The sequence below is a fragment of the Streptomyces sp. JJ38 genome, assembly GCF_019303475.1.
Classification (GTDB): Bacteria; Actinomycetota; Actinomycetes; order Streptomycetales; family Streptomycetaceae; genus Streptomyces.
Map to the genome: position 1 here is coordinate 1 of NZ_JABLSI010000010.1, position 57671 is coordinate 57671.

A 57671-nucleotide genomic window follows, 5' to 3' on the forward strand; every position below is an offset into this window, starting at 1 on the left:
GATGGCCGGGTGCGGTTGTGGGATGCCGGTTCGGGTGCTGAGGTGCGGTCCTGGAAGGCACACGAGGGCGGCGTGCACGCGGTGGCCTTCGCCCCTGACGGCTCCGGCCTGGCCACGGCGGGCGCCGACGCGGAGGTGCGACTCTGGCGCGCCGGGCGCGACGATGACGCCACTCCGGTAAGACGTTTCGTCACGGCCGGTCCCGCGGCCCATGCCGTCGCCTTCAGCGATGACGGGGTCTGGCTGACGGCCGGCGACCCCGTCGGCGTCCGGGTGTGGGCCACGGCGACGGGGCGCCTGCTCTCCGTCGACTACACCGGCCCGGTCAGCGGCATCGCCTTCGCCCCCGACGAGCGGGCCGCCGTGACCACCGGCCCGCACCGTCAGGTGGTGGCGTTCGCACAACGGGACGGGGCGCCCGCCGCCACCGTGGTCGTGCGCGGGGAGACGTCGGCCACCGCGCAGGCGATCTCGCCCGACGGCGGCACGACAGCGGTGATCGGCACGGAGGAGATCGTGACCGAGCCCGATGCCCCGGCCCCGAAGCCGCCGCAGGACGACGAGTCCGAGGACCCGCCGCCGGACGGGGAGTTCTCCCGCGCGGTACTCCAACTCGCGGGACTGTCGGACGGCCGTGTGCGGCACACCGTGGTGCTCGATGTCGAGAAGCCGTCCGCGACCCGGTTCCTGGTGCGCTTCACCCCCGACGGGAACCGGGTACGGATCGTCACCTCGGGGGGCCGCGTGTTCACCTACGACACCGTCACCGGGGCGCCCGTCGGTCGCGCCGTGACGTTGTACACGCCCGGTTCCGACGAGTCCGCCCCGGCTTTCACGCTGGCCGCCGACCCTCGGGGCCGGTACGCCGTGGCCTACGGTCCGGTCACCGTGTTCGTCGACCTGGCCACCGGCCGGGCCGAAACGTTGTCGCTGGAGGCGGCCTCCTCCGTCGAGTCCCTCGAGTCCGTCGAGTCGGTCGCGGTCGGTCCGGACGGCGCCACGCTCGCGCTGGGGACGCGGGAGGGGATGGTGCTGCGGTTCGATCGTGCCACCGGGGCCGCGCGCACCCCGCTTCGGCTGACCAGCGGCGGCTCGATCGAGGCGCTGGCCTTCCATCCCGAGCAGGACGTGCTGGCGGTCGCCTCCTCGGGCCGGACGGTGCTGTGGTCCCTGGGCGAGGAGCCGCGGCCGTCCGTCACCCTGCGGGGTGCCGCCGGACAGGACGTCGCCGCCCTGCGCTTCAACCACTCGGGCGACACGCTGGCGGTCGCGTCGAGGAACGCGGTCACGCTCCACCGGGCGACGACGGGTTCCAAGATCACCGAACTCCACGCCTGGGGGGACGGCGTCCGAACCGTGGAGTTCTCTCCGGGGGGCGGCGCACTCCACGCCGTCGTCGAGGGCGAGCTACCGCCCCTGCGCTGGGACGTCCTGCCGTCGGACCAGCCCGTGAAGCGCCTGTGCGAGCGCGCCGGCCGGCCGCTGTCACGTGTCGAGTGGGACGAGACGCCGGTCGGTGAGGATGTGGAGTACCGCCCTGTGTGCACGGCGTCGTAGAGCGGCCGTGGGGACCGGCGGGCAAGCGCGAGGCACGGGAAACCCGGGAGGAGTACGGCGCCGGGCCGCGCCAGCCGCGTGGCGGACGCTCACGCCCACAGCGCGTACAACGTCCCCGATCGTCCGCCCGCGTAGAGGGTCCGCCCGTCGGTGCTCGGCGCCGTCAGCCAGTCGTCGGGCCGGAACGCCCAGCGCTCCTGCCCCGAGCCGGTGTCCAGGGCCCGGATACCGCCGTGCCAGTCGCCGGCGTACAGGGTGTCGCCGAGGACCAGTGGAGCGACGCCCTCTGCCGCGTTGACGGACGCGGACCACAGTTCGGAACCGTCCGCGGCCCGCAGCGCGTGCAGGGTCCCCCCGGCGCCACCGGCGAACACGCTCTCCTCGGTCGCGGCCGGGGCGCTGCCCGCCCCCCGCGTCGTGGGCACGGACCAGCGCGTGCTTCCCGTCTCCCGGTCCAGGGCGTACAGCGTCCCGTCGTCCACGGTGACGTACACCGCGTGGTCGGTGAGCGTCGGAGGAGAGGCCGCTGCGGTGTGTGCCGTGAACCGCCACAGCTCCGCTCCGGTGTCCGAGTCCAGCGCCAGCACGACGCCGTCGGCCGCCACGGAGTACACCGAGCCCCCGGCCACGACCGGCTCGACCGGCGGAATCCCGCTGATCAGGGGCATCCGGCCCGGGGCTGTCCAACGGGTGTGCCCTGTGGCGAGTTCCACCGCGTGCAGTGCACCGTCCTCGCTGTGCGCGAAGGCGAGCTCGCGTCCGGCGGCGGCCGGCGAGATGTCGTGCAGATCCAGCTCGCGCGACCGCGTGCGACTCCCGTCCCTGCCGTCCAGGATGTGGAGCTGGCCCTGGCTGGTGGTGACCACCCACCGCTTCGCGGCCAGGGCCGGGGCACTCGGGCCGGAAATGGCCTTCGAGGCCCACTGTTCGGCCCCGTTCCCGGCGGCGTGAGCATGCAGGTGCCCGTCCTGGCAGGCCGAGACGACCAGGCCGCCGCCCGATGCCGGGCGGGTGGACAGCGCGTGCCCGGGGCGCGCCCGCCAACGGACGTCCCCCGATGCGCCCCGCGGGCCCCCCACCGCCCTGAAGACGGCCCACCCGGCCGCCAGCGTCCCGGTGGCGACCGCTCCGCCCAGCAAAAGGCGACGGCTCGGCCGCCCCGTCCCGGCAGGCCCGGCCGTCCGCCTCCGCTCCGGCTCCGTTTCGGGCTCCGTTTCGGGTTGCGGTTCGGGTTGCGGCTCCGGTTCGGGTCCCGGTTCGAGGTCCGGTCCGGGCTGCGGCTCCGGTTCTGGCTCGGCGGGGCGGCCCCCGGCCTGAACGGCGCGGGCGATCGGACCCGGGAGCCAGCCGGTGCCCGCGACCTCAGCGGCGAGGGGCGAGGCGGCGAGGGCGTCGGTCAGCGGGGCGATTCCGGGCCGGTGACCGGGCTCGGCCGAGAGCATCGCCCTCAGCGGATGGAGCTGCGCGGGCAGCCGGACGGTATCCGGTGGGAGCAGCCGGGCGCGATACTCCACCGCCTGGGCCGGTCCCGAGCCGAACGGCCCCTCGCCGGTCGCCGCGTACCGCAGCACCGCCCCGAGGGAGAAGACGTCGGCCTTCGGGTCGCGGGCGTCGGGTGCCCGGAGCCGCTCGGGAGCCGAGAAACCGGGCCACGCCCGCTCAGGCCGCCGCCGGGGGCCGGACCAGTAGCCGCGCAGCAGTGGCCCGTCACGGGTGAGCACCACGTCGGCGGGCGTCAATGCGCCGAGGAGCAGCCCCGCTGCGTGGACGGCGGACAGCGCCCGGGCGAGCGCGTATCCCAGCGCGAGGACGGAGAGCGAGGGCAGGGGCCCGTAGCGCTTCACCACCGTTCCGAGCGACAGGGCGGGAACGTCGGCGGTCGCCACCCAGCCGGGTGACTCACCGGGGGCGGAGGAGTTGACGACGACATCGACGAACGGGCCGGTGACCGACGACGCGTCAGGTGACGCCGCCGTCTCCCACACCACCACGGAGGCGCCGTCTGCGGCCACGGCGCGCCAGGCGTGCTCCGTAGCGGCGTCGGGCAGCGGCTCGAGGACACGGTAGGGGCCGAACTGCCGTGGTGTCACCTCGCCCACCGCCTCCCGCGCATGGCCGGCGGACGTCCACCGTGTGCAGCGGTACCCCCGCTCTCTCACGGCACTGTAACCGAGCCGGGACCGCTCCGGCAGGACCGCGAGAAAACGCCGGACGGCTGCGCGGGCACCCCGGGCTTCGATAGCATGGCAGCTGCCCTGCCAGCCCAACGACGGTTCGGATGAGGGGTGTTGATGAAGAGTCGACGGCGCGAGGTCTCGCTGGCCGTCATGGCCGCTCTGATCCTGTCCGGCTCCGCGGCCTGCTCGGACGCCGCAGGGGAACCTGGCGGGAAGGCAGCTGCCTCGCCGGAGGCATCCGCACCGACCGGGAAGGAGAGCCAGCAGGCCGTCACCGGCGGCTACGGCGGCCCGGAGGAGGAGACGCCCGAGCCCGTGGTCGTCACGCGCGACGACCTCGTCGGCTACTGGGTCATCTCGGACATCTTCTCCCCGGACGACAGCGCCCTGGAGTTGAGTGAGTCCGGGGCCGCCGAGTTGACCTCCAAGCACCTGGACCGCACGTGTGAGGGAACCTTCGAAGGCGATACCGCGGCCGATTTCAGCCCCGGCACCCTCGAACTGACCTGTACCGCCCACGACGGCAGCGGTGAGAGTGAGCCTCTCACTCTCACCTACCGCCTGGTGGGGTCCACGCTGCTCGTCTACTGGGAGGAACTCGGGGAGCAGAGCTACCTGCCCTTTGACGTCGCGTTCGAGCGGTTCTCGTAGCCCACGGCCCTGCCCGTCCGCGTGCCCGGCACCCGGACGGGTGCGCGGTCCGCCGGGCCGGGACGCGTAAACGGACCGGCCTGGACGCGGACATCCCAGGCCCACGTCCACGCCGCGCGTCACACCTTCCGGGGCCGACGCCGGGAGGAGCGGAAGCGTCGTCCGCCGCTCGCCGCCCCTCCCGGCCGCCTGGCCCGCCGTCCTGTCGGTCCGCGCGGACGGCACAAGGACCGGACGCCACCCGGAACCTCGCAGGGCTCGCTCCCCGGGCCGGGTGCGGTGGTCTCCCCGCCCCCGGCGGGCCGGGTCAGTAGGAGGAGCCGGAGGCGCCGAGGGAGCCGGTGGGGTGCCAGACGGTCTTGGTCTCCAGGAAGGCCAGCAGCCGCTCGGTGCCGGGGTCGGCGGACCAGCGCTCGGCGCGCGGGCGCAGGACGCGCTTGAGGTTGTCGGCCGCCGCGATCTCCAGCTCCTTGGCCAGCACCTCGTCGGCCCCGGCCAGGTCGATCGCGTTGACGTCCTGGTGGGCCGCCAGCGGGGCGCCCAGCTCGGCGGTGCGGCCGGACAGGACGTTGACGACGCCGCCGGGCACGTCGGAGGTGGCCAGCACCTCGGCGAGGGACAGGGCGGGCAGCGGCGCCCGCTCGGCCGCGACGACGACCACCGCGTTACCGGTGACGATCGCCGGGGCGACCACCGACACCAGGCCGAGGAAGGTGCTGTCCTGCGGGGCCAGGACGGCCACCACGCCGGTCGGCTCCGGGGTGGAGAGGTTGAAGAACGGACCCGCCACCGGGTTCGCTCCGCCCGCCACCTGGGCGATCTTGTCGGACCAGCCCGCGTACCAGACCCAGCGGTCGATGGCCGCGTCCACCTCGGCCGCGGCCTTCGCCCTGGACTGGCCGGAGCCCGCGGCCACCTCGGCGGTGAACTGCTCGCGGCGGCCCTCCAGCATCTCGGCCACCCGGTACAGCACCTGGCCGCGGTTGTAGGCCGTGGCGCCGGACCAGCCGCCGAACGCCTTGCGGGCGGCGACGACCGCGTCCCGGGCGTCCTTGCGGGAGGCCAGGGGGGCGTTGGCCAGCCAGCGGTCCTTGGAGTCGGTCACCTCGTACACCCGTCCGCTCTCGGAGCGGGGGAACTTGCCCCCGACGAAGAGCTTGTACGTCTTGAGGACAGTGAGCCGCTCAGGTCGCTCAGACATCGAGGTACGCCTCCAGACCGTGACGGCCGCCCTCGCGACCGAAGCCCGACTCCTGGTATCCGCCGAACGGAGAGGTCGGATCGAACTTGTTGAACGTGTTGGCCCACACCACACCGGCCCGCAGCTTCGCGGTCATGGCGAGGATGCGCGACCCCTTCTCCGTCCACACGCCGGCGGACAGTCCGTACGGCGTGTTGTTGGCCTTCGCGACGGCCTCGTCCGGCGTCCGGAAGGTGAGGACGGACAGCACCGGGCCGAAGATCTCGTCCCGGGCGACGGTGTGCGCCTGGGATACGCCGGTGAACAGGGTCGGCGCGAACCAGTATCCGGACGAGGGCAGCTCGCAGGCGGGGGACCAGCGCTCGGCACCCTCGGCCTCACCCGTCTCGGCGAGCGCCGTGATCCGGGCGAGCTGCTCGGCCGAGTTGATCGCGCCGATGTCGGTGTTCTTGTCCAGCGGGTCGCCGAGGCGGAGTGTGCTCAGGCGCCGCTTCAGCGACGCGAGCAGTTCCTCCTGCACCGACTCCTGCACCAGCAGGCGGGAGCCCGCGCAGCACACCTGGCCCTGGTTGAAGAAGATGCCGTTCACGATGCCCTCGACGGCCTGGTCGATCGGGGCGTCGTCGAAGACGATGTTGGCGCCCTTGCCGCCCAGCTCCAGGGTCAGTTTCTTCCTCGTCCCCGCCACCGTGCGGGCGATCTCCTTGCCCACGGCCGTGGAACCGGTGAAGGCGACCTTGTTCACGTCGGGGTGGGCGACGAGCGCGGCGCCGGTGCGGCCGTCACCCGTCACGATGTTGACGACGCCCTTGGGCAGCCCGGCCTGGCGGCAGACGTCGGCGAAGAACAGGGCCGACAGCGGCGTCGTCTCCGCGGGCTTCAGCACCACGGTGTTGCCGGTGGCCAGCGCCGGGGCGATCTTCCAGGCCAGCATGAGCAGCGGGAAGTTCCACGGGATGACCTGCCCGGCCACGCCCAGCGGCTTCGGGTCGGGCCCGAACCCGGCGTGGGCGAGCTTGTCCGCCCAGCCCGCGTAGTAGAAGAAGTGGGCGGCCACCAGCGGGAGGTCGGCGTCGCGGGTCTCCCGGATCGGCTTGCCGTTGTCCAGCGTCTCCAGCACGGCCAGTTCGCGGGAGCGCTCCTGGAGGATGCGCGCGATGCGGAACAGGTACTTGCCGCGCTCGGCGCCCGGCAGGGCGGACCAGGAGGCGAAGGCCCGGCGGGCCGCGGCCACCGCCGCGTCCACGTCCTCCTCCTCGGCCTGCGCGACCTCCGAGAGCACTTCCTCGCTCGACGGCGAGATCGTCTTGAAGACCTTCCCGCCCGCGGCCTCGCGGAACTCGCCGTCGACGAACAGGCCGTAGGACGGGGCGATGTCGACGATCGCCCGCGACTCCGGCGCGGGTGCGTAGTCAAAACCCATGATCAGTCCACCGTTACGTAGTCGGGGCCGGAGTAACGCCCGGTGCGCAGCTTCTGCCGCTGCATCAGCAGGTCGTTGAGGAGGCTGGAGGCGCCGAAACGGAACCAGTGGTTCGACAGCCAGTCGTCGCCGAGCGTCTCGTTGACCATGACCAGGTACTTGATGGCGTCCTTGGTCGTGCGGATGCCGCCGGCGGGCTTGACGCCGACCTGCACGCCCGTCGTCGCGCGGAAGTCGCGCACGGCCTCCATGAGCAGCAGCGTGTTCGCCGGGGTGGCGTTCACGGCCACCTTGCCCGTCGACGTCTTGACGAAGTCCGCGCCCGCCAGCATCGCCAGCCAGGACACCCGCCGGATGTTGTCGTACGTGGACAGCTCACCGGTCTCGAAGATGACCTTCAGCCGTGCCGCGCCGCAGGCCTCCTTCACCGCCCGGATCTCCTCGAGGACCTGAAGGTACCGGCCGGAGAGGAAGGCGCCGCGGTCGATCACCATGTCGATCTCGTCGGCCCCGGCGGCGACGGCGTCCCGGGTGTCGGCGAGCTTCACCGGCAGGGCGGCCCGCCCGGCCGGGAAGGCGGTGGCGACGGACGCCACCTTGACGCCCGAACCCTCCAGGGCCGCCTTGGCGACGCCCGCCATGTCGGGATAGACGCAGATCGCGGCGACCCGCGGGGTCTCACGGTCCGTCGGGTCGGGCGCTCTGCCCTTCGCCGACAGCGACCGGACCTTGCCCGGAGTGTCGGCGCCCTCCAGCGTCGTGAGGTCGATCATCGAGATGGCCAGGTCGATCGCGTACGCCTTGGCCGTCGTCTTGATGGAACGGGTGCCGAGGGCGGCGGCACGGGCTTCCAGGCCGACTCCGTCCACGCCGGGCAGGCCGTGCAGGAAGCGGCGCAGCGCGGCGTCGGACGCGGTGACATCGGCCAGTGCGTTCTGGGGTGGGCTCAGCGGCATGGTCACCAGAGCAGCATATCTACGCGCGTTGCGTCCTTCCAGTGCCCGGTCGGATCGGGAGGCCCCCAGTCCTTCCCGCCGATGCCGCGAAGGCCCGGTTTCCCGGGCGACGCCGAGCCCGCGCGGCGCCTCGCCGGGGTCTCCGCCGGGCTCTCGGTCAGGCTCTCGGCCGGGCGTCCGAGCAGGCGCGGCGCGGGGTCGGTCCGGCTCACCGGCCCCGGGCCTCCGGTCGGTGCCGGTGGGGCGGGCGTGGCGGAGGAGACGGAAGCGCGGAAAGATGCCGGACCGAGACGTCCGCCATGCGGACAGTCGGGCACAATCGGTCCCATGACCAGCGAGCAGCAGCCCTATGCCGACCGCAGCTACCGATCGCCCGCCGCACTCGTGGGCGGGACGCTGCTCCTCGGCGTCGTCCTGTGGGTCGGTGGCGACGCGATGCTGCGCGGTGAGGGCCGCGCGCCGCTCACCGCCGCGGCCTTCCTGCTCTTCCTGGTCCCGCTCGTCGTCGCGTTCACCCTGCGCCCGGCGGTCTTCGCCGGGGCGGACGCGGTACGCATCCGCAACCCGTTCCGCACGATCACCGTGCCCTGGGGTGCCGTCGTCTCGATCCGCTCCGTGTTCTCCAACGAGCTCGTGGTCGAGGACAGCCGCAAGTTCCAGCTCTGGGCGATCCCCGTCTCGCTGCGCGCCCGCCGCGTCGCCCAGCGCCGCAACGAGCGCCGGGCGGCGGGGAAGTCCGGGCGCGGCTACGTCGCCGGTGGCCTGTTCGGCCTGGGCGGCGGCACCGTGAGCGACGACGACAGCAGCCCCAGCAAGGCCACCGGCGACGAGGCGGTGGCCACGCTCCGGGAGCTGGCCGAGCTCAACGAGGGCAAGAAGGGCGAGCCGACCGTCCGCTGGGCCTACGAGATCCTCGTCCCCGCGGTGGTGGGTGCGCTCGCCGCGGCCGTCCTCGTCGTCACCGGCTGACGGCGGCCCCCGGCCGCTGCGGACGAGCCCCGGCCGGGCCGGGGCTCACGCGGTCGGCGCGGCCGGCTGGAACGTGCAGACCTGTACGCCGTTGGGGCTGACGGCCTGGGACACCAGCTTCAGGGGGCGCTTCCCGCCGTCCTCCGGGAAGACCGACTTCCCACCGCCGAGGAGTACCGGCATGATCATGAGCCGCAGCTCGTCGGCCAGGCCCTCGCTCAGCAGGGTGCGGGCGAGCGCGGAGCTCCCCATCACCACGAGGTCGCCGTCCTCCTTCTCGCGCAGCGCCCGCACGCGCTCCAGGGCCTCGTCGCCCGGCAGGAGTGTGGTGTTCTCCCAGGCCAGGTCCGACTCGCCCAGGGTCCGCGACACGACGTACTTGGTGATGGAGTTCATCCGGTCGGCGAAGGGGTCCCCGGCCCGGCCGGGCCAGGCGGCGGCCATCGTCTGCCAGGTGCGGCGCCCGAACAGCAGCGCGTCGGCCTTGCTCAGCGCCTCGTCGAAGGTGCCGCCCACGACCTCCGGGTCGAAGTAGGCTCCGGTCCACCCGCCGTGGGCGAAACCGCCGTCCGTGTCCTCCTCCGGGCCGCCGGGCGCCTGCACGACGCCGTCCAGGCTGATGAACTCCACGATCACGATGCGCACGGTCGCTCCTCTGTTCGTTTCCCCGGCCGTTTCGGGTTCTCGCCGGTACTGACGCCCGGGCGGTCGGGAAGTCATCGCGTCACCCGGACGTGTTTCACGTCACCCGGGCGTCGCCTGTTCCCCCGCCCCTCTACCCCGGCCACGGATGCGACGAACGGCGGCCCGGACGGATTGTGGGATCACCCGGACTCGACTGGGGCGTCTACGCGCGTAGCCGGAAACCGGCTACCCTCGTCGCGTGAACGTTTCTGAGACCCCCGCCGACCCCCACCTCGCCGCCGGTGCCGCCGCGGCCCGGCTGCGGGAACTGACCGGCGCCGAGAGCCACGACGTCGCCCTGGTCATGGGCTCCGGCTGGGTCCCGGCCGCCGAAGCGCTGGGCACGCCGCAGTCCGAGTTCCCCGTCACCGACCTGCCCGGATTCCCGCCTCCCGCCGTCGAGGGGCACGCGGGCACGGTCCGCTCGTACGCCCTGGGCGACAAGCGCGCCCTCGTCTTCCTCGGGCGTACGCACTACTACGAGGGCAAGGGTGTGGCCGCCGTCGCACACGGTGTGCGCACGGCCGTGGCCGCCGGCTGCAAGACCGTCGTCCTCACCAACGGCTGCGGCGGTCTGCGTCCCGGCATGCGTCCCGGCCAGCCCGTCCTGATCAGCGACCACATCAACATGACGGCCGCCTCGCCCATCGTCGGCGCCAACTTCGTCGACCTCACCGATCTGTACTCCCCGCGGCTGCGGGCGCTGTGCAAGGAGGTGGACCCGTCGCTGGAGGAGGGTGTCTACGTGCAGCTCCCCGGCCCGCACTACGAGACGCCGGCCGAGATCGGCATGGTCCGCACGATCGGCGGGGACCTTGTGGGCATGTCCACCACGCTGGAGGCCATCGCCGCCCGGGAGGCCGGCGCGGAGGTCCTCGGCATCTCGCTGGTGACCAACCTCGCCGCCGGGATGACGGGCGAGCCCCTCAACCACGAGGAGGTCCTCCAGGCGGGCCGCGACTCGGCCACCCGGATGGGCGCCCTCCTGGCCCAGGTGCTCGGCCGCATCTGAGGCAGGATCCGAGGCAGCAGCCCGAGTTCGCAGCCCGAGGCCGCGGCGCAGCGGACCCGGCCCCGACCCGAGACGTAGAGGACCCCGTGACCGCATCGCACGAGCTGATCGCAGAGGCCCGCACCTGGCTGGCCGAGGACCCGGACCCGGACACCCGCGCCGAGCTGGCCGCCCTCCTGGAGACCGGTGACGAGGCCGAGCTGGCCGCGCGGTTCGCCGGCACCCTGCAGTTCGGCACGGCCGGCCTGCGGGGTCCGCTGGGCGCGGGCCCGACGCGGATGAACCGGGCCGTGGTGATCCGGGCCGCGGCCGGGCTGGCCGCCTACCTCAAGAAGCAGGGCCAGGGCGAGGGGCTCGTCGTCGTCGGGTACGACGCCCGGCACAAGAGCGAGGCGTTCGCCCGCGACACCGCCGCCGTCATGGTCGGTGCCGGGCTGCGGGCCGCGCTGCTGCCCCGGCCGCTGCCCACCCCCGTCCTGGCCTTCGCCATCCGCCACCTCGGCGCCGTCGCCGGGGTCACGGTGACGGCGAGCCACAACCCGCCGCAGGACAACGGCTACAAGGTCTACCTCGGCGACGGCTCCCAGATCGTGCCGCCGGCCGACAGCGGGATCGCGGCGGAGATCGCGGCCGTCGGCGCTCTCGCCGACGTCCCGCGCGCCGAGAGCGGCTGGGAGGTACTGGGCGAGGAGATCGTCGACGCCTACCTGGACCGGGCGCTGACCGTCCTGGACCCGCACGGCGCCCGGGACGTGCGGATCGTGCACACGGCCCTGCACGGCGTCGGCGGCGAGACGGTGGCCGCCGCGTTCGAGCGCGCCGGGTTCCCGGCCCTCGTGCCCGTCGTGGAACAGGCCGACCCGGACCCCGAGTTCCCCACCGTCGCCTTCCCCAACCCGGAGGAACCCGGCGCGATGGACCTGGCCTTCGCCACGGCCCGCCGCGCCGCGCCCGACCTGGTCGTCGCCAACGACCCGGACGCCGACCGGTGTGCCGTCGCCGTGCCCGACGCCTCGGTTGAGGCGGGCTGGCGCATGCTGCACGGCGACGAGGTCGGGGCGCTGCTCGCCGTCCACCTGGTCCGCAGGGGCGTCACCGGGACGCTGGCGGAGTCGATCGTCTCCTCCACCCTGCTGGGGCGGATCGCGGAGGCGGCCGGCCTGCCGCACGCCGAGACGCTCACCGGCTTCAAGTGGATCGCCCGCGTGCCCGATCTCGCCTACGGGTACGAGGAGGCCCTCGGTTACTGCGTGGACCCGGCCGGGGTGCGGGACAAGGACGGCGTCACGGCCGCCCTCGCCGTCGCCGAACTGGCCGCCGGGCTGCGCGCCGAGGGCCGCACGCTGTCGGACCTCCTGGACGAACTGGCCGTCACCCACGGGCTGCACGCCACCGGGCAGCTCTCGGTGCGGGTCAAGGACGTGTCCCTCATCGCCGACGCCATGGCCCGGCTGCGCGCCGAGCCCCCGACGGAGCTGGCCGGGATGACGGTGACGAGCGCGGAGGACCTGTCCGCCGGGGCTGCCGGGCTGCCGCCCACGGACGGCCTGCGTTACCACCTGTCGGGCGCCGCGCGGGCCCGCGTCATCGTGCGTCCCAGCGGCACCGAGCCGAAGATCAAGTGCTACCTGGAGGTCATCGTGCCGGTCGCGGACGCGGCGGCGCTCCCGGCCGCCCGTGCCGAGGCCGACGCCCTGCTCGGCGCCCTGCGCACGGACGTCGCCCGCGCCGCCGGTCTCTGACCGCCGCCCGTACGTCCGCGCCGGGATCCCCGTCCGCGCCGGGAGTCCCGTCCGCGCCGGGAGTCCCGGACTCCCGGCGGCCCGGGCGGGAATCGGCCTGCCCCCACGCCTGTGACTCGTGAGATGATCACTTCGCAACGCAGCAGCCCGGCCATGACGCTGGAGGGGGCCATGTACGCGACTTCCCTGGGGGACGACGGAGCGGAGCTCCGCCCGATCGAGCCGTGGCAGGCGGAGGAGTTCTTCGCCCACATCGAACGGGGCCGCGAGTTCATCGGGCAGTACGTCGGCATGGCGGACGTCGTCTCCGACCTGGAGAAGACCCGCGCGTTCCTCCAGAGGTACGCCGAGCGGGTGGCCGCCGACACCGCGCGCATCTGCGGCATCCACGTGGACGGCCAACTCGTCGGCGGCGTCATGTTCCTGTCGATGGACCACAAGCAGGGGGTCGCGGAGGCCGGCTGCTGGCTGGAGCCGTCCGTCGCGGGGCGGGGCCTGGTGACCCGGGCCTGCCGGGTGCTCTTCGACTGGGGCTTCGAGCGGCGCGGGCTGCACCGCGTGGAATGGCATGCCTCGACCGCCAACGCGCCCAGCATCGCGGTGGCCCGGCGGCTCGGCATGACGCGGGACGGCGTCCTGCGGGAGAGCTACCTCTACCGGGGCAGGCGGCACGACATGGAGGTGTGGTCGGTGCTCGCCGACGAGTGGCGTGCCGCCCGCGAGCGGCGCTGACGGACCCCGGCGGGCACCCCGCCGGGGTGCCGAGCGGTCACGCGTCGGCCAGTCGCCGGGCGTAGGCGTGGATCAGCGGGTGCATCCGGTACCGGCCGGGCGTGGTCTGGAACAGCACGTGCTCGTCGAGCAGTGACTCCAGCAGTTCCTCGGCCGTCTCCGTGGGCAGCCCGGACGCCGCGGCGGCAGCGGCGGCCGTCGCGTCGGCGCCGGACTGGGTGCCCAACACCTGGAACATCCGCTGCTGCTCGACGCTGAGCGCCTGGTAGGACAGCCGGATGACGGCGCGCACGGAGCGCGTGCCGGCGGCCAGCTCGTCCAGCGTCCGGGACGGGTGCCGCAGCCGGTGCAGCAGATCCGTGATCCGCCAGGCGGGACGGGCACGGATGCGGTGTGCGGCCAGCGCGACGGCGATCGGCAGCCCGCCGCAGATCCGCAGCAGCTCCCGGGCGCCCTCCGGTTCGGCCGCCGCCCGCTCCCGCCCGATGTTCGCGGCGAGGAACTCCAGCGCGTCCGCCTCGGTGAACACGTCGACCGGCAGCGAGACGGCGCCCTCCAGGGAGAGGTTGCGGCGGCTGGTGACCAGCACCGTGCAGCCGGGCCCGGACGGCAGCAGCGGCAGCAGCTGGTCCTCGCTCGCCGCGTTGTCCAGGACGAGCAGCGCCCGCTGCCCCGCGAGCCGGTCGCGGAACAGCGCGGAACGAGCCGGCAGGGAGAGGGGAATCCGCTCCTCGGGAATGCCCATCTGGTGCAGGAACCACTCCAGCACCTCGGCCGGCGTGGCGGGGGGCTGATGCGCGTTCACGCCCCGCAGATCGGCGTAGAGCTGGCCGTCGGCGTAGTGCCCGCAGCGCACGCGGCGGTGTGCGGCGTGGATGGCCAGCCGCGTCTTGCCGACGCCGCCCATGCCGTGCAGCACGCACACCACGGGCGCGTGCTCCGAGGGCTGCTTCAGGATCTGGTGAAGCCGCTCCAGTTCGTCCTGGCGCCCGGTGAAGTCGTAGATGTCCGGCGGCAGTTGACGGCGGGCGCCGACGGGCTCGGGGTCCTCGGGCCGTCCGATGGCATAGGTGGACGACCCCGCCCCGGCGGGCGCCCCCGCGGCACGGGAGGCGACCTGGTCCGCGGCGAAGGCCGCCGGCCCGGGGACGGAGGGGACCTCGGCGGCGGTGGCGGTGGCGGTGGCGGTCGAGACGGACGGTGCCACCGCGACCGGGGCCGCCGGGGCCTGGGGCTCGGCCGTCGCGGCCAGCACCTCGCGGTACAGCCTCTGGAGTTCGGCGTCGGGCTCCACCCCGAGCTCGTCGACGAGCCGCCGCCGGGTGGCCCGGAACACCTCCAGGGCGTCGCTGCGCCGTCCACACCGGTAGAGCGCGCGCATCAGCAGTACCACCACGTCCTCGCGCAGCGGATGCTCCAGGGCCAGCGCCCGCAGCTCCGGGAGGACCTCGGCATGCCGCCCCTGCTCCAGGCGGCAGCGCAGCCAGCGCTGGTGCGCCCGGTCCCGCTGCTCGACCAGCTGGGCGATCTCGGCCTCCAGCGCGACGGTCGGGGCGACGCCGTCCAGCGGGTCACCCCGCCACAGGCGCAGCGCGGTGCTCAGGTGCCCGCAGGCCGTCGCCGGGTCGGTGGCGGCCGAACCCTGGGTGAGCTGCTCCACGAAGTCGGCGAGGTCCAGCTCGCCCGGCCCGACCCGCAGCGCGTAACCGTGTTCGGTCGTCAGCAGTCGGGGTTCGGCCTCGCCGGGAACCTGGAGGATCTGACGCAGCCGGGCGAGGTAGGTGCGCAGATTGGCCTGGGCCGACTTGGGCGGATCGCTCCAGCAGAGCTCCAGCAGCCGGGCCACGGGAACCGCCTGACCGGCGTTGAGCAGCAGAGCGGCGAGGACGGTGCGCTGGCGGGGGCCGCCGAGCGGTATGCCCCGTCCGTCGATGCGGACCTGCACGGGACCCAGGAGCCGGAACCGGATGTCCACCGCCTCGAGCCCCTCCCCTCCATGGCGTGCCGGGCAGCATATCAGCCGTATGCCACCTCTGTACGGGCGCGAGTGCGCTGCGTATGCACCCGCCCTGCCACTATGGAACCGCGAGCGGCCCTGCGGGGGAGAGGCGTTCGCGTCGGGGGCGGCGGCGTCGGGGGAGCCGCCGAGGTCGCGACGCCACTCCGCAGGCCCCCGCACGGCACGCGCCCGGTTCATCGGGCAGGGCGCGGCCCCGCGGGTCGCCGGCGGGGAGGTCGGCGACCGCGACTGCCGGGCGGTGCCCCTTCGGGGGTGCCGCCCGGTTCGCCGGAAGTCCGTGCCCGGGCGCGGTTCGGCTACGCGGGGCTCCTCGCCGTGACGCGGCGTGGCGTCCCCGGCGTGGCGTCCCCGGTGTGGCGTCCCCGGTGTGGAGGGCGGTCCGCCGTCCCCGGCGCGGGAACGTCTCAGCAGGGGCGCTTGCGCAGGGCCGTCACGTAGTCGTGCGGAGCCCCGGCGGACTCGGCGGCGTCGGCGATCTCGCCGAGGTAGCGCGGCGAGGGCAGGCCGCCCTCGAAGCCGTTGAGCACGTACGTCCACGCCGCCTCGTCGCCGTCCAGCGTGTGCACCCGCACCCGCATGCGCCGGTAGATGTCGAGGCCGACGCCCTCCCAGCGGTCCATCGCGTCCTCGTCCATCGGAGCGATGTCGTACAGCGCGACGAAGACCTCCGAGCGGGGCGCCTCCACCAGCGTGGCCAGGGCCCCCTCCCAGCCCATGTGCTCGCCGCCGAAGGTCAGCCGCCAGCCCGTGATCCAGCCGGTGCCGCGCAGCGGTGAGTGCGGCGCGCGGCGGGACATCAGCCGGGCGTCGAGGTTTCCGGCGTACGCGGCGTAGAGCGACATGGGTACGAGGGTACGGGAGCGGCGTCCGGCGGATCGGGTGTCGCGTGGGCGAGGGGGCCGGGCGGTGTGCGCGGGCCCGGTGCGAGACACTGGAGCACGTGACTCGGATCGTGATTATCGGTGGCGGACCCGGCGGATACGAGGCGGGGCTGGTGGCCGCGCAGTTCGGAGCGGAGGTGACCGTCGTCGACTGCGACGGCCTGGGCGGGGCGTCGGTGCTGACCGACTGCGTCCCGTCCAAGACGCTGATCGCCACCGCGGAGGTCAAGACCAATTTCGACGCCTCCTACCAGGAGCTGGGCATCACGCTCGGCGGGCACGCGGCGGAGAACGGCATCGGCGTGGACCTGGGCAAGGTCAACCGCAGGGTGAAGCGGCTCGCGCTGGCCCAGTCGCACGACATCACCGCCTCGGTCACCCGAGCGGGCGCGCGGGTCATGCGCGGGCGCGGACGGCTGGAGCCCCACCAGGCGCCCGACGGGTCCCGGCAGGTCGTCGTCCAGGCGGCGGACGGCAGCGAGGAGACGCTGACGGCGGACGCCGTGCTGATCTCCACCGGCGGTCACCCCCGGGAGATCCCCGACGCGCAGCCGGACGGCGAGCGCATCCTGAACTGGACCCAGGTCTACGACCTCGAGGAGCTGCCGGAGGAGCTGATCGTGGTCGGCTCCGGCGTCACGGGCGCCGAGTTCGCCGGCGCCTACCAGGCGCTGGGCTCGCGGGTCACCCTCGTCTCCTCCCGGGACCGGGTGCTGCCGGGCGAGGACCCGGACGCGGCGGCCGTCCTGGAGGACGTGTTCCGGCGCCGCGGCATGAACGTGATGAGCCGCTCGCGCGCGGCCTCCGCCAAGCGGGTGGGTGACCGGGTGGAGGTGACGCTGTCCGACGGACGGGTGATCTCCGGCACGCACTGCCTCATGGCCGTCGGCGCCATCCCCAACACCTCCGGCATCGGTCTGGAGGAGGCCGGGGTGCGGCTGAAGGACTCCGGTCACATCTGGACGGACAAGGTCTCGCGGACGTCGGCTCCCGGTGTCTACGCGGCCGGCGACTGCACGGGCGTGTTCGCCCTGGCCTCCGTCGCGGCGATGCAGGGCCGGATCGCGATGTACCACTTCCTGGGCGAGACGGTGACGCCGCTGGACCTCAAGACGGTCTCGGCCAACATCTTCACCGACCCGGAGATCGCCACCGTCGGCTACTCGCAGGCCGACATCGACGAGGGCCGGATCGACGCCTGGGCGGTCAAGCTGCCGCTGCTGCGCAACCCGCGCGCGAAGATGCAGGGCGTGCGGGACGGTTTCGTGAAGCTGTTCTGCCGTCCGGGTACCGGGATCGTCGTCGGCGGCGTCGTCGTGTCGCCGCGGGCGAGCGAGCTGATCCACCCGATCTCGCTGGCGGTGGACAACAACCTGACCGTGGAGCAGATCGCGAACACCTTCACCGTGTACCCGTCCCTGTCGGGCTCGATCGCCGAGGTCGCGCGCCAGCTGCACACGCGCAAGGCCTCCCAGGACTGACGTCGTACGCCTCCTGCCGGGGCGCGCACCGCGTGCGGGGCGCGCACCGCGTGCGGGGCGCACGCCCGGGGCGCGTCTATACCAGAACGGGGCGTGCGACATGACCAACTTCGGTTGATTGCGGCATATAGCTGAAAGTTGGCGGTCGTTCACGTTACTGTCAGTTCCGTGTTCGCTGCAGAACGTCGACAACTGATCCTCGAAATGGTACGAGCCAACGGAGCGGTATCGCTGCGAGAGTTGGCCCGCGTCGTCCAGACCTCCGAAGTCACCGTGCGGCGCGACGTGCGTGCCCTGGAGTCCGAGGGGCTGCTGGACCGCCGCCACGGCGGCGCGGTGCTGCCCGGCGGGTACACCCGGGAGTCCGGGTTCCCGCACAAGTCCCATCTGGCGACGGCGGAGAAGACGGCCATCGCCGACGTCGCCGCCTCCCTCGTGCAGGAGGGCGAGGCCATCGTCGTCGGCGCCGGCACCACGACCCAGGAGCTGGCCCGCCGGCTCGCCCGGGTGCCGGGGCTGACCGTCGTCACCAACTCCCTGCTGGTCGCCCAGGCGTTGGCGCACGCCAACCGCGTCGAGGTGGTGATGACGGGCGGCACACTGCGCGGCTCCAACTACGCGCTCGTGGGCAGCGGGGCCGAGCAGTCGCTCCAGGGCCTGCGGGTCTCCCGTGCCTTCCTCTCCGGGAGCGGCCTGACGGCCGAGCGCGGCCTGTCCACGTCCAACATGCTGTCCTCCAGCATCGACCAGGCGCTGGTGCAGGCCGCCGCCGAGGTCGTCGTCGTCGCCGACCACACCAAGCTCGGCACGGACACCATGTTCCAGACGGTGCCGACGGACCTCATCACCCACCTCGTGACGGACGAGCCCCCGCCCACCGAGGAGCGGGCCGCGGGCGAGTTGCAGGCCCTGGCCGACCAGGGCGTGCAGATCGCGGTCGCCCGGCCCGGCCCGGTGGCGGAACAGCCGGAAGCGCCGAAGCCCGCGCGGCACGACGTCCCGCTACCCGGTCAGCGGCGCAACCACCCGACGGCCCCCGCGCTGCGGCCCGCCCCGGGCCCCGGCCCCGGCCCCGTCGCCGACCTCGCCCCCCGCCGCCGCGGCTAGCCTCCCCCGTCGTCGGCTTTCCGTCGTCGGGGCCGTGCCGCCGCCCGGCGTGCGAGACCCCGCACCGGCCTGCGCGCTGCGGTGCGGGGTCCCGTGGGCCGTCCGGGATGCGCTCGGGGGTATCGCCTCCCGGTGTTCGGCGCCCGGTGGGGCCTTCGTTACGGCTTCGGGGTGGCGTGCGGGGCGCAGGTCACGTCCCGCGAGCCGACCTCACCCGTGAGGAGGTAGGCGTCCACCCGGTCGTTGACGCACGGGTTCGTCAGGTCGACAACACCGTGGGAGCCCGCGTCCCGCTCGGTGATGAGCCGCGAGCCCTTCAGCCGCTTGTGGAGCTCCAGCGCGCCGGCGTACGGCGTGGCGGCGTCGCGCTCGGCCTGGACGATCAGCGTCGGCGGCAGCTGCCTGCCCGGCCGGACGTCGACCGGACGGCGCTGCTCCAGCGGCCAGGTCGCACAGGGCAGGTTCATCCAGGCGTTGGACCAGGTGAGGAACGGGTGGTCCACGTTGAGCCGGGTGTGGTCCCGGTCCCAGCGCTTCCAGCTGCGCGGCCAGCGCGCGTCGTTGCACTCGACGGCGGTGTACACGGCGTTGCCGTTCTCCGCCCGCCGGTTGCCCTCGACATCGGACGGGTCCGGGGCCGCCGCGTCGATCAGCGGCTGCGGGTCGCCGTTCTCGTAGGCGGACCAGGCCTTCGCCACCGGGGCCCACAGGAAGTCGGCGTAGGCCGTGCCGATGAAGTGGTCCAGCAGCTCGGCCGGGCCGACGACACCGCCCAGCGGCTCGGCCTTCGCGGTCGCCCGCAGCTCCTCCCAACGCGCCTGCACCTGCCCGGGCGTGGCGCCCAGGCCGTAGGTGGCGTCGTGCTCGGCCACCCATGCCTTCCAGTCGTCCCACCGCGTCTCGAACGCGACGTTCTGGTCGAGGTTGGCGCGGTACCAGATCTTCTTGCGGGACGGGTTGACGACGCTGTCGAACACCATGCGCCGCACGTGCGTCGGGAACAGCTCGGCGTAGACGGCGCCGAGATACGTGCCGTAGGAGATGCCGAAGTAGTTCAGCTTCTCCTCGCCCAGCGCGGCGCGGATGACGTCCAGATCGCGGGCGGTGTTGGGCGTGGTGAGGTGGGGGAGGAGATCGCCGCCGTTCTCCGCGCAGCTCTCTGCGTACTCCCGGGCGAGCTTGCGGTGGGCGCGCTTGTCGGCCTCGTCGTCCGGCACCGGGTCGGGCTTGGGAGCCTTGACGAACTCCTGCGGGTCCACGCAGGAGACGGGCGCGGAGCGGCCGACGCCGCGCGGGTCGAACCCCACGAAGTCGTACGCCTTCGCCACCTCGGCCCACACCGGCCGCTCGCCGGTCAGCCGCAGCGGAAAGCGCAGCCCGGAGCCGCCGGGCCCGCCGGGGTTGTAGAGCAGCGCGCCCTGGTGCTCCTCCTCGTCACCCGTCGCGGTGGCGCGGGAGACGGCGAGCTCGATCGTCTTGCCGTTCGGCGCCGCGTAGTCGATGGGCACGGTGACCCAGCCGCACTGCACGGGCTTGGCCAGGCCCCAGTCCCCGGGGCAGTCCTTCCAGTCGACGCCCTGTTCGGCGGCGCGCTCGGCGGCGATCCGCACGCCACGTGCCTCCGCCCGCTCCCGGTGAGGCCGGTTGTCGCGCTGGGCGGCGGCCGTGGACGTGCCGGTGGCCGAGGTCCCGTCCTCCGTGGCCGTGGGGGAGGCCACGGCGGACGGGACGGCTATGACGCCCGCGATCAACGCGGACGAGGCGAGGGCGCCCGCTGTCGCGAGCGCGATGGTGCGCTGGGTCACGTTGGTGATCCCCCGGGTTCGTTCGGCCGGCCGCGCTTCGCGGCCGGACGTGCACAGGTGGTCAGGGGGATACTTCAACGCCGGGAAGCCGCCGCAACACCTCCCGGCGCGCTTCTTTACCCGTGCATGACCAATTTCAGCCACCCGTGTGTCCCGCCCGGCCGACCGGCCACCAGGTCCGGCCGAACGGCGGGATCACACGCGGCCACCCCGCCCCCCATCATGGCCACCACCCACCCCACGGGCCTGGCCGGATGTCCGGCAACCGCAGTGGAACAAGGGACACTTGGGACATGCAGCGAACCGTGCTCTCCGCCGACCCCCGGGCCCTGACCGCCGACCCCCACCGCGCCTACGCCGAACTGCGCGCCGCCGGGCCCGTACACCGCGTCACCGGGACGGACGGCAAACCGGCCTGGCTCGTCACCCGGTACGAGGACGTGCGCCGCGCCCTGGCCGACCCCCGGCTCGCCCTCGACCGGCGCCACGCCCTCCCCGGCAACTACGCCGGCTTCAACCTCCCGCCCGCGCTCGACGCCAACCTCCTCAACATGGACCCGCCCGACCACACGCGGGTCCGGCGCCTCGTGGCCAAGGCGTTCACCCCGGCCCGGGTCGAGAAGCTCCGCGAACCCGTGCGCGAACTCGCGCACACCCTCCTGGACGCCGTCGAGCCGGACGGCCGCGCCGAGCTCATCGCCGCCTACGCCGGGCCCCTGCCCATCACCGTCATCTGCGACCTCCTCGGCGTCCCCCAGGAGTCCCGCCCCGACTTCCGGTCCTGGACCGACACCCTCATCACCCCCGACCCGGAGCGCCCCGAGGCGGCCAGGCAGGCCGTCGGCGCCATGCTCCGCTTCTACACCGGCCTCATCGCCGCCAAGCGCGACACCCCCGGCGACGACCTCCTGTCCGACCTGATCACCGTCCGCGACGACGACGGCGACCGGCTCACCGAGGACGAACTGACCTCCCTCGCCTTCCTCATCCTCTTCGCCGGCTACGAGAACACCGTCCACCTCATCGGCAACTCCGTCCTCGCCCTCCTCGACCACCCCGAGGTCATGCGCTCCCTGCGCGGCCGCCCCGCCACCGAGCTGGCCGACGCCGTCGACGAGCTGGCCCGCTTCGACGGCCCCGCCCCGCTGGCCATCCGGCGCTTTCCCGTCGAGGACCTCGACATCGGCGGCGTCACCCTCCCGGCCGGCGAGACGGTCCTGCTCTCCCTCGCCTCCGCCAACCGCGACCCCGAGCGCTTCCCCGAACCCGACACCCTGCAACCCGCCTCCGGCGGCGCCGGACACCTCGCCCTCGGCCACGGCATCCACTACTGCCTCGGCGCCGCCCTGGCCCGCATGGAGACCGGGGTCGCCCTCTCCGTCCTCCTCGACCGCCTCCCCGGGCTGCGCCTCGCCGTCCCCCGGCACGCACTGCGTCACCGCCCCACCTTCCGCGCCCGCGGCCTCCTCACCCTCCCGGTGACGTGGTGACCGCGATCGACGCGTCCGAGCGCCGCGTCCGGAACGGCGAGGCCCGGCCGTACGCCCCCGGCTTCGCCGGGCTGTGCGCCCGCACGGTGCGGTCACCGGGTCCACAGCACCCTTGACCGGGGTCGGGGAACCCCGGCCAGATCAGGCGTGCGGCACGCTCAGGGCCGGTAGAGCGACTCCACCCGGACGACCTGCCCGGTTCCGTCGAAGGTCAGGTCGAACCCGACACTGGCGCGTTCTGCGGCCGACAGAGCCATCACCCGGCCGACGAACTCCGTCGGGGAGAGCCCCTCGGCCGGTCCGCGCTCGTCGGCGATCGGCACGTAGGCCAGCACGTTCGCGTCAATGGCCAGGGGCACCGTCGTGAAGGGACCCGTGCCCGGGGTGATCACCCACGACTCGAACCGGGGGTGCGGCTCCTTCTGGGCGAGCCGGACCGACAGCTGGGGCCGGTCGGCGTTGGTCCAGGCCCTCTCGATCTGGACGAACTGCTCGGTTCCGGCCCAACGTGCGGTCTCGTCCGAGGCCCTGTCGTTCTCGTCCTGCTCGGCGGTGGCTGCGGTCGTGTCGGCCGACGCCGGGCGCGCCACCGTGGACGGCTCGACGGCCCCCTTCCCGTCGTCCGCCGCCGCCGCCTCCTCCTGCGCGGCGGGCGGGGCGGTCGTGTCGGCCGACGCCGAGGGCTCGACGGCCGACGGCTTGACGGCCGCCTTGCCCTCGCCTTCCACGGCGCACCCGGTCAGGGCCAGCGCGCCGATGGCGAGCGCGGCGAGGCAGCGTGCGGCGGCCGGGCGGCGTGCGATGTACGTGTTCATGGGTCCCCCAATGGCTCAGATGCGCTTCGTGATTCATGGCCTCTACGCACGAGCCCACCCACCGGGTTGCACACGGGTCCCAGGTTTTTCCGCGGCGCCGGAACTCCCCCGACCGAGCGGCCCGGTTCCGTGCCGCTGGCGAAGGCGACCCCGGTCCTCACCCGGCGTCACGTCACCGCCCGCGGCCGCGAGTACGCGGCGGCCGGACGGGGCGCTCGCCCTACCCCACGCCGCCCTCCCGGCCCCGGGCCGCGTCCGACGGCCCGGCCTGCCCGGCCTGTCCGGACGGCGAATCGGCCGGGCCGCAGTGGTGCAGCAGGGCGGCCCGCAGCCCCGCCGGGTCGGGCCCGGACGTCGTCCAGGCGAGGTGGGCGTCCGGCCGGACGAGGAGCACGGCGACGCCTGGCAGCCCGGGCAGCGGGCCACCGGCGCGCACCGCGCACACGCGGTCGCCCCACGGCTCCGCCAGCTCGGCCCCGGCCCCGTCGGCGGAGGCGTCGAGCAGCAGGAACCGGCCGTCGCGCATCAACTCGCCCGCCGGAACCCGGGGTCGGCCCGGCAGCGGCACCGTGACGTGCGGGAGCCGCCCGCCCGGGTGCGGGGCCTTGCCGCGCACCCCGGAGCCGTAGTCGGTATCCAGCCCCGTGAGCACCTCGGCGGCGCGGCGCCGGTTCCGGGCGGACCGCAGCCGCACCAGCGCCCCCCTCCGCGCCAGCCGACGGCCCGGCGAGGTGGCGGCGGCCAGCCGCGTGGCCCGGTCCGTGGCGGCGAGGGTCCGTTCGGCCTGCGGGCGGCGCTCGGCCTCGTAGGAGTCCAGCAGACCCGGCGCCGCCCAGCCCCGCACCTCGGCCGCCAGCTTCCACCCCAGGTTGACGGCGTCCTGGATGCCCAGGTTGAGGCCCTGGCCCCCGAGCGGCGAGTGCAGGTGGGCGGCGTCCCCGGCCAGCAGGACGCGCCCGGCGCGGTAGCGGTCGGCGATCCGCTGGTGGATCTTGAACCGGGCCAGCCAGCGCACCTCGTGGGGCTCGGGATCGTGGCCCAGCGTCTCCGCCAGCCGGGCCCGGAACTCCTCCGGCGTCGCCTCCTCGTCCCGCCAGCCGCCCTCACCCCCGCCCCGCACGACGGCGAGCCGGTAGGAGCCGTCGGCGTACGGGACGGAGACGACGATCCCGCCCCGCCCCGGCAGCACCAGCAGATCCCGGGGAAGCGGGCGGCGCAGGCGGACGTCGGCGAGCAGCGGCGCCATGGCGTACGTGTGACCGCGGAACGCGATGCCCGCCAGCTCGCGGACCGCGCTGCCCGCACCGTCGCAGCCCACGACGTACCGCGCCCGCTCGTCCCACTCCCCGGCCGGCGTCCGCACCCGCAGGGTGACCCCCTCGCCGTCCCGCCGCAGCTCGGTCACCTCGGCCTCCCGCTGGAGCGTGACGCCCAGGTCCAGCGCCCGCCGCTCCAGCACCTCCTCGGTGCGGCTCTGCGGGATCACGTTGACGAACGGGTAGGGGGAGTCGAGCCCGGAGAAGTCGATGGACGGCGCCGAGCCCACCGTCATCCGGTCGACCGGCCGACCGGCCGCGGCCAAGTCCTCGGCGTGCCCGCGCAGCTGCAGCACCTCCAACGTCCTGCTGTACAGCGTCACGGACCGCCAGCCGTCGGCCGGCGCGGCCCGCCGCTCCAGCACGGTGCAGGCGACGCCCGCAGCGGCCAGCTCGCAGGCGAGGGTCAGGCCGGTCGGCCCGGCCCCGACGACGATGACGGACTGCTCAGGAGCCATGGACGACGACACGTGTACCTCCTTCTCAGACGTCAGCCAGCGGCTTGACGCCGACCACCAGGCAGGCGCGCAGCGGCATCAGGAAATCCGCCCCGACGGGCCGGATGCCCAGCGCGTCCAGGTGGCGGCGCGGGGCGTCGGCCAACCTCTGCCGGATGGCCGCCTCCGCCTCCGCACCGCAGCCCGCCGCCTCGCACCACCGCCCGACGGGCACCCCCTCGCGGCTCTCCGCGAGCGACCCCCGGGCGACGGGCACGTTGAGCCCCTCCTTCTGGAGGAAGCCGATCCACTCGGCCAGCGTGTAGCTGCGCTGGTGCGCCGGATCGTGCAGCACCTCCAGCGCATGGTTGAACGCGTCGACCAGCGGCTCCTCATGGCCCTCCAGGTCGACGACGGCGAGCCGGCCGCCCGGGCGCAGCAGCCGCGCCATCTCCGCCACGGCCGCCCCGGCGTCCCGGAACCGGTGCGCGGCGAGCCGCGACACGACGAGGTCGAACGAGCCGTCGGCAAAGGGCAACTGCTCCGGGAACGCCTCGACCGTCTCGACCGGCGCCGACCGCTCGGCGGCCAGCGCCGCGAACGCCCCCAGCGCGCCCGGAGCCGGATCGACGCCGACGAGCCGCACCGGGCCCTGGTCGGCGAAGGACAGCGCCCCGTCCCCCGCCCCGCACGCGACCTCGCAGATCGCGGCGCCCGGCTGCGGCCCGAGCGCCGCGTGCAGGGCCTCCGTCGTCGGGCTGGGACGGTCGGGGGCACGGGCGGCGAAAGGATCACGGGGTTGCGTGACGTTGCCGGTGCGCTGGCTGGAGAGCATGGTCTGACGCCTTCTTCGAGTCCGTGGGGATGGGGGAGTGAGGGTCACGGTCGTGGCAGGGCCCGCTCGGCGAGCGCGGCCACCGGATCGTGCGGAGCCTCGGGGACCAGCGGCTGCAGGGTGTGGCCCAGCCCCTCCAGCAACCGGACGCGCACGCTGAGCGGATGACGCCCGACGACGCGGCGCGCCGACCACTCCCCGTACATCTCCGGGCCCAGAACGGCGGGCGGCAGCGAGCCCGGCCGCCGCGACCCCTCGTCCGTCAGATAGCCGACGAGGTCGAGCCCGCCGTAGACGAGGTCGACGGAGCCGACCTCCGCGTCCAGGAACGACTCCTCCGCCAGCACGACGCCCACGAGCACGACCCGGTCCGCGCGCCGCAGCCGCCCCGACTCCAGCAGCCGCAGCACCGCCATGCCACCGAGCGAGAACCCGACCAGCCCGAGCGGCCCGGCCACCAGATGCCGGTGCGCCGCCACCAGCTGCTCCAGCCGGTCCGCGCGCACCCCCTCGTCCGCCGCGGCCACCGGGCACCCCGGCTCCCGCCGCGGCATGTCGCACTCCAGCACCTGCGCCCCCGCGGCCACCAACTCCCGCGTCAGCCGCGCCACGAGCCGGGCGTCGGTCCCGTCCTCGTCCAGGGCGGACACGCTTCCCGGCCCCGCGACGACGACGGTCGCCCGGGGCGGTCCCGCCGGGTGCGACCTGCGCACCCGGAACTCGGCGCCGTCCGGCCCCCGCCGCCACGCCGTCCGCCGATGCACGGTTCGCGAGCGCCCCCGTCCCCCGCCGCCGCCCGCGCCGCCCTCGCCCGCGCCGCCCTCGCCCGGGCGCACGTCCGGGCGCACGTCCGGGCCCACGTCCGGGCCCACGTCCGGCGTCGCGCTCATCTGCGGGCCACGCCCTCGCCCCCGGGCCGGGCACCCGGCCCCGGCGGTAACCCGACCCGCCCGGACGGCGGCGCCGTCACCGCGCCGCCGCCGTCCACCTGAAAGGGAATCCTCCGCATGGCCCGCCTCCCCTCGTAGCCGTCACCGGCCACGCGGCACGCTAGCCACCACCCCTAGCGCCCCACTGGAGCCCGAGCCCACGCCCCCTCAGCCGATGGCCACCGGCCGCGACCAGTCGGTGCCCTCGTCGGCGTCGCTGATCACCTGCTGCGGCGACCCGTGCGTCTCGGCCCCGCCCGGGTAGACGTAGACGTTGCCGCTCTTGAACATCACCCAGATGTCCGGGACGTCGTCACCCGTGGCGTCGGGCGTGCCGACGACGAGGGGGATGTTGTCCGGCTCCCACCCCGAACTGCCGTAGACGGCGTCACTCCCGGTGCGGGAGCTGGCGGCCAGCCCCAGGGAGAGGATGTCGGTGCCCTTGCCGTCCGCGTCGGGCTTGCCCTCGCGCAGGATCAGGTCACCGCTCCCGTGCGACCGGAAGACGAGGTCGGCCGTGCCGTCCCCCGTCACATCGCCGACGAGGACGAGGTCGCGGGACGCCCAGACCTGCTTCGTCAGCTGGTGGGCGCTCGCGAAGCTTCCGCCGCTGTAGCCGGTGAAGATCCACAGCTCGCCGCCCGCGTTGGCGAACAGGTCCGGGTGGCCGTCGGCGTCGACGTCTCCCACGGAGAGGATCTGTGTGAGATCGGCGGGCGCGGGGGCGTTGTCCGGGAGCAGCACCTCCTGGCGGCGGCTGACGTCGAAGCCGCTGTAGCCGTCCCCCGGGTAGAGGTACAGGCCGCCGTCGACCCGGGCCACCAGGTCCTGGATGCCGTCACCGGGCAGCCAGTCCCCGTTGTGGGTGATGAGCGCCCCGTCCCAGTAGCCGTCCGGCGTCGGCTTCGTCACGCCGCCGTCCGTGGTGTAGGAGGCGTCCATGCCGGCGTGCAGATCGCCGCTGGAACTGCCCGGGAACGTCCTGAGCCGGCCGGCGTCGGTGACGGTGAGCAGATCCGGGTGCCCGTCGCCGTTGGTGTCGCCGGGCGCGTCGAGGCTCCCGCGCGGGGTCACCGAGAAGCGGTACGCGGTCTGCGCGGAGATGTTCCCCACCGAGTCCACCGACCGGACGTACAGCACGTTGGGCCCGGCCTGCGGCGGCTTGATGGAGACGGTGACGCTCTCGCCGGGGGACGCGGGCGTGGCCGTCGCACCGAAGCCGGTCCAGTTGAAGCTGTACTCGTACCGGGCCACGTCGCTGCTGCCCTCGGGCCCGAAGGTGAACTGGCCCGCCGTGCCGAACCGGACCTTCGACCACGTCGCGTCACTGCCATCGCCGGCGGGGAAGTCGGCCGAGGCCACCGACGGCGACTCGGGCGCGGTGTGGTCCACGACGAACCTGCACGGCTGGGTGCCCTTGGGCGCGTAGGTCGACACGGCCCCCTCGGAGTCGCGGGACCGCACGTCCCAGGAGTAGGTCGTGCCGCTGCTGAAGTCCTCCCACGGCAGGACGACGCTGGCGTAGCCGTTGCTGTCGGCCTTCACGTAGGAGTTGACGAGGATGTTGCCGTAGTCCCCCGTGGGCCACACCCGGAAGTGGAGGTCGCTCAGGTTGCCGTCCGGGTCGGAGCCCTTGGCCCGGAACGTCAGGTCCGACGTGCCCACCGAGGAGTAGGGGCTGCTCAGGTCGCAGTCCGGGCCCGGCGTCATGGTTTGGGCGGTCGGCTGGTTGGGCTTGCGGTTGTAGGTGATCTCGATGTAGGGCGAGTTCTCGCCGTTGGCCCGGAACTTCTTCCACGCGTACGTGTCCGTCTCGCTGTACGCGCGCAGCCCCAGGGCGATCACGCCCCAGCCCCGGTCGGCGGCGTCCTGGGCGGCGGACTTCACGTCCATGCCCACCCACCGGTCGGGACACGAGTTGGGGTCGTAGCCGTGGCCGTTGCTGAGCGAGGACAGGCGACGGCTCCACGAGGGCTGGTTGTTCCAGGTGTTGCTGCTCTTGGCCTCCGGCGTCAGCCAGACGTCGTACCGCCGGGCCGAGCAGCCCCAGGAGTAGGTCTGGAGGAGGCGCAGCGTCGCGGACTCGATGGTCGCGCCCTCCAGCAGCCCGTCGTCGTGCTCGAAGTTGAAGACCGACCGGGACAGGCCGCCACTCGTGGCCTCGTAGCCCACCCGGGCGTGGTTGGTCCCGTCGTTGAAGTTCTGGCCGTTCCAGAAGCTGGAGTTCGGGTGCTTCTTGTAGAGCAGCGTCCAGCTCTGCTTGTGGCCCTTGAACGAGGGGTCGAGGAAGACGGGGTAGACGGTGTCCTCGCCCGTGAGCAGGGCGGTGTCAGGGGTGATGGAGAGGACGTCGTCGTCGCTGAGCCGGGCTTCGAGGCGGGCGTCGTGGGTGCCCGGCTGCGGTCCGGCGAGCCCGGGCAGACGGAAGGCCCCGCCGACACCCTCCCCCTCGGGGGCTTCCTCGCCCTCGGGTGCTTCCTCGCCGCCGGTGGTGTCCTTGCCCGCGGAGTCCCAGGCGAAGGGCGTCGGCGAGGCGGCCATCTCCTCGCCGTCGTCCGTCAACGCCTGGACGGTGCCGGTCACCTCGTCGATGCGGAAGTCGAGGGTGGGAGAGGCGAGTCGGTACCGCAACTCCTCCAACAGCGGGTCCTCGGCGGCCTCCGGCGCGTGCACGATGAGGACGTGCGAGTACCCGCTGTCCCGGGCGGTCAGGAGCAGGTCGACGCCCGGCCGGGCGTCCTCGTACAGCGCACGCGGACCGCTGACGACGGGCTCGGGGAGGGAGCCGGGCCAGCTCACGGTCAGCTCGTGGCCCCCCGTCGTCATGGTGACCAGCGGCGTCCAGGCGGCAGCCCCCGCGTCAGCGGTGACGTCTGTGTCAGCGGTGCCCTCCTCCGTGCCGAGCTGCGTTTGGTGGCCGCCCCGCGTGCCGCCGCTGAACAGCAGGGCGTCGTTCACCGCCTTGGGGGCGTAGCCGCCCTTCACCTTCTCCAGGTCGGTGTCGATCTTCTGCCAGCCGTCGGCGGTGCGGGCCCGGATGGTGTCGCTGTAGGTGCGGGTGCGCAGGAGCCCGTCGGGCTGCGCCCAGGTGGTGGACGACGCGGTGCGCTCGGCCTCCACCTCGACGTCCTCCCCCGTCTCCCTGGCCCGCCGCATCGCCTCCGCGGCCTCCAGCGGCCCCGGCTTCGCCGCGGTGGGCTTCTCGGCGTCGTCCGCAGACGCGGACGAGGGCTCGGCGTCGTCGTCGCCGTAGAAGTGCGCCCCCACCGGAATCGCCAGCGCGAGCGCGAGGACCGTGGCCACGGCGGCCCTGCCGCGCCCCGACAGCCTGCCGCGTGCCGACCGTTTCCCGGGCAGGCGGAAGCGCGATGTCGGCGCCGTGCCGTCCTTCGTCTCAGCGGCTTCCGTGCTCTCCCCGCCAGGCATTCGTCTTTCTCCCCCTCGGGTACCCGTCTCGCGAACCTCTGTCCTCGCGCAAGCGCGGCAACGCGAGCAGAGCATGGCTCATCTCCACGGTTTCGTCACGACTGCGCTGTCCCGGGAGCGCGGGCCGGTGCAACGGAACAAGAGGGACTCGCTGGGGCGTTCCTGAGCCCAAGTCAGCCCACGAGGCGCCGCAAAACGCACCCGATGGGGAGCTTTCGGGTGGCTTGCCCCGTGGTTATGGGCGATCTGGTGACTCCCTATCCCGGTATATCAGTTGATGACCAGTCACCATCGTGATTCGAGAGGAAATCGCACGTGTTCACAGGGGAATCCAGATATTGCTGAAACTCCCTCTGTTTCTTCCGTGGTTCATTTCACACTTGAGTCGGCGGGAGTGAAATGCCGTTCGCAAAACGTGCATAGTTCTCGCGGTTCTGTGTCATTCCTGTGCTCACTGCCGCCGTCGGCCGAGCGGCTTCTCTGGGGGGTTTTGCTGTGTCGACGCCTGCGGGGCGAGTCCGGTTCCGTCGTCCGGGCGGGGGCGTACGTCGTCGTCGCCGCTCACCGCGTGGGCTGGGAGTGTTCCTGTCGGCGCTGATGGTGGTGACCCTGCTGCCCGCCCAGGCGGCGCTGGCCATCCCCCCGGGCGACGAGCGCACCGGCCCCGACCTGACCGAGCTTCAGCAGGAGGCCCCGGCACCGCTGGACGAGGCCGCGGCCGCCGAACTGGAGGAGTGGGAGGGCGACCTCACGCCTCCCGTCGAGTACACGCCCACGGCCGTCGCCGTGCCCTCGGGCGGCTCCGCGGACGTGACGCTGGACGGCGTCGGCGAGGAGCTCGTGCAGGCCGGCGACCTGCCGGTCAGCCTCGGCAAGGCGAGCCCCACCGAGGACAACCCGACGCCGCCGGAACCCTCGGGCACCTGGAACGTGAAGGTCGAGCCGCGCACCACGGTGGAGGGCGTCGGCGTCGACGGCGCCGTGATCACGCTGACGCCGCCCTCGACGGACGCCACGCCTGTCGACGTCGAGCTGGACTACTCCGCGTTCGAGGACCTGTACGGCACCGAGTGGGCCTCGCGGCTGGAGCTGGAGCAGCTTCCGGAGTGTTTCGTGACCACACCGGAACTCGAGGAGTGCACGGAGCCCGTCGAGGTGCCCTCGTCGAACGACGCGGGCCTGGACAAGGTACGGACGACGGTCGACCCGGCGCAGGCCCAGACCTCGGGCCTGACCACGCAGTCGGGTGGCGGCGGGCCCATGGTGCTGGCGGCGGGGGACTCCGCGTCCGGCGCGGGCGGCACCTACAAGGCCACCGACCTCTCCCCGACCGGCTCCTGGACGGCCGGCGGCTCGGGCGGCGGCTTCTCCTGGTCCTACCCGCTCGGCCTCCCCGCCGCCCCCGCGGGCCCGGCCCCGAGCATCGGCTTCCACTACTCCTCCCAGGCGGTGGACGGCAAGACGTCGGTGGCCAACGGCCAGGCGTCCTGGGTCGGCGACGGCTGGAACTACCACCCCGGCTTCATCGAGCGCCGCTACCGCTCCTGCTCCGAGGACCGCGACGGCACGCCCAACAACGACAACGCGACGGACAAGAAGAAGTCAGACCTGTGCTGGGCGGGCGACCACGTCGTCATGTCCCTGGGCGGCGCGACGACGGAACTCGTGCTCGACGACGGTGTCTGGACCCCCGCCTCCGACAGCGGCGCCAAGGTCGAGCTGAAGAAGGACACCGCCCTCGGCAACGGTGACGACGACGGCGAGCACTGGCTCGTGACGACCCGCGACGGCACCCGGTACTGGTTCGGCAAGCACGCCGTGGGCGGCGGCCGGGCCGACACCAACTCCGTCTTCACCGCCCCCGTCTTCGGCAACCACGCGGGCGAGCCCTGCCACGCCACCGCGTTCGCCGACTCCTCCTGCACCCAGGCCTGGCGCTGGAACCTGGACTACGTCGAGGACGTCCACGGCAACGCCATGGTCATCGACTGGGCCAGGGAGACCAACCACTACGCCAAGAACGGCAAGTTCAAGGAGCACGTCTCCTACGTCCGCGGCGGCTACCCGAAGAAGATCGAGTACGGCCTGCGCGCCGCCGACCTCGACGGCCCCCCGGCCGCCCGGGTGAGCTTCTCCGTCGCGGAACGCTGCATCAAGGAGGGCGAGGTCGACTGCTCGGACGCCGACTTCGACTCCACCAACTACGCCGACAAGCAGCCCTGGTGGGACACCCCGTCCACCCTGCACTGCAAGGCCGACGCCGAGAACTGCTACGTCTCCTCGCCGACCTTCTGGACCCGCAAGCGGCTCTCCGCCGTCACGACGTACGCCCAGCGCACGCCCGGCTCGACGGCCCTGTCCAAGGTCGACGTCTGGGCGCTGGAGCACTCCTTCCCCCGGCAGCGCACCGACACCCACCCGCCGCTGTGGCTCGAGTCCATCACCCGCACGGGGTACGGGCCGGACGGCGACAGCACGATGCTGCCCCCGGTGACGTTCCTGCCGAACGTCGTCGACATGCCCAACCGCGTCGCCCGCTCGTCCACCGACCCCACCCCCGACTTCGACCGCCTCCGCGTCGAGACGATCCGCACCGAGACCGGCGGCGAGATCCAGGTCAGCTACTCCGCCCCCTGCGCGACCGGCGCCGACCCGGACCCGGTGACGAACGGCAGCCGCTGCTTCCCGGTGCACTGGTCACCGGACCCGGAGCTGGAGACGCCGAAGATCGAGTGGTTCAACAAGTACGTCGTCACGAAGGTCGTGCAGAAGGACCGCGTCGCCCGCCAGCCCGACGTCGTCACCACCTACACCTACGAGGGCGACGCCGCCTGGGCCAAGGACAGCGACGTCTTCTCCAAGCCCGAGCTGCGCACGTACAACCAGTGGCGCGGCTACAGCTCCGTCGTCGTCAACCAGGGCCTGACGCAGAACACCGGCGACCACGACGCCACCGTCCAGACGCAGACCCGTACCCGCTACTTCCGCGGCATGTCCGAGGACGCGGGACGGGCGACGGTCACCGTCAAGGACTCCACCGGCGTCACCATCGCCGAGGACCTGCTGCCCTACCAGGGCATGGCCGCCGAGTCGATCACGTACGACAAGGCCGGCGGCACTGTCGAGGCCCGCACGGTGAGCTGGCCCTGGTCGAAGCTGACGGCCTCCCGCACCCGCGGCGACGGGCTCCCGCCCCAGGAGGCGTACCGCACCGGCGTGCAGCGCACCGACAGCATCCGCGAGGTCAGCGACGGCGAGCGCATCGTCCGCACCGTCAACACCTTCGACGCCGTCTACTCGCTCCCCAAGACGTCCTACGCCCACACCCTCACACCGGACGGCAGCGGCGGTCACACCACGGGCAACGAGGTGTGCACCACCAACACCTACGTCCACAACACGAGCGCGCACCTCATCGGGCTCCTGTCCCGGCAGCGCGTCACCACCGGCGACTGCGCCCAGGCCGCGACGGCCACCGGTGACGACGTCGTCTCCGACACCCGCACCTCCTACGACGCGCTCGACGCCTTCGGCCAGCCCCCCACCCGCGGCCTGCCCCACCAGGTCGACACCGTCGACGCCGCCGGCACCGGCTGGATCACCTCCGCCCGCACCACCTTCGACGCCCTCGGCCGCGCCACCTCCGTCACCGACGCCGAGGACAACGTCACCCGGACGAGCTTCTCGCCCGCCACCGGACCGGCGTTCTCCACGACGACGACCAACCCCCTCGGCCACACCACGACCACCACCGTCGACCCCGGCCGCGGCACGCCGCTCACCACCACCGACACCAACGCCCGCACGACGACGACGGCCTACGACAACCTCGGCCGCACCACGGCCGTGTGGACCCCGTCGCAGGACCCCGCCACCGACAAGGCCGCGCACACCTTCGCCTACCAGGTCGACGAGGACACCCCGCCCGCCGTCACCTCCCGCACCCTGCGCGACAACGGCACCTACGCGGACTCCATCACCCTCCTCGACGGCCTCCTCCGCCCCCGCCAGACCCAGAGCGAGGCCCTCGGCGGCGGCCGGATCGTCACCGACACGCGGCACAACACCCTCGGCTCCGTCGCCGCCACCCACGACGGCTACCTCGCCAAGGGCGAGCCGGAGGCGAAGCTCTTCGTCCCCGACTCCGTCTTCCAGATCCCCCACTCCACCGAGACCGCCTACGACGGCATGGGCCGCCCGGTCAAGACCACCACCCTGTACGAGGGCACCCCCGACCACACCTCGGTGACCTCCTACGGCGGCGACTGGACCCTCGCCCGCTCCGGCATGTCCACCGACGGCACCACACCCCGCCGGGGCAGCCGCGCCGTCAAGACCTGGACCGACGCCCTCGGCCGCACCACCCTCGTCCAGCACGCGACCGACTCCGGTCTCACGGCCTGGAACGACACCCGCTACACCTACGACGCCCGCGGCAACCACACCAAGGTCACCGACGCCGAGGGCAACGAGTGGACCTACGCGTACGACGCCCGGGGCCGCCTCACCCGCACCACCGACCCCGACATGGGCGCCGGCTCGTTCACCTACGACGCGCTCGACCGCCAGGTCACCTCCACCAACTCCCGCGGCCAGACCCAGCACACCAGCTACGACGTCCTCGGCCGCAAGACCGAACTCCGCGAGGACTCCGCCACCGGCACCCTCCTCGCGTCCTGGACCTACGACAGCCTGTACCAGGCCAAGGGCCTCCCCGTCGCCTCCACCCGCTACACCGACGGCGACGCCTACACCACCGAGGTCACCGGGTACGACGTCGAGTACCGGCCCACCGGCACCCGCGTCATCATCCCCATGACCCCGGACACCACCGGCCTGTCCGGCGTCTACGAGTACGGCCAGACCTACACGGATACCGGTCAGCCCGAGACGACGACGCTCCCGGCCACGCCCGGCGGCCTGCCCGCCGAGAAGGTGATCACCCGCTACAACGGCGAGGGCATGCCGATCACCACGTCCGGCCACGACTGGTACACCGCCGACGCCACCTACAGCCCCTACGGCGAGGTCCTGCGCACCGTCTCCGGCGAGGCCCCCCACCGCGTCTGGTCCACCACCGAGTACGACGTCCACACCCGGCGCCTCGACCGCACCATCACCGACCGCGAGAAGGCGGGCCCCCACCGCCTCTCCGACACCGGCTACACCTACGACGTCATCGGCAACGTCACCTCCGTCACCGACTCGACGTCCGAAATGCTGCCCGACCGGCAGTGCTTCAGCTACGACAACCTCGGCCAGCTCCGCCACGCCTGGACGGCCCTCACCGCCGCCTGCCCCCGCAACGGCACCGCCGTCGACGCGGGCCCGGACGCGGCCGACGTCACCCTCGGCCCGGACTCCGACGGCTACTGGCACACCTTCACCTACGACGCCATCGGCAACCGCACCGGCTTCACCGACCACGACCTCACCGACAGCGCCTACACCGACACCCACTCCTACACCTACGACTCCGCCCAGCCCCACACGTTGACCCAGGTCAACTCCACCGAGAAGTCCCCCACGGGCACGGTGGAATCCCTCCAGACCTACGCCTACGACGCGGCCGGCAACACCACGGAGCGCCAGATCGGAGGTGACACACAAAAGCTCACGTGGAACAGCCAGAACAAGGTCACCGGCGTCGACACCACCGGTGACGGCACCAACGACGTCACCTACATCTACGACGCCGAGGGCAACCGCCTGATCGAGAACACCTCCACCGGCGCGACCCTCTTCCTCGGCGACGCCCAGATCACCGTCGACACCTTCGGCCAGGCCACCGAGGCCCGCCGCTACTACAGCCACCCCGGCGCGCCCACCACCGTCCGCTCCACCGGCGGCAGCGCCGACAGGGGCGAGCACGAGCTCACCGTCCTGCTCGCCGACCACCACAACACGGCCACCACCGCCGTCACCCTCGACGCCACCATGGCCGTCCAACGCCGCAAGTTCGACCCCTTCGGCAACCCCCGAGGCACCGAGCCCACCGCCTGGCCCGGCCGCGACTCCTTCCTCGGCACCGGCATCGACGACCCCGCCACCGGCCTCACCCACATCGGCGCCCGCGAGTACGACCCCACCCTGGGCCGCTTCATCTCCGTCGACCCGATCATCGACATCACCGACCCGATGCAGATGAACGGCTACGCCTACGCCAACAACAACCCCGTCACCTTCTCCGACCCCACCGGCCTCATGCTCGCCTGCGGCCCGCAGTTCGGCATGGGATGCGGCTCCGGCGTCCAAACCCGAGGCGACGGAAGCCTCTCCAGCGGAGGAAACCCCACCGGCGGCGGCGTAATCAGCGGGGGTGGTGGCGGCTCGGTGCTTAGCCAGAAGAAGCAGCAGAGGCCTCAGGCAAGCAGTTCGGTGAGGCATGCAAGCACCGGCATCACCAATGGTTTCGCCGCACAGGTTCCGGTAACCAGTAACTTCATTGCTCGAATCTCCATGCAGGAAAATAAGAAGCCCTGCATGCGCAAATACAGTGGCTATTGTGGATCTACCGGTGACTCCAGCAAGGAGGACTTGCAGGAATCTCTCGGTTGGCTCGGGTTTATCCCGGGATGGTTTGGTGTAGGCGCCGAAGCGGGCAACGGAATAATCCACTTGTCTGATGGCGAGTACGGCGAAGCGCTCTGGAGCGGGGTAGCGGCCACTGGTGTTATCGGAAGCGTCATCAAGAAGCTGGCAAAGACGAAGAGGTTGCCTGACTGCAGGAGCAGCTTCGTTCCGGGCACGGAAGTTCTCCTGGCTGACGGGACGACGAAGTCGATCGAGGAGCTGGAAAATGGAGACGTCGTACTTGCCTCGGATGTTGAAACTGGTGAGAGCTCCGGCAAGACCGTCACGGCAAAGATAACCAGCAAGGGTTCAAAGAAGCTGGTTCGTGTCGTGCTCGAAGGTGGTCAGGAAGGTGCCCCTGAGGCCGTTGTGGCTACGTCGGAACACCCGTTCTGGGTGCCTGCGACTGGAGAATGGGTCAGCGCCACCGAGCTTGAGGCCGGACAGCGAGTTAGAACCAGTTCCGGAAGCCACGTCCTCATCACCGCGGTCGAGCGCTGGACGCAAGGGTCCCGCGTCCACAACCTGACAGTCGCAGACCTCCACACGTACTATGTGCTGGCCGGGGCTACGCCCGTACTCGTTCACAACAGCAACTGCGATGTTCCCTCTGGCTCGCTCCAAGGGCAGAAGCTCGCTGACCAACTGCGCAAGGAGTCGGCCAGCTCGCCGTTTACTCCAGGCGGCTTCTTGGGGCCGGAAGCTATAGCGAACTCCAGGGTGATTATGCGCGGTAGTGAAATGAAGAATCCGGCGCTGCGTGCAAGATTTGAGGAGCGTGGTGGAATTTCACAGTGGGATAAGTACAGCACCGAAACCCACCAGAGCCCCTACGGCGACTATCAGGTGCACTACTACATGAATCGCACTTCGGGCGAGGTCATGTATGGGTTTGACTACAAGGTCGTAATGAACCGCCGCTAGGAGATCGCATGAAGGTGAGATTCGTAGGCGTCGAAGGGGTTGACCCCAGCGCTAGGCAAGGTTCGCATGTGCTGCGGCCTGATCGTGATTACGTCGTCCTCGGCATTGAATGTCAATCGGATGGCCCGAACTACTTCCGGATCGAGACCACGCGGGGGGAATGGCCGCCGCTACTTGACTCGCGCCTCTTCGAGGTGACTGATGCGCAGGTCAGCGCGATCTGGACCGCTCGCATCGGATGGGAAGGATCGGTGTCGCTTCAGCCGGAGGAATGGCAAAGGGAGGGCTTCTGGGAAGACTTCACCAACCATGACTTGCGCGCCGCAGAATCCTACGATCGCTACAGGGACCATCTACTGACAAGTGGGGGGCGATAGCGCAATAGCCCGATCGGCCTACCGCGCACCGCGTCATGCTGTGCCAACGGGATTTCACATATGCGATCTCTCGTCAGCACAGCATGACTGCTTTGGGTGCATTTGCCACTGCCTGACGGCAGTAGTTGACGGCAACGTCAGGGGACGATCGCGCCGCTGGGCGGTGGATCGTCGCCGTCGCCGTGAGTCTGCTCACCACTTTCCTGGCCGGAGAGCGCCGCGCCGAGGGCGTTGGTGGCTTGGCGTTGGAGGCGGAGCCTGACGTGGGCGTAGACGGTGGCGGTGACGCCGATGTGGGCGTGGCCGAGGAGTTCCTTGATGACGACGAGCTCGACGCCCTGTTCCAGAAGCAGGGTGGCCGTGGAGTGTCTGAGGTCGTGGAAGCGGATGCGGCGGAGGCCGGCCTTGCGCAGGAGCGTGGTGAAGGCGCGGGTGAGGTTGGTCGGGTCGATCGCTCTGCCCTGCGCGGTGGCGAACACGTGCCCGCTGTCCTGCCACGTGGTGCCTGCGGCTTCCCGTTCGCGCTGCTGCTGCTCTTGGTGGTGCTTCAGCGAGTGGAGGCAGCGGGTGGGGAGGGCGATGCGGCGTTCGGAGGCCCGTGTCTTGGTGGACAGCGTGGTGAGCCCGCCGGTGCTGGTGCGCTGAAGGGCGCGGCGGATGGCGGCGGTGCCCACGTCGAGGTCGAGGTCTTCCCAGCGCATGCCGAGTAGTTCGCCCTTGCGGAGCCCGGTGTGAAGGGCGAGTTCGAACAGGGCATGGAGCCGGTGACCCTGGGCCGTGGTGAGGAGTCGGCGGGCTTCATTGGTGGTGAGGGGTTCGAAGCGTCGGGGCCGTGGGGTGCCGGTGCGGACGTTGCGGGCGACGTTGCGCGGGGTCTCTTCTTCGCGGACGGCGTGCTCCAGGGCGGACTTGAGCACGGAGTGGATGTAGATCAGGGTCAGCGGAGAGAGCCGCTTGGAGCAGCATGATCCGGTGGCGCAGCAACGGGGCTCATCACGCTGGGTATCGATGCCGCGTGCGCAGCACTGGCAGGTGGTGCGGAGGTGGTTGAGCCAGGTGCGGACGTCCTTGGCGGTGAGTTTGGTGAGCTTCTTCTTGCCCAGGCCGGGGATCAGGTACCGGTCGACGCAGGCGGCGTATCGCGTGTGGGTGTTCTCGCGGAGGTGGTGGATGGCGACGTTCTCCAGCCAGTACGTCAGGTACGCGGCCATGCTGCCCGCCGCGGACGGGACGGGGACGCCGCGGTTGCTGGCGGCGATCTTCTCGGTGAGCTTGGCCAGGGCGTCTTTGCGGGTGGTGCTGTAGACGCGGATGCGCTTGCGGGTGTTGCCGGGGGCGAGGACGTATCCGGCGGCTTCCCAGCGGCCGTCCTTGCGCTGGTAGACGGTGCCGTCGCCGTTGGCTCGGGTGCGGCGGGATGAGGCGGGGCGGGGCGTGGTCATCAGGTGGCGGCTTCCTGGTCGAGGCGGGTGCGGATGAAGTCGGTCAGGGCGTGTGTGGGGATGCGGCGGGCGCGGCCGAGGGTGACGGAGGCGAGCTGGCGGGTGCGGAGCAGGTCGTAGACGGCGGAACGGCCGAGCTGGAGGCGGGCCATGACCTGGGGGACGGTGAGGAGTTCCGTGCCGGTGGTCACGCGACGGCCCCCGTCCGGACTGCACTGGTCAGCCGATCAGTGAAGTGACCGGCCGGGTGACCGGCGCGGTCGCCGGAGCGCTTCGAGCGTCGGGTTCGGGTCGGTTGCTCGGGTCGGGTCCGCCGCATCGCGGCCAGGAGGTCGGCGAGGTGTTCGAGTTCGGGCAGGAGGCCGGTTCCGGCGTACTCCCAGTGGGAGATGACCAGCGTCGTGTCCGAACCGTCGGGCCGTGAGGCGATATCGCTGTGACCGGGACGGTGACCTGTGGAATGACCGTGACCGGGTCGGTGACCGGCGGCCAGGTCAGTGGAGTGTCCGGCGCGGTCACTGACCGGAGTACCGTCCGTCTGGTCGGCCTGCGTCTCCGTCGATGCCGGGGCGGGGGGCTGGGTGTCGGGTCGGCCGGTTCGCCAGGCGGTGCGTTCGGCTCGGAGGTGGGTGAGGGTGGTGGAGTAGTGGCGTGTGCGGGTGGAGAAGTGGCCTCGGAAGCCGAGCATGTGGGCCCATTGGCGCAGGAGGAGGGCGTGCCGTCGTTTGGCGGCGAGGTGCCAGGCGGTGTGGATCATGCGGCGGGCGTGGTCGGTGATGTCGTACTTGTGCAGCTCGGCGAGGAGGCGGAGTCGGCAGTCGAAGGTGCCGGTGGTGGTCTCGGCTCCCTTGGTGGCGTACTTGGCGATGTAGGCGGCGACGTGTCGATCGGTGACCGGGCCGTCTCCGCTGAAGTCGGTGCCGCGGATCGCCCGGACGTCGATCTGCCGCCCGAACCGGAACACCAACCGTCCACCCCGATGTGAGTTTTGGGGCTGGGGCGCGGGGATGTCCCCGGCGGGCTGCGGTTGCTTCGGTGGTTCGCCCTCGTGGTGGACGCGGGTACGTGTGGCGGCGGGCGCTGACGGCGTGGTCGAGGAGTTGGGTGGTGGCCCAGGTGGGCGGGGTGCTGGTGGGTCCTGTGGGTCCGTCGAGGCGGATGACGGCGTGGAAGTGGACCTGGCCGCGCTTCTGGTACTCGGCGACCTTGGCGTACGAGAGCGTGGCGTGGTCCCGCAGGGCCCGCTGCGTCAGCCCCGCCGCCTTCGCAATCTCCCGCCGCAGGTGGGTGGTGAAACGTGCCCACAGGGCCGGGGCGTGCGCGCTCCACAGCACCGCGCCCACGTAGTCGTACCGCTCGGGGTTGAGCGGGGTGCCCAGCAGCCGGTCGTCGTCGGGGTGGGTGTGGCCGCAGTGGCAGCGGCCGGTGTCGGGCTGGTTGTGGACGGGGCCGAAGCCGGGTGCGGTGAGGGTGGCGAAGACGCGGGGGTGGGCGGCGACGCTGGTGGGGACAGTCTTGCCGCCACGCAGTCCGGCGGCGATGAGTTGGTATGTGTCGTAGCGGTAGACGGTGGAGCAGGCGGGGCAGCGGGTGGCGCGGCGGTTGCCGCAGCGGACCAGCAGTGCGCCCGCCGGGAGCCGGCTGGTGTCGAAGTGGTCGAGGATCTCGCCAGTCGCGCTGTCCAGACGGGTTCGGCGCCCGGTGAGGCGGATCGGGTGCGCGCAGCCGCCGAGCGTGCTGATCTGTCGTGCGAGGGGTGCGAGGTGGCCGGTGGCGGCGAGCTTCGCCAGCCTGGCGGTGAGCCTGGCGCGGCGCTCCAGCCTCGACCGCCCTGCCGCCGAGGCGGTGGAGCCCGCCGGGCAGGTCGGAGTCGTGAACGCCGGTGACGGACGCGAGGCGGCTGGAATGGCTGCGGGGTACGGGAGTTGGAGCTGTGCGGGCATGCGGGACGGTGGCCTTTCGGCGGGAGCGCGGAAGCGGTACGCGCGGGGTGGCGTGGGCAGGCCGAAGTGATCGGCTCACAGGGGAAGGGGCGCCTCGAAGGTGGGCGCGGGGGCCGGACCAGTGGGGGCTTGGCCGGCGGGGCGCGGTGGTGATCACCGGCGGGTGCGTGACGTTAACATCGCCTCACCGGCGCATTCAAGTGCATCCCTCCTCATTCCTTTCTGTGGGGTCGGGGCGCGGGTAGTGTGGGGCCGGTTTCCCGGTTTGGACGGGCCGGAATTGGCTGGTATTGGGCACGGAGAGCGGGGTGGCAGGCGTGGTGGCGACGCGGCGCGGGCGCAGGCCGGCGGGCAGCGGGGTACCGCTGACGTTCGAGGTCATCGCCGAGGCCCTGCGCGAGCGCATCCGCTCTGGTGAGCTGCGGCCGTGTGATGCGTTGCCCACGCAGGCCGTGTTGATGCGGGAGTTCGGGGCGTCGAGCCTGACCGTGCAGAAGGCCATGGCTCTGCTGAAGCAGGAGGGGTGGGCGGTTTCCCGGCCAGGCAAGGGAGCCTTCGTCGCCCACTACGACCACGCCGATGACACCGGTGACCTCGACGGCCGCGAGGCGACCGCGCCCGCCACCGGGACGGCGGCCCGCGTCGAGGCGCTGGAACGTGCGCTGGCCGAGGCTGCTCAGCAGATTGCCGACCTGCGTGGCCGCATCGAGGCGCTGGAGTCAGGCAGCGGCGAGCGGGGCCGCTGACCCGCCGTGCCGCGTGGCCCAGGACCGGACAAGCGTCGCGCGGGGGTGTGCGTTCAGATTTTCTTTACGAGGTTCGAGGTTCAAGGCGGGCCTGCCCGCCAAGGCTGACCGCCGTCGCCGGCAAGGCCCACCGTTTACTCCCGCGATCAGGCGCTACTGGAGGCATCGAGCCGACGCGGCAGCCGGGCTGCGGGAGCGGCAGCCAACCGGATCACCGGGATGACCGGAGCCGGGCTCCTGGCGGAGCAAGCTATCGTCTACGACCGTCCTACGGCCGGATCGCAGGCAAGGGCCGACCAGGGGGCCGACCCTTCACATGCGTCGCGCAGGCTCACCGAGGGCGGTGGCCGGCACCGCCTCCAGCGGGGGAGCGATGCCCAGGCGGCCCACCCCCGCGGCGGATCCCTCCCGCCACGGCCCCCGCGCCACCAAACTGGGCGACGCATCAGCCCGGCCCATATATCATCGGCGCTATGGACAGCGGGCGGTACTCGATCGAGATCGAGCCGGAGGTACGGCTGTGGCTGGAGAACATTCCGGCCCATCACTACAAGCAGGCCGAACGCGTTGCTGACCTGCTCGCCGAGCAGCCCACCACGCTCGACGAACCGCACTCCCGCCATCTGGGCGGCAAGCTCCGCGAGCTGCGCTTCCGCCTCAGTGATGCTCACCAGCGCATTACCTACTGGCTGGCGCCCGGCCGACGTGTCGTGCTGCTCACCGTGTTCCGCAAGACCAAGATGCGCGAGCAGGCCGAAGTGGACCGCGCCCACGCCGCACAGCGATTGTGCGAGGCAGAGCATGAAGCCGCCGCCGAGCATGACCTCTACAGCCGCAACCTCAAGGAGAACCGGTGAACCACAGCGAATGGAGGACCCGTCGCCACCGCCAGCTGCTGGGTGAACACCTGGACGCTGACCCCGAGTACGACCGGGTCTACGAAGAGGCCGGTCTCGCCATGACGTTGGGCAAGGCCGTCTACGACCGGCGTAAGCAGCTGGGCCTGAGCGAGGCCGACCTCGCCGAGCGCATGCACGTCGGCGTCGATGACATCGAAGGCATCGAGACGGCCACCGAGCTGCCGCCCATTGCGGTCATCATGCGCCTGGCCCGCGCACTGGACCTCACGGTGGACGTGCACCTCGCCGGAGGAGACGAGCCCACCGTCACCATCGTCGCCCCAGCGGCCTGAGGCGGGGAGGAATCATGCAGGACCCGCCTTCCGCGCTCGCCCGTGAGCTCGGGCAACTCGTCCACGACCGGCGCATCGAGCTCGGGTTGTCCCAGGCCGAGCTGGCCGAGCGGTGCGGGATGAAGCAGCCGCAGATCTCCCGCTTCGAAGGCGGCGGGACCGTGCCCACGCTTCCCCTCCTGCGCCGCCTGGCTCAGGCTCTCGGCGCCGACCTGAGCATCAGCCTCACCCCGCACGACAAAGCCGCTTGACACGCATTCGGAATTCCCGGAATTCCCCAGGCGGTGTAGACCGCTGACGGCAGTAGTGACGGCAGTAGTGACGGCAAAAAGCGCGGACGCCAGGGTACAGTCACGGACGCCAGCAAAGCACAAAACCCTCGATGACCTGCGAAGAGGACTACTGGCGACGCGATGACCAGCACGGCGGCGAAGTCCTCAGGCCGGCGGTGGTCGGGCAGCTTCGCTACGTCGTGGAGCTGCTGAACGAGCATCGTCCGTCGCCCCTCCAGAACGGCCTGTACGGCGTGGCGGCCGAGCTGGCACGACTCACCGGCTGGACGTATTTCGACGCGCGCCGGTACAACCAGGCCCGCGCGTACTTCACCCAGGCGCTTGCAGTTCGCCAGGGAGATCGACGATCGGCAGTTCATGGCCAACGTGTTGGCCTGTATGAGCTTGCAGGCGACGTATCAGGACAAGCCGGGGGACGCCCTGGCGTTCGTCAGCGCGGCTCAGGACGAGGCCCATGCCGTGTTGGCCACCCCGCGTGTCCTCTCGATGCTGTCGCTGCGGGAGGCGTTCGCCCAGGTGTCATTGGGCCGCCGCGGCGCCACCCACGACGCCATTGCCGAGGCTCATCGACAGTTCGAACGGGTCCAGAGCAGCGACCCCGACCCCGCGTGGGTGTCCTACTTCGACGAGACCAAGCTTCTCGTCGATACCGGCATCGCTCACGGTCGGCTGGGTGAAGCAGCGAAGGCCGAACTGCTCATCGCGGACGCCTTGCAGCGGGAGACCTTTTCGAACCAGCGGGGCCCCGCTTTCCACGCCTTCTGGCTCGCCCGTACGCAGCTCCGCCTCGGTGAGCTGGACCAGGCGTGTCTTACGGCGACGGATGCGCTGCAGCCTGCTTCGTCGGTTGCCTCGGAACGTGTGGCGAGCCATCTCCATGAGTTCTACGGGGAGCTGGCACCCTATTGGCGGGAACCTGTGGTCCTGCGCTTCGAGACGCGGCTACGAGATCTCCTCCCCGCTCGGGTCAACGGATTCCCTCGTCCATGAGTGCGTACAGGAGGCCGACGAGGGAACCGCTGCTCACGATCTCGCGACGGTCGATCATGCTCCGGATCTCTGTCAGCGGTATCCACTCGATGCGGTCGGACTCGTTCTTCTCCGTCGGCGGGCCGACGTAGGTCGCCCCGTCCGCGCGGAACAGGTGATGCTGTGAGTCCGTGATCCCGTTCGCCGGCTCGGCGTAGACCAGGGGCCTCATTGGCCCCGGTCGCCAGCCCGTCTCCTCAAGGACCTCGCGGGCGGCGGCGTCAGCAGGCGCTTCGCCGTCCTCGACCAGGCCCATGGGCAGTTCCCAGGCCCACGCGTCCGTGATGAAGCGGTGGCGCCACATCATCAAGACCTCCTGGCGGTCGTTGATCACGGTGGCCACCGCCAGGTGCCGGAGTTTGACGACGTGGTACTCCCACCGGCGTCCGTCCGGCTGCTCGACGTCGGTCAACCACAGGTTGACCCAGCGGTTCTCGTAGATCGGACGTTCCCCGTGGATCTTCCACTGCATCGCTGATGCCCCTCTCGACCAGTGCCCAGCATCGCGGAGCCGGTCTTCCGCGCAACCGGTTCGGGTATTCGCGTCCTTTTGACGGATACGGTCACGCGAGGTTCGTTGATCGGGTGGTTCTGTCGTGCCGGGGTGAGGTCGATCGCCTATGCCTGTTCGCCGGTGACGTCGCCGGGGAGCCAGTCGTGGGGTGGGTTGTGCACTAGCCAGCGGTTGCGGGCGGCTTGGGTGGCGCAGGCGGCGGTGAGGGTGGTGAGGCCCGGGTGTGGGTCGCCGGTGCGCCAGAGCAGGGACCAGGCGTAGAGCGGTGTGGGGTTGGTGAGGGGGATGGAGCGCAGGTTGGGGATCGCGGGGAGGGGGACGTCGGCGGGGAGGAGGGAGAAGCGGTCGGGGGAGGCCGCCACCTCGTCCAGGAAGTGGGTGAGGCCGAGGTTGACGCTCGCGACCGTGTCGCGGATGCCGAACCCGTCGGCGAACTGGTGGAGGAAGTCGAGGCGGTGGAGGGGGCCGGGGGTCCAGAGGGCGGTGTCGCTCAACTGGAATGGGGACAGGGAGGGTTCGGCGGCCAGGGGGTGGTTGGCGGCGAGGATGGCGTCTACCGGCTCCAGGCGGACGAGGCGGTGAGTGAGCCCGGCTGGCAGGGGTGGGTGGACGCGGCCGAAGGCGGCGTCGATTTCGCCGTTGAGGAGGGCCGCCGTCACGGAGGGCAGGTCTCGGCCGTGGCCCAGGACCAGGTCAACGGTCGGCTCGGTGAGCTGGGCCATCGTCCGCATGGGGGCGTAGAGGTGTCCCCAGACGTCGACGCGTAGGGGGCGGTGCTTGCCGATGGCCGCGGCGACGGCCGCGTCGGCGGCGGTGAGGGTCTGCCGGGCCGGTGGGAGGAAGCGCTGTCCGGCCTCGGTGAGGCGTACTCCGCGGGGGCCGCGCTCGAAGAGTTCGGCGCCGAGCAAGGTCTCCAGGCGGGCGATCCGTTTGGAGAGGGCCTGCTGGGAGATGGCGAGCGTGCTCGCGGCCCGGCCGAAGTGGAGTTCGTCGGCGGTGTGGACGAAGGCACGGACCTGCGCCATGTCGAGATCCATGGCTCTCACCGTAGGTGACAACCCTGGGTTGTCGATGTGGGGTGGTGGTTGTTGGATCTTGTGGCGGGCTCGGCGGTTGCATGCGCGGTATGCACAGACTGATTCCCACCGGCGACGCGACGCGGCCCGTCGCCTTCGCGGAGGTGCCCCAGCCCGTGCCCGAGCCGGGGGAGGCGCTGGTCAAGGTGGAGGCGTTCGCGCTGAACCGTGGCGAGACGTTCCTCCTGGAGCGCCCGGAGCCGGGGTGGCTGCCGGGCAAGGACGTGGCGGGGCTCGTGGTGCAGACGGCGGCCGACGGCTCCGGGCCCGGCATCGGTACCCGGGTGGTCGGGCATCCGGCGCGGGGCGGCTGGGCCGAGTACGCGGCCGTGCCGACGCACTCGCTCGCGGTGCTTCCGGACAGCGTCGACAGCGTGCGCGCGGCGGCTCTCCCGCTGGCCGGGATCACCGCGCTGCGGCTGTTGCGCGCGGCCGGTCCGTTGGCCGGGGTGCGGGTGCTGCTGACGGGTGCGTCGGGCGGTGTCGGTCACTACGTCACCGAGCTGGCCGTGGCGGCCGGGGCCGAGGTGACCGCGGTGACGGCCACGCCCGCACGGGGCGAGCGTCTGGTGGAGCTGGGGGCCGCGGTGGTGCACGAGGTCGCGGAGGCCCGGGGGCCCTTCGACGTCGTGCTGGAGTCCACGGGCGGTCCCGAGCTGGCGGCCGCCGTGATGAAGGTGCGTCCTGGCGGCCTGCTCGTGTGGTTCGGGCAGGCCAGCCGGACTCCGGTGACGCTCGACTTCTTCGGGCTGCTGGGCGGCCCCGAGGGCGTCACGATCCGGCATTTCCACTATGCGGGCGCCCCGTACGGCCCCGACCTGGCGGCCTTGGCGCGGTGCGTGGAGCGGGGGCGGCTGCACCCCGAGATCGGCCGGATCGCCGCCTGGTCGGAGGCCGCCGAAACGTTGGTCGACCTGCGGGAGCGCCGCATCCGCGGGAAGGCCGTTCTGCTGACGGGAGGTTCATGATGAGTGTGGTCGAGTTCGCCGATGCGCAGTGGACGCGGGCCAGGGGAGCCGGAATCGATCCGGACGAGTACCGGCGCGTCACCGAGGGGCTGGGCTCGGTCGCGGACTGGGTCCCGGCGCTCCGGCGTACCGGGCAGGCGTGGTTGGAGCGTGCGGATCCGGTGGGCGCGCCCCAGGCGGCGGGGGAGCGCCTGCTGATGGCGGCGCGCTGGTTCCACCTGGCCACCCTCGCGCCGGGCGCGGAGGCTCACGAGGCGGCCGCCGAGGCGGACGCGGCGCTGGCCCGGGCGCTCGGCCTGCTGGAGCCGGGCGCGCGACGCGTGGAGGGTGAGGGGTTCACCGGTTGGCTGCGGGGGCCCGTCGACGCGCCCGGGACGGTGATCATCGTGCCCGGGTTGGACTCGGCCAAGGAGGAGTTTCTCGATCTGGCGGCCGCGTTGCTGGCCCGAGGGCTGGCCGTCTTCGCGATGGACGGCCCCGGGCAGGGCGTGCTGGCGGGCTCGACGGCGCTCACCCCGGAGTACGAGCGCGTCGTGGGGCGGGTCGTCGACGCCCTCGGGGTGGAGCGGGTTGGAATCGTCGGGCTCAGCCTGGGCGGCTACCACGTCGGCCGTGCGGCGGCGCTGGAGCCGCGGGTCGCCGCGGTGGCGGCCGTCAGCGGGGCGTTCCGGCTCGACTGGGAGGAACTGCCCCCACCGGTGCGGGACATCATCGCGTGGCGGGCCAAGGGCGAGGACGCGGCGCGGGACTTCGTCCGGCGGGCGGATCTCACGGAGCTGGCTCCGCGCATCAGTGCGCCGCTGCTCGTCGTGGAGGGGGATGCGGACGTCATTCCCGGGGTGACGAACTGCGAGCCGCTGGCGAAGCTGGCGCCGCGCGGGAGCTTTGTGTCCGTGCCGGGCGGTGATCACCTGATCGGCAATGTGCGGGACGCGTGGCTGCCCCGCCTCACCGACCACTTCGCGCAGACCCTGACGGGAGCAACGGCATGAAGCGCTTCGACGACAAGACCGTGCTGATCACCGGCGGGACCAGTGGCATGGGGTTGGCCACGGCCCACCGGCTCGTCGCCGAGGGTGCCCGGGTCGTCGTCACGGGACGTACCCGGGAGCGGGTGGACGACGCGGTGCGGCAGCTGGGTGCCGACGCCTCGGGGGTGGTCGCCGATGCCGCGGACGTTGGCGCGGTGGAGGCGTTGATGGAGACGGTCCGCGAGCGGCATGGTCGCCTCGACAGCGTGTTCGCCAACGCGGGCGTCGGTACGTTCCGGCCGTTCGAGGAGCTCACCGAGGCCGACGTCGACCACTGCGTGGACGTCAACTTCAAGGGGGTGTTCTTCACCGTCCAGAAGGCGCTGCCGCTGCTGAGGGACGGGGGCTCGGTCGTGATCAACGCGTCGTGGACGCTCCACCGGGGCAACAGCGTGCTCAGCCTCTACTCGGCCACCAAGGCCGCCGCGCACAACCTGGCCCGGACGCTCGCCGCCGCCCTGGCCCCGCGCGGTATCCGGGTCAACTCCATCAGCCCCGGGTACATCGACACGCCGATGTATCCCTTCGACGCGCTGAGCCCCGAGCAGGCGGAGGCGGTGACCCGTCAGGTCGTCGCGGGGCGGTTCGGCCGGCCGGAGGAGATCGCGGCGGTTGTGGCCTTCCTCGCCTCGTCCGACGCGTCCTACGTCAACGGCCAGGATCTCGTCGTCGACGGCGGGCTGGTGGGCTCCGTGCCCGGCTGAGCCACCGGCCCGGGGCAGTGCCCCGCCCCCTGCGGGGCGCCTCGCAGGGGGCGGTGTGGCTCAGGCCACGCCCGGCGGGGGTGCATCCGGTTGTGCACCTTGTTGCATAATCGGGGTTCCGTCGAGGTGAGGGAGTGTGCCGTGAGCCGGTATCCGCATCTGTTGCAGCCGCTTGACCTGGGTTTCACCAGCCTGCCCAACCGCGTGCTCATGGGCTCCATGCACGTCGGGCTCGAGGAGGCCGAGAACGGGTTCGAGCGCATGGCGGCGTTCTACGCCGAGCGTGCCCGGGGCGGGGTCGGGCTGATCGTCACCGGTGGCATCGCGCCGAACGAGGCCGGGCGGCCGTGGGACGGCGGGGCCGTGCTCACCACGGAGGCGGAGGCCGAGCGGCACCGGGTGGTCACGGACGCCGTGCACCGCGAGGGCGGCAGGATCGCGATGCAGATCCTGCACTTCGGCCGGTACGCGCACCACGAGAACCTGGTGGCGCCGAGCGCGCTCCAGGCGCCGATCAGCTTCCACGTCCCGCACGCCATGACGGACGACGAGATCGAGCAGACGATCGACGACTTCGCCCGCGCCGCCGAGCTGGCCCAGCGGGCGGGCTACGACGGCGTCGAGATCATGGGCTCCGAGGGCTACCTGATCAACGAGTTCATCGCCCCCGCGACGAACCAGCGCACCGACCGCTGGGGCGGCTCGCCGGAGAACCGCATGCGCTTCCCGGTGGAGATCGTGCGCCGGGTCCGGGAGCGGGTCGGTCCGGAGTTCATCCTGATCTACCGGCTCTCCATGCTCGACCTGGTGCCCGGCGGCTCGACGCTGGAGGAGGTCGTGGCGCTGGCCAAGGAGATCGAGGCGGCCGGGGCGACGATCATCAACACCGGCATCGGCTGGCACGAGGCCCGCATCCCGACGATCGTCACCTCGGTGCCGCGCGCCGCCTACGCGTGGGTGACGAAGAAGCTGATGGGCGAGGTGTCCGTCCCGCTGGTGGCGGTGAACCGCATCAACACCCCGGAGACGGCGGAGGAGGTGCTCGCCGACGGGTACGCGGACATGGTGTCCATGGCGCGTCCGTTCCTCGCCGACGCCGAGTTCGTGGCCAAGGCCGCCGAGGGCCGCCCGGAGACGATCAACACCTGCATCGGCTGCAACCAGGCCTGCCTGGACCACGTGTTCAGCCTCCAGATCACCTCCTGCCTGGTCAACCCGCGCGCCTGCCACGAGACGGAGCTGGTGCTGGAGCCGACGCGGCGGCGCAAGAGCCTCGCCGTGGTCGGGGCCGGGCCGGCCGGGCTGGCCTTCGCCGTCTCGGCGGCCGAGCGCGGGCACGCCGTCACGCTGTTCGAGGCCTCGGACGAGATCGGCGGCCAGCTCAACATCGCCAAGCGCATCCCGGGCAAGGAGGAGTTCGGGGAGACGCTGCGCTACTTCCGCACCCAGCTCGACCTGCGGGGCGTCGACGTCCGGCTGAAGACGCCGTTCACGGCGGCGGACGCCGAGGGCTTCGACGAGATCGTCGTCGCGACCGGCGTCACCCCGCGCACCCCCGAGATCCCGGGCGTGGACCACCCCAGCGTCGTCAGCTACCTGGACGTGCTGCGCGACGGGGCGCCGGTGGGCGAGCGCGTGGCGATCGTCGGCGCGGGCGGCATCGGCTTCGACGTCGCCGAGTTCCTGACGGACGGCGGCGAGGGCGCGAGCGTCGACCCGGAGACGTTCGCCCGCCAGTGGGGCGTGGACATGGAGTACGCCGAGCGGGGCGGGCTGCGGAAGCCGGAGCGCCCGAAGCCGCCGCGCACCGTGCACCTGCTCCAGCGCAAGACGAGCAAGGTCGGCGCCGGGCTGGGCAAGACGACGGGCTGGATCCACCGCACCGAGCTCAAGCACCGCGGCGTGACGATGGTCAAGGGCGCGACGTACGAGCGGATCGACGACGACGGGCTGCACGTCACCGTGGACGGCACGGCGGACGTCATCCCCGTGGACACCGTCGTGCTGTGCACGGGCCAGGAGCCGCGGCGCGAGCTGCACGAGGAGCTGGCGGCGGCCGGGCACACCGTGCACCTGATCGGCGGCGCGGACGTGGCGGCCGAGCTGGACGCCAAGCGGGCGATCCGGCAGGGCACCGAGCTGGCGGCAGCGCTCTGAGCCGACTGCGCCCCCAGCAGCATGCCCGGCCTCGGACCACGGCGGTCCGGGGCCGGGCCGTTCCCTAGGATGCCGACATGTCCCTGCCCCACGCGATCCTCACCGCCCTGCTGGAGAAGCCGTCGTCGGGGCTGGAGCTGACGCGCCGCTTCGACAAGTCGATCGGCTACTTCTGGTCCGCGACGCATCAGCAGATCTACCGCGAGCTGGGCAAGCTGGAGCAGTCCGGGTTCATCCGGGCGCTGCCGACGGAGGCGCCGGCGCGCGGGCAGCGCAAGGAGTGGGAGGTCCTGCCGAAGGGGCGGGAGGAGCTGACGGCGTGGGTGGCCCGGGTCGAGGACCCGAAGACCGTCCGGGACCCGCTGCTGCTGCGGATGCGGGCGGCGGCCGTCGTTGGGAGTGCGGGCCTTGAGGCCGAGCTGCGCCGTCATCTTGCGCTGCACGAGCGGCAGTTGGCCGAGTATCTGGAGATCGAGAAGCGCGACTTCCCGCCGGAGCGGGACACCGAGCCGGACCGGCTGCGGCACGTCGTCCTCAAGGGCGGCATCGGCCTGGAGACGTTCTGGATCGCCTGGCTCACCGACGCCCTCGACCAGCTCCCCCGTGGCCAGGACGGGGCCGACGCTCCCTGAGCGCGAGGGCGCTGGCCTCGTCGGCCTCGGCTCAGACGCGGCCCTCGGCCTCGGCGATGGACTCGACCAGTCGACGGGCGCTCGCGGGTGATCGCATCAGGTACATCGTCTCCTGCCAGGATGCGTAGTCCTCTTCCGAGATGAGGATGGCATTTCCGTTGCGGGACGTGATGAGCACCGATGAGCGGTCGTCGTTGACCTGCTGGATCAGTGCGTGCAGGTTGTCGCGGGCCTCGTGGGCAGGGATGGGCACAGCCGCCTCCTCGTATGTCGTGTCGGCAACTGTGCCACCGCTTCCTGCCGGGGCGTCCCCTCCACGTCGCACAGCCCCGGAACCGCCGGGACGGCCGGCCCGGCCTGGGGAGGCTTCGGGCCGGCCGTCGGGGCCGCTAGCGGACTGCGGGGCCTACTTGACGAGGTTCAGCAGCAGGTTGGGCGAGCCCTGGCCCGGGTTGGTGACGACGTCGGGGGAGGCCGCGTCCGTGAGCGCCTGGGAGACCTGCTCCGGGGTGGCCTCGCCGTTGTCCGCCAGGTACAGGGCGGCGACGCCCGCGACGTGCGGGGTGGCCATCGAGGTGCCGGAGATGGTCTTGGTGGAGCCGTCGTTCCAGGCGGCGGTGATGTCGACGCCGGGGGCGAAGAGGTCCAGCGGCGCGCCGTAGTTGGAGAAGCTCGCCATGCCGTCGGCGTCGTCGGTCGCGCCGACGGTGATGGCCTCCTCGACGCGGGCCGGGGAGACGTTGGTCGCGTCCTGGCTCTCGTTCCCGGCCGCGACGGCGAAGGTCACGCCGGCGGCTATCGCGTTCTTGACGGCCTCGTCCAGGACGGGGTCGACGCCGCCGCCGAGCGACATGTTGGCGACCGAGGGGCCCGAGGCGTTCTCGGCCACCCACTCGATCCCGGCGACGACCTGGGCGGTGGTGCCCGAGCCGTTGTCGTCCAGCACGCGGACGCCGACGACCGTGGCGTTCTTCGCCACGCCGTGCGCCTCACCGGCGATCGTGCTGGCGACGTGGGTGCCGTGGCCGTTGCCGTCCTGGGCGACGTCGTCCTCCTCGACCGCGTCGTAGCCGTCCTCGGCGCGGCCACCGAAGTCCTCGTGCTCCACCATCACGCCGGTGTCGATGACGTAGGCGGTGACGCCCTCGCCGCCGCCGTCCGGATAGGTGTAGCTCTGGTCGAGGGGGAGCGCGGGGCTGTCGATGCGGTCCAGGCCCCAGTTGGGCGGGTCGGTCTGCTCGGCGGAGATGGTGTGCGTCTGGTTGGCGTACACCTTGTCGACGGCGGGGTCGGCGGCGAGCCGACGCGCCTCCTGCGCCGACAGCGAGGTGGCGGCGTAGCCGTTGAGCGCGTGGGTGAAGGTCTCCTCGACCTTGCCGCCGTGCTTCTCGACGACGTCCTCGCCGCCCTGCGAGGCCGCCGAGACGCCGTTGTCCTTCAGGGTCACGATGTAGCTGCCCTCGACGGCGAGGGCGGAGTTCGCCCCGATGACCGTCCCCTCGGCGGGGCCGGCGTTGGCCGGGAGGGCGATGAGTCCGGTGCCGACGGCCGCCGCGGCCACCGCCGCGGAGATGCCGACGGTGAGCTTCCTGCGCGTCACTGCCATGTGAATGTCCTTCACTGCCGTGTCGTGGGGGGATGCGCCGTGGGGGCGCGAACAGCAGCCAAGCTCATGTACACGACAGCTTCAAGGGATGCAAAGAGAGCGCTATTCAGGGGCGATTCCGGCATCAGGGGGCGACTCGGTCGGCCTCGGGCTGGACAACTCCGCCCCCGATGTCCAGTCGTGCCGCCACCATGCCGAGCTGGAAGCGCGTGGTCACGCCGAGCCGTTCCATCGTCGCCCGCAGCCGCCGCTGGAAGGTGCGGTGACTCACGCCGAGTTGCCGGGCCATGACCTGGTCCGTCAGCCCGGTGGCCAGCAGCGCCAGCAGCCGCGTGTCGTCGCAGGGGAGGCCCGGACCGTCGCCGTCGCCCTCGTCGTCCGCGAGGAAGTCGGACAGCGGCAGCGCCTGCGCCCACAGCACCTCGAAGAACGAACTCAACGCGTCCAGCAGGCCCGAGGCGTGGACGACGACGCAACTGGCCACCTCGTAGTGCGTGGTGCGCAGGGGCAGGATGCCGGTCTGCTCGTCGGCCAGCAGCATCTTCGTCGGCGCGCTGGTCAGGACCCGTGCCTCCTCGCCGAGTTCGGCGCAGGCCAGGATGTCGGTGTGGGTGCTGTGGAAGGTGGCCAGCCCCTCGGCGTCGTACAGCACCCGGTAGGCGACGCCGCGCCGCATCGTCTCGCCCTGGAGCGGCATCATGCCGGTGCGCGCGTCGTGCCGGTCCGGGTCGCTGTTGACGTACGGCGGCCGGTCCACGCCGCGGACCAGGTGTCGGGCGCCGCGTTGCAGCTGGTCCACCCGCTGCATGACGGCCGCCCGGCCCACGACGACCTCCACCACGTCGAGCGGGTCGCGGGCGTCCGCCGCCGCCCGGAACCGGGCCGCCAGGTGGTGCACATGGCGCCGGGCCCGTTGCAGCTCCTCCTCGCGCGCGGCCAGGAGCGCGGCGAGCGCCACGTCCGGCTCGACGGGCAGAAACCGGTCCGGCCCCCGCCGCCTGCCGGCGACGCGCTGGATCAGCCCCAGCTCCTCCAGGGAGCCGAGGGCTCCCCGCACCCGGGTGACCGACAGCCCCAGGCCGTCCCGCAGCTCGGCGGTGGTGACGGCGCCGTCCACCAGCGCCTCGTACACCTGCTGCTGGACGGCGTCCAGATCCAACGCCTCAAGCATGTCCGAATCGTGACCTTGGCGGCGCAATCACGTCAATGGCGTCATGGCGACATCCTTGAGCCCCCCACAGGGCCTCCACAAATCGCGGTGGCCGCATCCGGTCCCGGTGGGGCGACCGGCGGTCAACACTCCTGAAGCGCAGGCGCAGGCGCAGGCGCAGGCGCAGGACCGGACCGGGGCGGGGTGGCGACGAGCGCGCCGGGCGGGCCCTCCGGCGCCTCCCGGCTCCCCGCCGACGTGCGCTCCCGTCGGGTGGGAGAAGGGCGAGTTGGCTCTCTGCGCGGGGGACTTGAGGACGGGTGTGTTTCGTCCGGGGCGGTGATTGTCCGTACCCCCATGTCAGTTGCCCGCGGCATCGCCGCCGTGTTCTCCTCGTGGCGACCACCGTGGATGCGTAGGGGGAACTTCACGATGCGTAACCTGCCCGACGGCAAGGACATCCTCGATCCGACGCTCTACGCGGGCACCCGGCGACCCCGCGAGGAGGCCACGACCCTCCCGCACTGGGTCTACACCGACCACACCTGGTTCGAACGCGAGATGGCGACCATGTTCCGCCCCGCGTGGCACTTCGCCGGGCTCGCCTCGTCCATCCCGCAGCCGGGGGACTTCCGCACCCTGCGCCTGCTCGACGAACCGCTGCTCGTCGTCCGCGGGGACGACGACCAGGTCCGCGTCTTCCGCAACTCCTGCCGGCACCGGGGCTCGCTCGTCGTGGAGGAGCCCTCCGGCAACTGCCGTGGCCTGCGCTGCCCCTACCACTCCTGGACCTACAGCCTCGAAGGCGTCCTCAAGCACGCCCCCGGGCTCGACGGCCACCGGCGCGAGGAACTCGCCGGGCTCGGCCGCAACCTCGTCCAGGTGCCCAGCGGCATCCGCGAAGGGCTGGTCTTCGTCCACCTCGGCGACCCGGCCACCGCCCCCACCCTCGACGCCTACCTCGGCAACTACCTCTCCACCGTCGCCGTCCCGCACCAGACCGCGCAGATGGTCGCCGTCCACGAGCGCGAGTACGTCCTCGACTCCAACTGGAAGCTCTACGTCGAAGTCGACATGGAGACCCTCCACACCCAGCACATCCACCGCGGCTCCATCGGCGAACAGCCCGTCACCACGCCCCACGCCGAGGGCCACTGGATCGGCGTCCACCACGCGTCCGAGCACACCCCCGCCCTCCACCCCGGAGAACGCCACACCGGCTTCCCCCACACCAAGGGCCTCACCGGGGCCGCCGAACACGGCGCCCACTTCTCCATCCTGCTGCCCGGCTTCTTCCTCGTCACCGCCCAGGACGTCATGTGGTGGATCCACAAGATCCCCGACTCCGCCACCCGCACCCGCGTCCGCGTCGGCTACTCCTTCCCCGGCTCCACCGTCGACCGCCCCGACTTCGACGACGTCTACCCGCGCTACGCCAAGCGGCTCGACCAGGTCGTCGAGGAGGACGACTGGATCACCGAGCACCAGCAGCAGGGCCTCAACGCCTCCCCTCCCGGCTGCTACGTCCCCGAGGAGCACGTCGTGCACCGCCTCGACAACTGGATCCTGGACCAGGTCCTCGGCGACCGCGACGCCGTCCATGACTGACGCCGCCGGCCGCCGGGCCCGCCGCCTCCTCGCGTGGTCCGTCCTCGCGGGCTGCTTCCTGCTCGGCTTCTTCCACCGCTTCGCCCCCGCCACCTTCGCCGACGCGCTCTCCACCGACCTCGACGTCACCGACGCCCAGCTCGGCGCCCTCGCCTCCTGGCACTTCTGGACGTACACCGTCGCCCAGATACCCGCCGGGCTCCTCGTCGACCGCCACGGCACCCGGCGTTGCGTCGCCGTCGGCTCCACCGTCACGGCCGCCGGCGCGCTCCTGCTCGCCGTCGCCCAGAACCTCGTCACCGCCTCGGCCGGGCCCCTGCTCACCGGCGCCGGACTGTCCGTCGTCTTCGTCGGCATCATGAAGTTCAACGCCGCCTGGTTCAGCCCCGAACGCTACGGACTCGTCACCGGCGTCACCATGCTCCTGGCGACCTGCGGCGCCGTCGCCGCCGGCTCGCCCACGGCCTGGCTCCTGGAACACTTCCCCTGGCGCGGCCTGTTCGCCGTCGCGGCGGCGGCCGGGCTCGCCCTCTCCCTCGCCGTCGCCGCGCTCGTGCGCAACCACCCGGCGGGCAGCGCGTCCGCCCCCGTCTCCGGTGCCGCGCGCGGCGGCCTGCGGGACGCCTTCCGCAGCCGTGCCCTGTGGCCCCTGCTGCTCGCCACCGCCGGGACCAACGGCACCTTCTACGCCTTCTCCGGCCTGTGGGGCGTCCCGCTCCTCACCGACACCCGCGGCCTGTCCAACACCGCCGCCGCCTGGTACACCACGGCCGCCCTCACCGTCTACGGCATCGGCTGCCTCGCCATCGGCGTCTGGTCCGACCGCGCCGGCCGCCGAAAGCCCTTCATCCTCGGCACCAGCGCCATGGCCCTCACCGGCTGGGCCTGCCTCGCCCTCCTCCCCTGGGACGCGGGCTGGCAGGGGCTCGCCCTCTACGCCCTCGTCGGCGCCGCCGCCTCCCAGGTCACCGTCTCCTTTGCGGCCCTCAAGGAAGCCGTCCCGGCCCACATCGCCGCCACCGCCCTCGCCATCCTCAACGCGGGCTGCTTCGGCGTCTCGGCCGCCCTGCAACCCCTCTTCGGGCTCGTCCTCGACGCCGAGCTCGGCTGGGACCGGGCCCTCGCCCTCATGGCCGGCACCTCCGCCCTCGGCCTCCTCGCCGCCCGCGCCTCCCGCGAGACCTGGTGCCGTCCCGTCGCCCCCGCCGACTCCCCGGCCGCCCCGGAGACGGCCGTCAAGCGGTAGGCCGACGACCCCGACCGCACCCTTGTCGTCCGCTCAACGCCTCTTCTAGGGTGCGCTCGTTCGGAAACCGAACACGCCGACGCACGGCCTTCGGGCCCGAGGGAAGAGGACCGCATGGGAAGCACGCTCCGGCGCCTGTCCGCCATCGCAGCGACCACCGTCCTGGCGTGCGCCACGCTCGCCGTCCCGCAGGCCGGCGCCGTCGGGGTCGGGAGCGCGGCCTGTCTCGACGAGTCCGCGCCCCTCACTGTCGAGGACCAACGCCTGGAGCGGCGGGCCCCGCAGCAGATCCTGCGGCGCAGCGGCTTCGACGCCGTGCGCCCCGCCTTCCTCCGGGAGCTGTGCCGGGCCGACTCCCTCGCATCCGCCGAGCACGTCGTCGGCAAGCACGCCCGGAAGCTCTGGAAGACGGCGGTCAACCGCGCGCAGTCCCGGGCGAGGGGCGGCGAGCTGAGCCGCGAGGACGACCGCCCGCTGTACTGGGCCAGGCTCAGCCTGGACACGGCCCTGCGCCAGTGGCAGCCCCGCTTCCCGCTCTCGGCGGAGGAACGCGCCGGGTTGATCCAGCGCCTGGAGACGTCCTCCCGTGGCCAGGACACCATCACCTTCCCCAAGGGCGAGGGCGTCAAGCGCATCCTGGTCACCGGCTTCGACCCGTTCACCCTCGACCGGGACATCCGCATCGGCAACCCCTCCGGCGCCGCCGCGCTCGCCCTCGACGGGACCTCCGTCCAGACGGCGTCGGGCCCGGCCCGCATCGAGGCCGCCATCTTCCCCGTCCGCTGGCGGGACTTCGCCGACGGCACCGTCGAGC

General features: G+C 72.3%; 44 protein-coding genes and 2 pseudogenes (1 of these 46 running past the window's edge). 24 read left to right on the top strand and 22 right to left on the bottom strand.

Going from position 1 to position 57671, the window contains the following annotated elements; translation table 11 throughout:
* Positions 1-1557: WD40 repeat domain-containing protein (locus tag HPT28_RS07090; RefSeq protein WP_219090087.1), on the top strand; the 1557-nt coding region annotated here is incomplete at its 5' end.
* Between the two features lie 89 nt (positions 1558-1646).
* On the opposite strand, the gene HPT28_RS07095 is transcribed toward HPT28_RS07090, so the two are convergent.
* The gene (locus tag HPT28_RS07095; protein WP_219090088.1) at positions 1647-3647 is read right to left on the bottom strand and encodes a PQQ-binding-like beta-propeller repeat protein; all 2001 of its coding nucleotides are present in this window, start codon (positions 3645-3647) and stop codon (positions 1647-1649) included.
* 201 nt (positions 3648-3848) lie between these two features.
* Here HPT28_RS07095 and HPT28_RS07100 point away from each other — a divergent pair, with 201 nt between their 5' ends.
* The gene (locus HPT28_RS07100; protein WP_219090089.1) at positions 3849-4385 is read left to right on the top strand and encodes a hypothetical protein; all 537 of its coding nucleotides are present in this window, start codon (positions 3849-3851) and stop codon (positions 4383-4385) included.
* 307 nt (positions 4386-4692) lie between these two features.
* Here HPT28_RS07100 and HPT28_RS07105 read toward each other — a convergent pair whose 3' ends face one another.
* From HPT28_RS07105 to deoC, 3 genes are read right to left on the bottom strand one after another with little or no spacing between them, the layout of a single operon-like run.
* Entirely contained in the window at positions 4693-5586 is an 894-nt protein-coding gene (locus tag HPT28_RS07105; RefSeq protein ID WP_219090090.1) for an aldehyde dehydrogenase family protein, read from the bottom strand.
* The gene (locus HPT28_RS07110) at positions 5579-7009 is read right to left on the bottom strand and encodes an aldehyde dehydrogenase family protein (RefSeq protein ID WP_374226930.1); all 1431 of its coding nucleotides are present in this window, start codon (positions 7007-7009) and stop codon (positions 5579-5581) included. The genes HPT28_RS07105 and HPT28_RS07110 overlap by 8 nt, the downstream gene beginning before the upstream one ends.
* Before the next feature lie 2 nt (positions 7010-7011).
* Positions 7012-7965 (bottom strand): deoxyribose-phosphate aldolase, encoded by a 954-nt coding sequence (deoC, locus tag HPT28_RS07115; RefSeq protein WP_219090183.1) that lies wholly within the window; start codon positions 7963-7965, stop codon positions 7012-7014.
* Positions 7966-8292: 327 nt separating this feature from the next.
* Between deoC and HPT28_RS07120 the strand changes: the two genes are divergently transcribed.
* Positions 8293-8934: a PH domain-containing protein gene (locus HPT28_RS07120; RefSeq protein WP_219090091.1), complete on the top strand. Its 642-nt coding sequence runs from the start codon at positions 8293-8295 to the stop codon at positions 8932-8934.
* Between the two features lie 45 nt (positions 8935-8979).
* Here HPT28_RS07120 and HPT28_RS07125 read toward each other — a convergent pair whose 3' ends face one another.
* Positions 8980-9579 carry a dihydrofolate reductase family protein gene (locus HPT28_RS07125; RefSeq protein WP_219090092.1) on the bottom strand — a complete coding sequence of 200 codons (600 nt, stop codon included), beginning with the start codon at positions 9577-9579 and terminating at the stop codon, positions 8980-8982.
* Between the two features lie 238 nt (positions 9580-9817).
* Between HPT28_RS07125 and HPT28_RS07130 the strand changes: the two genes are divergently transcribed.
* From HPT28_RS07130 to HPT28_RS07140, 3 genes are all read left to right on the top strand, one after another.
* On the top strand, positions 9818-10630 hold the full coding sequence (locus HPT28_RS07130; RefSeq protein ID WP_219090093.1) for a purine-nucleoside phosphorylase: 813 nt from the start codon (positions 9818-9820) through the stop codon (positions 10628-10630).
* A gap of 86 nt (positions 10631-10716) precedes the next feature.
* Positions 10717-12372, top strand: a complete 1656-nt coding sequence (locus tag HPT28_RS07135) for a phospho-sugar mutase (protein ID WP_219090094.1) — start codon at positions 10717-10719, stop codon at positions 12370-12372.
* Positions 12373-12543: 171 nt separating this feature from the next.
* Entirely contained in the window at positions 12544-13104 is a 561-nt protein-coding gene (locus tag HPT28_RS07140) for a GNAT family N-acetyltransferase (protein ID WP_219090184.1), read from the top strand.
* A gap of 37 nt (positions 13105-13141) precedes the next feature.
* Here the strand turns inward: HPT28_RS07140 and HPT28_RS07145 are convergent, their stop codons facing one another.
* Positions 13142-15079: an AfsR/SARP family transcriptional regulator gene (locus tag HPT28_RS07145; protein ID WP_219090095.1), complete on the bottom strand. Its 1938-nt coding sequence runs from the start codon at positions 15077-15079 to the stop codon at positions 13142-13144.
* 449 nt (positions 15080-15528) lie between these two features.
* Positions 15529-15966 carry a gamma-glutamylcyclotransferase gene (locus HPT28_RS07150; protein ID WP_219090096.1) on the bottom strand — a complete coding sequence of 146 codons (438 nt, stop codon included), beginning with the start codon at positions 15964-15966 and terminating at the stop codon, positions 15529-15531.
* Between the two features lie 89 nt (positions 15967-16055).
* Between HPT28_RS07150 and HPT28_RS07155 the strand changes: the two genes are divergently transcribed.
* Positions 16056-17486 carry an NAD(P)H-quinone dehydrogenase gene (locus HPT28_RS07155; protein WP_219090185.1) on the top strand — a complete coding sequence of 477 codons (1431 nt, stop codon included), beginning with the start codon at positions 16056-16058 and terminating at the stop codon, positions 17484-17486.
* 204 nt (positions 17487-17690) lie between these two features.
* Positions 17691-18593 (top strand): DeoR/GlpR family DNA-binding transcription regulator, encoded by a 903-nt coding sequence (locus HPT28_RS07160; protein ID WP_374226932.1) that lies wholly within the window; start codon positions 17691-17693, stop codon positions 18591-18593.
* Positions 18594-18751: 158 nt separating this feature from the next.
* On the opposite strand, the gene HPT28_RS07165 is transcribed toward HPT28_RS07160, so the two are convergent.
* On the bottom strand, positions 18752-20398 hold the full coding sequence (locus tag HPT28_RS07165) for an alpha/beta hydrolase (RefSeq protein ID WP_308119118.1): 1647 nt from the start codon (positions 20396-20398) through the stop codon (positions 18752-18754).
* Between the two features lie 293 nt (positions 20399-20691).
* Between HPT28_RS07165 and HPT28_RS07170 the strand changes: the two genes are divergently transcribed.
* A complete protein-coding gene (locus HPT28_RS07170) occupies positions 20692-21888 on the top strand; it encodes a cytochrome P450 (protein WP_219090098.1) in 1197 nt (398 codons plus the stop codon).
* A gap of 158 nt (positions 21889-22046) precedes the next feature.
* Here the strand turns inward: HPT28_RS07170 and HPT28_RS07175 are convergent, their stop codons facing one another.
* From HPT28_RS07175 to HPT28_RS07195, 5 genes are all read right to left on the bottom strand, one after another.
* Complete coding sequence (locus HPT28_RS07175) at positions 22047-22703, bottom strand: hypothetical protein (protein WP_219090099.1); 657 nt, start codon at positions 22701-22703, stop codon at positions 22047-22049.
* A gap of 220 nt (positions 22704-22923) precedes the next feature.
* The gene (locus tag HPT28_RS07180) at positions 22924-24489 is read right to left on the bottom strand and encodes an FAD-dependent oxidoreductase (RefSeq protein WP_219090100.1); all 1566 of its coding nucleotides are present in this window, start codon (positions 24487-24489) and stop codon (positions 22924-22926) included.
* 13 nt (positions 24490-24502) lie between these two features.
* Entirely contained in the window at positions 24503-25291 is a 789-nt protein-coding gene (locus HPT28_RS07185) for a class I SAM-dependent methyltransferase (RefSeq protein WP_219090101.1), read from the bottom strand.
* A 44-nt stretch (positions 25292-25335) separates the two neighbouring features.
* Entirely contained in the window at positions 25336-26181 is an 846-nt protein-coding gene (locus HPT28_RS07190) for an alpha/beta hydrolase (RefSeq protein ID WP_219090102.1), read from the bottom strand.
* Positions 26182-26388: 207 nt separating this feature from the next.
* Positions 26389-29646: a DNRLRE domain-containing protein gene (locus HPT28_RS07195; RefSeq protein ID WP_219090103.1), complete on the bottom strand. Its 3258-nt coding sequence runs from the start codon at positions 29644-29646 to the stop codon at positions 26389-26391.
* Positions 29647-30243: 597 nt separating this feature from the next.
* Between HPT28_RS07195 and HPT28_RS27375 the strand changes: the two genes are divergently transcribed.
* Complete coding sequence (locus HPT28_RS27375; RefSeq protein ID WP_219090104.1) at positions 30244-37143, top strand: polymorphic toxin-type HINT domain-containing protein; 6900 nt, start codon at positions 30244-30246, stop codon at positions 37141-37143.
* An 8-nt stretch (positions 37144-37151) separates the two neighbouring features.
* The gene (locus tag HPT28_RS07205; RefSeq protein ID WP_219090105.1) at positions 37152-37520 is read left to right on the top strand and encodes a hypothetical protein; all 369 of its coding nucleotides are present in this window, start codon (positions 37152-37154) and stop codon (positions 37518-37520) included.
* 137 nt (positions 37521-37657) lie between these two features.
* Here the strand turns inward: HPT28_RS07205 and HPT28_RS07210 are convergent, their stop codons facing one another.
* The 4 genes and pseudogenes from HPT28_RS07210 to HPT28_RS27700 all read right to left on the bottom strand — a co-directional run.
* Positions 37658-38962: a site-specific integrase gene (locus HPT28_RS07210; RefSeq protein WP_219090106.1), complete on the bottom strand. Its 1305-nt coding sequence runs from the start codon at positions 38960-38962 to the stop codon at positions 37658-37660.
* Positions 38962-39153 carry a helix-turn-helix domain-containing protein gene (locus tag HPT28_RS07215; RefSeq protein ID WP_219090107.1) on the bottom strand — a complete coding sequence of 64 codons (192 nt, stop codon included), beginning with the start codon at positions 39151-39153 and terminating at the stop codon, positions 38962-38964. The genes HPT28_RS07210 and HPT28_RS07215 overlap by 1 nt, the downstream gene beginning before the upstream one ends.
* Positions 39150-39926 carry a replication initiator gene (locus HPT28_RS27695; RefSeq protein WP_374226931.1) on the bottom strand — a complete coding sequence of 259 codons (777 nt, stop codon included), beginning with the start codon at positions 39924-39926 and terminating at the stop codon, positions 39150-39152. The genes HPT28_RS07215 and HPT28_RS27695 overlap by 4 nt, the downstream gene beginning before the upstream one ends.
* Before the next feature lie 172 nt (positions 39927-40098).
* Positions 40099-40905, bottom strand: a pseudogene (locus HPT28_RS27700) (replication initiator); the annotation flags it as partial.
* A 308-nt stretch (positions 40906-41213) separates the two neighbouring features.
* Here HPT28_RS27700 and HPT28_RS07225 point away from each other — a divergent pair.
* The 5 genes and pseudogenes from HPT28_RS07225 to HPT28_RS07245 form a co-directional block, all read left to right on the top strand.
* Entirely contained in the window at positions 41214-41651 is a 438-nt protein-coding gene (locus tag HPT28_RS07225) for a winged helix-turn-helix domain-containing protein (RefSeq protein ID WP_308119119.1), read from the top strand.
* Positions 41652-42124: 473 nt separating this feature from the next.
* Positions 42125-42508, top strand: coding sequence for a type II toxin-antitoxin system RelE/ParE family toxin (locus tag HPT28_RS07230; protein ID WP_219090108.1), 384 nt, complete (start codon positions 42125-42127; stop codon positions 42506-42508).
* Positions 42505-42843, top strand: a complete 339-nt coding sequence (locus HPT28_RS07235) for a helix-turn-helix domain-containing protein (RefSeq protein ID WP_200305578.1) — start codon at positions 42505-42507, stop codon at positions 42841-42843. The genes HPT28_RS07230 and HPT28_RS07235 overlap by 4 nt, the downstream gene beginning before the upstream one ends.
* A 14-nt stretch (positions 42844-42857) precedes the next feature.
* Positions 42858-43094 carry a helix-turn-helix domain-containing protein gene (locus tag HPT28_RS07240; RefSeq protein WP_190149909.1) on the top strand — a complete coding sequence of 79 codons (237 nt, stop codon included), beginning with the start codon at positions 42858-42860 and terminating at the stop codon, positions 43092-43094.
* Between the two features lie 143 nt (positions 43095-43237).
* A pseudogene (locus tag HPT28_RS07245) lies at positions 43238-44126 on the top strand (hypothetical protein); the annotation flags it as partial.
* Here the strand turns inward: HPT28_RS07245 and HPT28_RS07250 are convergent.
* Together HPT28_RS07250 and HPT28_RS07255 are read right to left on the bottom strand one after the other, a co-directional pair.
* Positions 44104-44637 carry an NUDIX hydrolase gene (locus HPT28_RS07250; protein WP_219090109.1) on the bottom strand — a complete coding sequence of 178 codons (534 nt, stop codon included), beginning with the start codon at positions 44635-44637 and terminating at the stop codon, positions 44104-44106. The pseudogene HPT28_RS07245 and the gene HPT28_RS07250 overlap by 23 nt on opposite strands.
* Positions 44638-44783: 146 nt before the next feature.
* Entirely contained in the window at positions 44784-45716 is a 933-nt protein-coding gene (locus HPT28_RS07255) for a LysR family transcriptional regulator (RefSeq protein ID WP_219090110.1), read from the bottom strand.
* A gap of 89 nt (positions 45717-45805) precedes the next feature.
* Here HPT28_RS07255 and HPT28_RS07260 point away from each other — a divergent pair, with 89 nt between their 5' ends.
* From HPT28_RS07260 to HPT28_RS07280, 5 genes are all read left to right on the top strand, one after another.
* Complete coding sequence (locus HPT28_RS07260; RefSeq protein WP_219090111.1) at positions 45806-46723, top strand: zinc-binding dehydrogenase; 918 nt, start codon at positions 45806-45808, stop codon at positions 46721-46723.
* Positions 46720-47715, top strand: coding sequence for a S9 family peptidase (locus HPT28_RS07265; RefSeq protein WP_306824589.1), 996 nt, complete (start codon positions 46720-46722; stop codon positions 47713-47715). Before HPT28_RS07260 ends, HPT28_RS07265 begins: the two co-directional genes overlap by 4 nt.
* Positions 47712-48458: a glucose 1-dehydrogenase gene (locus HPT28_RS07270; protein WP_219090112.1), complete on the top strand. Its 747-nt coding sequence runs from the start codon at positions 47712-47714 to the stop codon at positions 48456-48458. The genes HPT28_RS07265 and HPT28_RS07270 overlap by 4 nt, the downstream gene beginning before the upstream one ends.
* 141 nt (positions 48459-48599) lie before the next feature.
* The gene (locus tag HPT28_RS07275; RefSeq protein WP_219090113.1) at positions 48600-50615 is read left to right on the top strand and encodes an NADPH-dependent 2,4-dienoyl-CoA reductase; all 2016 of its coding nucleotides are present in this window, start codon (positions 48600-48602) and stop codon (positions 50613-50615) included.
* A 77-nt stretch (positions 50616-50692) separates the two neighbouring features.
* Entirely contained in the window at positions 50693-51247 is a 555-nt protein-coding gene (locus tag HPT28_RS07280; protein ID WP_219090114.1) for a PadR family transcriptional regulator, read from the top strand.
* Positions 51248-51278: 31 nt separating this feature from the next.
* On the opposite strand, the gene HPT28_RS07285 is transcribed toward HPT28_RS07280, so the two are convergent.
* The 3 genes from HPT28_RS07285 to HPT28_RS07295 form a co-directional block, all read right to left on the bottom strand.
* Entirely contained in the window at positions 51279-51500 is a 222-nt protein-coding gene (locus HPT28_RS07285; protein ID WP_219090115.1) for a type II toxin-antitoxin system Phd/YefM family antitoxin, read from the bottom strand.
* A 153-nt stretch (positions 51501-51653) separates the two neighbouring features.
* Positions 51654-52853, bottom strand: coding sequence for a S8 family peptidase (locus tag HPT28_RS07290; RefSeq protein ID WP_219090116.1), 1200 nt, complete (start codon positions 52851-52853; stop codon positions 51654-51656).
* Between the two features lie 124 nt (positions 52854-52977).
* Positions 52978-54024, bottom strand: a complete 1047-nt coding sequence (locus HPT28_RS07295) for a helix-turn-helix domain-containing protein (protein ID WP_219090117.1) — start codon at positions 54022-54024, stop codon at positions 52978-52980.
* 411 nt (positions 54025-54435) lie between these two features.
* On the opposite strand from HPT28_RS07295, the gene HPT28_RS07300 reads away from it, so the two are divergent.
* From HPT28_RS07300 to HPT28_RS07310, 3 genes are all read left to right on the top strand, one after another.
* Complete coding sequence (locus tag HPT28_RS07300) at positions 54436-55611, top strand: aromatic ring-hydroxylating dioxygenase subunit alpha (RefSeq protein WP_219090118.1); 1176 nt, start codon at positions 54436-54438, stop codon at positions 55609-55611.
* Positions 55604-56857 (top strand): MFS transporter, encoded by a 1254-nt coding sequence (locus tag HPT28_RS07305; RefSeq protein ID WP_219090119.1) that lies wholly within the window; start codon positions 55604-55606, stop codon positions 56855-56857. The genes HPT28_RS07300 and HPT28_RS07305 overlap by 8 nt, the downstream gene beginning before the upstream one ends.
* Positions 56858-56971: 114 nt before the next feature.
* On the top strand, positions 56972-57671 hold the 5' portion of the coding sequence (locus HPT28_RS07310; protein ID WP_219090120.1) for a pyroglutamyl peptidase. The gene runs 578 nt beyond the window's last position; only the first 700 of its 1278 coding nucleotides appear in the window; it begins with the start codon at positions 56972-56974; the stop codon falls past the right edge of the window.

Bases quoted from the DNA above. Each gene is read 5' to 3' on its own strand.
- HPT28_RS07100 (WP_219090089.1), top strand. From the start codon at position 3,849: ATGAAGAGTCGACGGCGCGAGGTCTCGCTGGCCGTCATGGCCGCTCTG.
- HPT28_RS07105 (WP_219090090.1), bottom strand. From the start codon at position 5,586: ATGTCTGAGCGACCTGAGCGGCTCACTGTCCTCAAGACGTACAAGCTC.
- HPT28_RS07110 (WP_374226930.1), bottom strand. From the start codon at position 7,009: ATGGGTTTTGACTACGCACCCGCGCCGGAGTCGCGGGCGATCGTCGAC.
- deoC (WP_219090183.1), bottom strand. From the start codon at position 7,965: ATGCCGCTGAGCCCACCCCAGAACGCACTGGCCGATGTCACCGCGTCC.
- HPT28_RS07120 (WP_219090091.1), top strand. From the start codon at position 8,293: ATGACCAGCGAGCAGCAGCCCTATGCCGACCGCAGCTACCGATCGCCC.
- HPT28_RS07140 (WP_219090184.1), top strand. From the start codon at position 12,544: ATGTACGCGACTTCCCTGGGGGACGACGGAGCGGAGCTCCGCCCGATC.
- HPT28_RS07150 (WP_219090096.1), bottom strand. From the start codon at position 15,966: ATGTCGCTCTACGCCGCGTACGCCGGAAACCTCGACGCCCGGCTGATG.
- HPT28_RS07160 (WP_374226932.1), top strand. From the start codon at position 17,691: ATGGTACGAGCCAACGGAGCGGTATCGCTGCGAGAGTTGGCCCGCGTC.
- HPT28_RS07170 (WP_219090098.1), top strand. From the start codon at position 20,692: ATGCAGCGAACCGTGCTCTCCGCCGACCCCCGGGCCCTGACCGCCGAC.
- HPT28_RS07175 (WP_219090099.1), bottom strand. From the start codon at position 22,703: ATGAACACGTACATCGCACGCCGCCCGGCCGCCGCACGCTGCCTCGCC.
- HPT28_RS07185 (WP_219090101.1), bottom strand. From the start codon at position 25,291: ATGCTCTCCAGCCAGCGCACCGGCAACGTCACGCAACCCCGTGATCCT.
- HPT28_RS07190 (WP_219090102.1), bottom strand. From the start codon at position 26,181: ATGAGCGCGACGCCGGACGTGGGCCCGGACGTGGGCCCGGACGTGCGC.
- HPT28_RS07195 (WP_219090103.1), bottom strand. From the start codon at position 29,646: ATGCCTGGCGGGGAGAGCACGGAAGCCGCTGAGACGAAGGACGGCACG.
- HPT28_RS27375 (WP_219090104.1), top strand. From the start codon at position 30,244: ATGGTGGTGACCCTGCTGCCCGCCCAGGCGGCGCTGGCCATCCCCCCG.
- HPT28_RS07205 (WP_219090105.1), top strand. From the start codon at position 37,152: ATGAAGGTGAGATTCGTAGGCGTCGAAGGGGTTGACCCCAGCGCTAGG.
- HPT28_RS07210 (WP_219090106.1), bottom strand. From the start codon at position 38,962: ATGACCACGCCCCGCCCCGCCTCATCCCGCCGCACCCGAGCCAACGGC.
- HPT28_RS07230 (WP_219090108.1), top strand. From the start codon at position 42,125: ATGGACAGCGGGCGGTACTCGATCGAGATCGAGCCGGAGGTACGGCTG.
- HPT28_RS07240 (WP_190149909.1), top strand. From the start codon at position 42,858: ATGCAGGACCCGCCTTCCGCGCTCGCCCGTGAGCTCGGGCAACTCGTC.
- HPT28_RS07250 (WP_219090109.1), bottom strand. From the start codon at position 44,637: ATGCAGTGGAAGATCCACGGGGAACGTCCGATCTACGAGAACCGCTGG.
- HPT28_RS07255 (WP_219090110.1), bottom strand. From the start codon at position 45,716: ATGGATCTCGACATGGCGCAGGTCCGTGCCTTCGTCCACACCGCCGAC.
- HPT28_RS07260 (WP_219090111.1), top strand. From the start codon at position 45,806: ATGCACAGACTGATTCCCACCGGCGACGCGACGCGGCCCGTCGCCTTC.
- HPT28_RS07265 (WP_306824589.1), top strand. From the start codon at position 46,720: ATGATGAGTGTGGTCGAGTTCGCCGATGCGCAGTGGACGCGGGCCAGG.
- HPT28_RS07270 (WP_219090112.1), top strand. From the start codon at position 47,712: ATGAAGCGCTTCGACGACAAGACCGTGCTGATCACCGGCGGGACCAGT.
- HPT28_RS07280 (WP_219090114.1), top strand. From the start codon at position 50,693: ATGTCCCTGCCCCACGCGATCCTCACCGCCCTGCTGGAGAAGCCGTCG.
- HPT28_RS07290 (WP_219090116.1), bottom strand. From the start codon at position 52,853: ATGGCAGTGACGCGCAGGAAGCTCACCGTCGGCATCTCCGCGGCGGTG.
- HPT28_RS07295 (WP_219090117.1), bottom strand. From the start codon at position 54,024: ATGCTTGAGGCGTTGGATCTGGACGCCGTCCAGCAGCAGGTGTACGAG.
- HPT28_RS07300 (WP_219090118.1), top strand. From the start codon at position 54,436: ATGCGTAACCTGCCCGACGGCAAGGACATCCTCGATCCGACGCTCTAC.
- HPT28_RS07305 (WP_219090119.1), top strand. From the start codon at position 55,604: ATGACTGACGCCGCCGGCCGCCGGGCCCGCCGCCTCCTCGCGTGGTCC.